At 64.6% G+C, this 54,538-nt stretch carries 57 protein-coding genes, 1 tRNA gene and 2 pseudogenes (1 of these 60 running past the window's edge); 26 read left to right on the forward strand and 34 right to left on the reverse strand.

Features of this window, described 5'->3' with window-relative positions; translation table 11 throughout:
* Positions 1–175: 175 nt before the first annotated feature.
* Both AC0L3K_RS21355 and ftsE read right to left on the reverse strand, forming a co-directional pair.
* A complete protein-coding gene (locus AC0L3K_RS21355) occupies positions 176–1,144 on the reverse strand; it encodes a cell division protein FtsX (RefSeq protein WP_354199938.1) in 969 nt (322 codons plus the stop codon).
* The gene (ftsE, locus tag AC0L3K_RS21360; RefSeq protein ID WP_007597309.1) at positions 1,137–1,796 is read right to left on the reverse strand and encodes a cell division ATP-binding protein FtsE; all 660 of its coding nucleotides are present in this window, start codon (positions 1,794–1,796) and stop codon (positions 1,137–1,139) included. The genes AC0L3K_RS21355 and ftsE overlap by 8 nt, the downstream gene beginning before the upstream one ends.
* A 191-nt stretch (positions 1,797–1,987) precedes the next feature.
* Here ftsE and AC0L3K_RS21365 point away from each other — a divergent pair, with 191 nt between their 5' ends.
* Together AC0L3K_RS21365 and AC0L3K_RS21370 are read left to right on the forward strand one after the other, a co-directional pair.
* Positions 1,988–2,869, forward strand: coding sequence for an MJ0042-type zinc finger domain-containing protein (locus AC0L3K_RS21365; protein WP_007597311.1), 882 nt, complete (start codon positions 1,988–1,990; stop codon positions 2,867–2,869).
* Positions 2,870–2,896: 27 nt separating this feature from the next.
* Complete coding sequence (locus AC0L3K_RS21370; protein ID WP_007597312.1) at positions 2,897–3,271, forward strand: response regulator; 375 nt, start codon at positions 2,897–2,899, stop codon at positions 3,269–3,271.
* Positions 3,272–3,374: 103 nt separating this feature from the next.
* Here the strand turns inward: AC0L3K_RS21370 and AC0L3K_RS21375 are convergent, their stop codons facing one another.
* Complete coding sequence (locus AC0L3K_RS21375; RefSeq protein WP_007597314.1) at positions 3,375–4,535, reverse strand: DUF4175 family protein; 1,161 nt, start codon at positions 4,533–4,535, stop codon at positions 3,375–3,377.
* On the reverse strand, positions 4,523–6,469 hold the full coding sequence (locus tag AC0L3K_RS21380) for a TIGR02302 family protein (RefSeq protein ID WP_219680475.1): 1,947 nt from the start codon (positions 6,467–6,469) through the stop codon (positions 4,523–4,525). Before AC0L3K_RS21380 ends, AC0L3K_RS21375 begins: the two co-directional genes overlap by 13 nt.
* A gap of 177 nt (positions 6,470–6,646) precedes the next feature.
* Between AC0L3K_RS21380 and AC0L3K_RS21385 the strand changes: the two genes are divergently transcribed.
* Together AC0L3K_RS21385 and AC0L3K_RS21390 are read left to right on the forward strand one after the other, a co-directional pair.
* Positions 6,647–7,030, forward strand: a complete 384-nt coding sequence (locus AC0L3K_RS21385; protein ID WP_007597318.1) for a carboxymuconolactone decarboxylase family protein — start codon at positions 6,647–6,649, stop codon at positions 7,028–7,030.
* Positions 7,031–7,252: 222 nt separating this feature from the next.
* Positions 7,253–8,149, forward strand: a complete 897-nt coding sequence (locus AC0L3K_RS21390) for an NAD(P)-dependent oxidoreductase (RefSeq protein WP_354126835.1) — start codon at positions 7,253–7,255, stop codon at positions 8,147–8,149.
* 401 nt (positions 8,150–8,550) lie between these two features.
* Here the strand turns inward: AC0L3K_RS21390 and AC0L3K_RS21395 are convergent, their stop codons facing one another.
* Positions 8,551–8,877, reverse strand: a complete 327-nt coding sequence (locus AC0L3K_RS21395; RefSeq protein WP_219680482.1) for a DUF1330 domain-containing protein — start codon at positions 8,875–8,877, stop codon at positions 8,551–8,553.
* A 134-nt stretch (positions 8,878–9,011) separates the two neighbouring features.
* Positions 9,012–9,710, reverse strand: coding sequence for a winged helix-turn-helix transcriptional regulator (locus AC0L3K_RS21400; RefSeq protein WP_007597325.1), 699 nt, complete (start codon positions 9,708–9,710; stop codon positions 9,012–9,014).
* Positions 9,711–9,892: 182 nt separating this feature from the next.
* On the opposite strand from AC0L3K_RS21400, the gene AC0L3K_RS21405 reads away from it, so the two are divergent.
* Positions 9,893–10,411 (forward strand): SRPBCC family protein, encoded by a 519-nt coding sequence (locus tag AC0L3K_RS21405; RefSeq protein WP_354126837.1) that lies wholly within the window; start codon positions 9,893–9,895, stop codon positions 10,409–10,411.
* 57 nt (positions 10,412–10,468) lie between these two features.
* On the opposite strand, the gene lysA is transcribed toward AC0L3K_RS21405, so the two are convergent.
* From lysA to argH, 3 genes are all read right to left on the reverse strand, one after another.
* Positions 10,469–11,734, reverse strand: a complete 1,266-nt coding sequence (lysA, locus tag AC0L3K_RS21410) for a diaminopimelate decarboxylase (RefSeq protein ID WP_354126838.1) — start codon at positions 11,732–11,734, stop codon at positions 10,469–10,471.
* Between the two features lie 23 nt (positions 11,735–11,757).
* A complete protein-coding gene (gene lptM / locus AC0L3K_RS21415) occupies positions 11,758–12,048 on the reverse strand; it encodes an LPS translocon maturation chaperone LptM (protein WP_007597331.1) in 291 nt (96 codons plus the stop codon).
* A 94-nt stretch (positions 12,049–12,142) separates the two neighbouring features.
* Positions 12,143–13,540 carry an argininosuccinate lyase gene (gene argH, locus AC0L3K_RS21420; protein WP_219680488.1) on the reverse strand — a complete coding sequence of 466 codons (1,398 nt, stop codon included), beginning with the start codon at positions 13,538–13,540 and terminating at the stop codon, positions 12,143–12,145.
* A 106-nt stretch (positions 13,541–13,646) separates the two neighbouring features.
* On the opposite strand from argH, the gene tlpA reads away from it, so the two are divergent.
* Complete coding sequence (gene tlpA / locus AC0L3K_RS21425) at positions 13,647–14,336, forward strand: thiol:disulfide interchange protein TlpA (RefSeq protein ID WP_354126839.1); 690 nt, start codon at positions 13,647–13,649, stop codon at positions 14,334–14,336.
* 10 nt (positions 14,337–14,346) lie between these two features.
* On the opposite strand, the gene AC0L3K_RS21430 is transcribed toward tlpA, so the two are convergent.
* From AC0L3K_RS21430 to AC0L3K_RS21455, 6 genes are all read right to left on the reverse strand, one after another.
* A complete protein-coding gene (locus AC0L3K_RS21430; RefSeq protein WP_007597338.1) occupies positions 14,347–14,541 on the reverse strand; it encodes a putative motility protein in 195 nt (64 codons plus the stop codon).
* Positions 14,542–14,686: 145 nt separating this feature from the next.
* Positions 14,687–15,568, reverse strand: coding sequence for a 3-hydroxybutyryl-CoA dehydrogenase (locus AC0L3K_RS21435; protein WP_007597339.1), 882 nt, complete (start codon positions 15,566–15,568; stop codon positions 14,687–14,689).
* Between the two features lie 192 nt (positions 15,569–15,760).
* Positions 15,761–16,705 (reverse strand): electron transfer flavoprotein subunit alpha/FixB family protein, encoded by a 945-nt coding sequence (locus AC0L3K_RS21440; protein WP_007597340.1) that lies wholly within the window; start codon positions 16,703–16,705, stop codon positions 15,761–15,763.
* Positions 16,705–17,454, reverse strand: coding sequence for an electron transfer flavoprotein subunit beta/FixA family protein (locus tag AC0L3K_RS21445; RefSeq protein ID WP_354169110.1), 750 nt, complete (start codon positions 17,452–17,454; stop codon positions 16,705–16,707). The genes AC0L3K_RS21440 and AC0L3K_RS21445 overlap by 1 nt, the downstream gene beginning before the upstream one ends.
* A gap of 124 nt (positions 17,455–17,578) precedes the next feature.
* The gene (locus tag AC0L3K_RS21450; RefSeq protein WP_354199939.1) at positions 17,579–18,151 is read right to left on the reverse strand and encodes a cob(I)yrinic acid a,c-diamide adenosyltransferase; all 573 of its coding nucleotides are present in this window, start codon (positions 18,149–18,151) and stop codon (positions 17,579–17,581) included.
* A 1-nt stretch (position 18,152) separates the two neighbouring features.
* On the reverse strand, positions 18,153–18,347 hold the full coding sequence (locus tag AC0L3K_RS21455) for a twin transmembrane helix small protein (protein WP_027514161.1): 195 nt from the start codon (positions 18,345–18,347) through the stop codon (positions 18,153–18,155).
* A gap of 282 nt (positions 18,348–18,629) precedes the next feature.
* On the opposite strand from AC0L3K_RS21455, the gene AC0L3K_RS21460 reads away from it, so the two are divergent.
* Entirely contained in the window at positions 18,630–19,523 is an 894-nt protein-coding gene (locus tag AC0L3K_RS21460) for a YihY/virulence factor BrkB family protein (RefSeq protein WP_007597357.1), read from the forward strand.
* Here the strand turns inward: AC0L3K_RS21460 and AC0L3K_RS21465 are convergent.
* Together AC0L3K_RS21465 and gluQRS are read right to left on the reverse strand one after the other, a co-directional pair.
* Positions 19,450–20,745 (reverse strand): ATP-binding protein, encoded by a 1,296-nt coding sequence (locus AC0L3K_RS21465; protein WP_007597358.1) that lies wholly within the window; start codon positions 20,743–20,745, stop codon positions 19,450–19,452. The two genes, AC0L3K_RS21460 and AC0L3K_RS21465, sit on opposite strands and share 74 nt — an antisense overlap.
* Before the next feature lie 104 nt (positions 20,746–20,849).
* Positions 20,850–21,722 carry a tRNA glutamyl-Q(34) synthetase GluQRS gene (gene gluQRS, locus AC0L3K_RS21470; RefSeq protein ID WP_354199940.1) on the reverse strand — a complete coding sequence of 291 codons (873 nt, stop codon included), beginning with the start codon at positions 21,720–21,722 and terminating at the stop codon, positions 20,850–20,852.
* 175 nt (positions 21,723–21,897) lie between these two features.
* On the opposite strand from gluQRS, the gene AC0L3K_RS21475 reads away from it, so the two are divergent.
* On the forward strand, positions 21,898–22,551 hold the full coding sequence (locus AC0L3K_RS21475; protein ID WP_354199941.1) for a DNA-3-methyladenine glycosylase family protein: 654 nt from the start codon (positions 21,898–21,900) through the stop codon (positions 22,549–22,551).
* Here AC0L3K_RS21475 and AC0L3K_RS21480 read toward each other — a convergent pair.
* Positions 22,548–23,435, reverse strand: a complete 888-nt coding sequence (locus AC0L3K_RS21480; RefSeq protein ID WP_007597361.1) for a LysR family transcriptional regulator — start codon at positions 23,433–23,435, stop codon at positions 22,548–22,550. The genes AC0L3K_RS21475 and AC0L3K_RS21480 overlap by 4 nt on opposite strands.
* Positions 23,436–23,611: 176 nt before the next feature.
* Between AC0L3K_RS21480 and AC0L3K_RS21485 the strand changes: the two are divergent.
* The 8 genes and pseudogenes from AC0L3K_RS21485 (at position 23,612) to AC0L3K_RS21520 (ending at position 32,364) form a co-directional block, all read left to right on the forward strand.
* Positions 23,612–24,584: pseudogene (locus AC0L3K_RS21485) on the forward strand (NAD(P)H-dependent flavin oxidoreductase).
* A 33-nt stretch (positions 24,585–24,617) separates the two neighbouring features.
* Positions 24,618–25,802, forward strand: coding sequence for an ABC transporter substrate-binding protein (locus AC0L3K_RS21490; protein ID WP_007597363.1), 1,185 nt, complete (start codon positions 24,618–24,620; stop codon positions 25,800–25,802).
* 22 nt (positions 25,803–25,824) lie between these two features.
* Positions 25,825–27,333, forward strand: coding sequence for an acyl-CoA synthetase (locus tag AC0L3K_RS21495; protein ID WP_354199943.1), 1,509 nt, complete (start codon positions 25,825–25,827; stop codon positions 27,331–27,333).
* Positions 27,334–27,510: 177 nt separating this feature from the next.
* The gene (locus tag AC0L3K_RS21500; RefSeq protein ID WP_007597366.1) at positions 27,511–27,831 is read left to right on the forward strand and encodes a PepSY domain-containing protein; all 321 of its coding nucleotides are present in this window, start codon (positions 27,511–27,513) and stop codon (positions 27,829–27,831) included.
* 12 nt (positions 27,832–27,843) lie between these two features.
* Complete coding sequence (locus AC0L3K_RS21505) at positions 27,844–28,473, forward strand: general stress protein (RefSeq protein ID WP_007597374.1); 630 nt, start codon at positions 27,844–27,846, stop codon at positions 28,471–28,473.
* 252 nt (positions 28,474–28,725) lie between these two features.
* Positions 28,726–30,489 carry an NAD(P)/FAD-dependent oxidoreductase gene (locus AC0L3K_RS21510; protein WP_473366861.1) on the forward strand — a complete coding sequence of 588 codons (1,764 nt, stop codon included), beginning with the start codon at positions 28,726–28,728 and terminating at the stop codon, positions 30,487–30,489.
* A 126-nt stretch (positions 30,490–30,615) separates the two neighbouring features.
* Entirely contained in the window at positions 30,616–31,593 is a 978-nt protein-coding gene (locus tag AC0L3K_RS21515) for a peptidyl-alpha-hydroxyglycine alpha-amidating lyase family protein (protein WP_219680518.1), read from the forward strand.
* 213 nt (positions 31,594–31,806) lie between these two features.
* Positions 31,807–32,364, forward strand: a complete 558-nt coding sequence (locus AC0L3K_RS21520; RefSeq protein WP_354199945.1) for an HNH endonuclease — start codon at positions 31,807–31,809, stop codon at positions 32,362–32,364.
* A gap of 74 nt (positions 32,365–32,438) precedes the next feature.
* Here AC0L3K_RS21520 and AC0L3K_RS21525 read toward each other — a convergent pair whose 3' ends face one another.
* A complete protein-coding gene (locus tag AC0L3K_RS21525) occupies positions 32,439–33,440 on the reverse strand; it encodes a glycoside hydrolase family 16 protein (RefSeq protein ID WP_473366862.1) in 1,002 nt (333 codons plus the stop codon).
* A gap of 290 nt (positions 33,441–33,730) precedes the next feature.
* On the opposite strand from AC0L3K_RS21525, the gene AC0L3K_RS21530 reads away from it, so the two are divergent.
* The 3 genes from AC0L3K_RS21530 (at position 33,731) to AC0L3K_RS21540 (ending at position 36,738) form a co-directional block, all read left to right on the forward strand.
* Positions 33,731–33,952 (forward strand): dodecin, encoded by a 222-nt coding sequence (locus tag AC0L3K_RS21530; RefSeq protein WP_018453224.1) that lies wholly within the window; start codon positions 33,731–33,733, stop codon positions 33,950–33,952.
* A gap of 167 nt (positions 33,953–34,119) precedes the next feature.
* On the forward strand, positions 34,120–36,024 hold the full coding sequence (locus AC0L3K_RS21535; protein ID WP_007597384.1) for a sensor domain-containing diguanylate cyclase: 1,905 nt from the start codon (positions 34,120–34,122) through the stop codon (positions 36,022–36,024).
* A 66-nt stretch (positions 36,025–36,090) separates the two neighbouring features.
* Positions 36,091–36,738, forward strand: a complete 648-nt coding sequence (locus AC0L3K_RS21540; RefSeq protein WP_354126847.1) for an HAD family hydrolase — start codon at positions 36,091–36,093, stop codon at positions 36,736–36,738.
* A 31-nt stretch (positions 36,739–36,769) separates the two neighbouring features.
* Here the strand turns inward: AC0L3K_RS21540 and AC0L3K_RS21545 are convergent, their stop codons facing one another.
* The 6 genes from AC0L3K_RS21545 to AC0L3K_RS21570 form a co-directional block, all read right to left on the reverse strand.
* A complete protein-coding gene (locus tag AC0L3K_RS21545; RefSeq protein ID WP_007597389.1) occupies positions 36,770–37,738 on the reverse strand; it encodes an ABC transporter ATP-binding protein in 969 nt (322 codons plus the stop codon).
* Positions 37,735–38,730: an ABC transporter ATP-binding protein gene (locus AC0L3K_RS21550; protein WP_007597391.1), complete on the reverse strand. Its 996-nt coding sequence runs from the start codon at positions 38,728–38,730 to the stop codon at positions 37,735–37,737. The genes AC0L3K_RS21545 and AC0L3K_RS21550 overlap by 4 nt, the downstream gene beginning before the upstream one ends.
* Positions 38,730–39,647 carry an ABC transporter permease gene (locus AC0L3K_RS21555; protein ID WP_007597392.1) on the reverse strand — a complete coding sequence of 306 codons (918 nt, stop codon included), beginning with the start codon at positions 39,645–39,647 and terminating at the stop codon, positions 38,730–38,732. Before AC0L3K_RS21555 ends, AC0L3K_RS21550 begins: the two co-directional genes overlap by 1 nt.
* The gene (locus AC0L3K_RS21560) at positions 39,613–40,572 is read right to left on the reverse strand and encodes an ABC transporter permease (protein WP_007597394.1); all 960 of its coding nucleotides are present in this window, start codon (positions 40,570–40,572) and stop codon (positions 39,613–39,615) included. Before AC0L3K_RS21560 ends, AC0L3K_RS21555 begins: the two co-directional genes overlap by 35 nt.
* 28 nt (positions 40,573–40,600) lie before the next feature.
* Entirely contained in the window at positions 40,601–42,391 is a 1,791-nt protein-coding gene (locus AC0L3K_RS21565) for a peptide ABC transporter substrate-binding protein (protein WP_219680528.1), read from the reverse strand.
* 261 nt (positions 42,392–42,652) lie between these two features.
* Positions 42,653–44,071 carry a M20 family metallopeptidase gene (locus tag AC0L3K_RS21570; RefSeq protein WP_035993690.1) on the reverse strand — a complete coding sequence of 473 codons (1,419 nt, stop codon included), beginning with the start codon at positions 44,069–44,071 and terminating at the stop codon, positions 42,653–42,655.
* A 285-nt stretch (positions 44,072–44,356) separates the two neighbouring features.
* Between AC0L3K_RS21570 and AC0L3K_RS21575 the strand changes: the two genes are divergently transcribed.
* The 3 genes from AC0L3K_RS21575 (at position 44,357) to AC0L3K_RS21585 (ending at position 46,716) form a co-directional block, all read left to right on the forward strand.
* Positions 44,357–45,328, forward strand: coding sequence for a S1C family serine protease (locus AC0L3K_RS21575; RefSeq protein WP_007597405.1), 972 nt, complete (start codon positions 44,357–44,359; stop codon positions 45,326–45,328).
* Positions 45,329–45,356: 28 nt separating this feature from the next.
* Entirely contained in the window at positions 45,357–46,427 is a 1,071-nt protein-coding gene (locus AC0L3K_RS21580) for a phospholipase (protein WP_473366863.1), read from the forward strand.
* Between the two features lie 82 nt (positions 46,428–46,509).
* Positions 46,510–46,716: a hypothetical protein gene (locus tag AC0L3K_RS21585; RefSeq protein WP_007597407.1), complete on the forward strand. Its 207-nt coding sequence runs from the start codon at positions 46,510–46,512 to the stop codon at positions 46,714–46,716.
* A gap of 79 nt (positions 46,717–46,795) precedes the next feature.
* On the opposite strand, the gene AC0L3K_RS21590 is transcribed toward AC0L3K_RS21585, so the two are convergent.
* From AC0L3K_RS21590 to AC0L3K_RS21610, 5 genes are all read right to left on the reverse strand, one after another.
* Positions 46,796–47,455 (reverse strand): DsbA family protein, encoded by a 660-nt coding sequence (locus AC0L3K_RS21590; protein ID WP_219680537.1) that lies wholly within the window; start codon positions 47,453–47,455, stop codon positions 46,796–46,798.
* A gap of 87 nt (positions 47,456–47,542) precedes the next feature.
* On the reverse strand, positions 47,543–48,265 hold the full coding sequence (locus AC0L3K_RS21595) for an LrgB family protein (protein ID WP_007597415.1): 723 nt from the start codon (positions 48,263–48,265) through the stop codon (positions 47,543–47,545).
* Positions 48,262–48,645: a CidA/LrgA family protein gene (locus tag AC0L3K_RS21600; RefSeq protein WP_219680620.1), complete on the reverse strand. Its 384-nt coding sequence runs from the start codon at positions 48,643–48,645 to the stop codon at positions 48,262–48,264. The genes AC0L3K_RS21595 and AC0L3K_RS21600 overlap by 4 nt, the downstream gene beginning before the upstream one ends.
* Positions 48,646–48,689: 44 nt before the next feature.
* On the reverse strand, positions 48,690–49,166 hold the full coding sequence (locus AC0L3K_RS21605) for a PaaI family thioesterase (protein ID WP_007597420.1): 477 nt from the start codon (positions 49,164–49,166) through the stop codon (positions 48,690–48,692).
* Positions 49,167–49,169: 3 nt separating this feature from the next.
* Positions 49,170–49,598 carry an acyl-CoA thioesterase gene (locus AC0L3K_RS21610; protein WP_473366864.1) on the reverse strand — a complete coding sequence of 143 codons (429 nt, stop codon included), beginning with the start codon at positions 49,596–49,598 and terminating at the stop codon, positions 49,170–49,172.
* Between the two features lie 110 nt (positions 49,599–49,708).
* On the opposite strand from AC0L3K_RS21610, the gene AC0L3K_RS21615 reads away from it, so the two are divergent.
* Positions 49,709–50,257 (forward strand): TetR/AcrR family transcriptional regulator, encoded by a 549-nt coding sequence (locus AC0L3K_RS21615; RefSeq protein WP_007597422.1) that lies wholly within the window; start codon positions 49,709–49,711, stop codon positions 50,255–50,257.
* 46 nt (positions 50,258–50,303) lie between these two features.
* On the opposite strand, the gene AC0L3K_RS21620 is transcribed toward AC0L3K_RS21615, so the two are convergent.
* Positions 50,304–50,795, reverse strand: a complete 492-nt coding sequence (locus AC0L3K_RS21620; RefSeq protein ID WP_473366865.1) for a hypothetical protein — start codon at positions 50,793–50,795, stop codon at positions 50,304–50,306.
* A gap of 201 nt (positions 50,796–50,996) precedes the next feature.
* On the opposite strand from AC0L3K_RS21620, the gene AC0L3K_RS21625 reads away from it, so the two are divergent.
* Positions 50,997–51,281, forward strand: a complete 285-nt coding sequence (locus AC0L3K_RS21625; RefSeq protein ID WP_007597424.1) for a PsiF family protein — start codon at positions 50,997–50,999, stop codon at positions 51,279–51,281.
* Positions 51,282–51,379: 98 nt separating this feature from the next.
* Positions 51,380–52,465, forward strand: a complete 1,086-nt coding sequence (locus tag AC0L3K_RS21630) for an AbrB family transcriptional regulator (protein ID WP_007597426.1) — start codon at positions 51,380–51,382, stop codon at positions 52,463–52,465.
* A gap of 3 nt (positions 52,466–52,468) precedes the next feature.
* Here the strand turns inward: AC0L3K_RS21630 and AC0L3K_RS21635 are convergent, their stop codons facing one another.
* Positions 52,469–53,008 (reverse strand): disulfide bond formation protein B, encoded by a 540-nt coding sequence (locus AC0L3K_RS21635; protein ID WP_473366866.1) that lies wholly within the window; start codon positions 53,006–53,008, stop codon positions 52,469–52,471.
* A 154-nt stretch (positions 53,009–53,162) separates the two neighbouring features.
* Between AC0L3K_RS21635 and AC0L3K_RS21640 the strand changes: the two genes are divergently transcribed.
* Positions 53,163–53,247, forward strand: a tRNA-Leu gene (locus tag AC0L3K_RS21640).
* Positions 53,248–53,462: 215 nt separating this feature from the next.
* Here the strand turns inward: AC0L3K_RS21640 and AC0L3K_RS21645 are convergent.
* Positions 53,463–53,813, reverse strand: a pseudogene (locus AC0L3K_RS21645) (aldehyde dehydrogenase family protein); the annotation flags it as partial.
* Positions 53,814–53,828: 15 nt separating this feature from the next.
* Positions 53,829–54,538, reverse strand: the 3' portion of a protein-coding gene (locus tag AC0L3K_RS21650) for an alpha/beta fold hydrolase (RefSeq protein ID WP_473366867.1). Its footprint extends 73 nt past the window's final position; 710 of the gene's 783 nt are visible here — the last part of the coding sequence; the start codon falls outside the window, past its right edge — the gene reads right to left on this strand; it ends in the stop codon at positions 53,829–53,831.

Below are 54,538 nucleotides of genomic sequence, written 5' to 3' on the forward strand. Positions count from 1 at the left end.
CCCCCCCCCCCCCCCCCCCGGGGGGGGGGGGGGGGGGGCGCCCCGGGCCGCCCCCCCCCACGGGTGAGGGGTATGTCTCCGCAAACTCGCCTCGACGTTCGTGCACGTGGATAGAACCCCTCATCCGGCGCTTCGCGCCACCTTCTCCCACAAGGGGAGAAGGAAAAAAACCATTTCAATCGACATCATTCAGCGTCGCGAACAGCGTCTGGCGCGAGGCGACCGCGGTGATGGCGCCGATCAGCACGGCCTGCACCGCGAGCACGATGTAGCCGGACGGCCGCAGCGAGAAGGTGCCGAGCAGCGCGGCGAACTGGTCGCCGACGGGGGTGCCGGAAAACCAGCCTGCAATCGACTCGGAGAAGCCGAACACCAGCATGGCGGCGCCACCGCCGATCACGCCGCCCTCCAGCCCCAGCCTGAGGAAATGACGCAGGAAGCGGTTGGCGATGTAGCGGTCGCCGGCGCCGACGAAATGCAGCACCTCGACGATCGGACGGTTCGCCGCCATGGCGCCGCGGGTCGCGAACGACACCGAGATGATGGTGGCGACGATGACGAGCGCGAGGATGCCGAGGCCGGCGAGCACTGTGGCGTTGGTCATCGAGCGCATGCGCTCGATCCAGGCGCGGTGATCGTCGACGCTGGCGCTTGGCGCCACCTGGGTCACGCGGGCGCGCAAGGCGCCGAGATCAAGCGCCGTGCCGGGCTGCACGCGCGCGATGATCATGCGCGGCACCGGCAGATCGTCCATCGACAGCCCGGTGCCGAGCCAGGGTTCGAGCAGCTTGCCGCTCTCGTCCTTCGTGAACGGCTTGACCTCGACGATGCCGGCTTGCGCGCGCATCGCCTCGGCCACCGCCGCGGTGTCGCGTTCGAGATCGCGGCCCGTCTGCGGGCGGACCTGAATGGTGATCTCGCTCGCGACATCCGACTGCCATTCGGCGGCGGAGGCGCTCACCAGCAGCACCGTGCCGGTCGTCATCGAGGCCAGGAAGGTCATGATGGCGACGACTGCGACCAGCGCGCGGCCGTGGATCGAGGCGCGCGGCACGATCGGCGACATGTTGCGCGCCCTGGCCGGAAGCGGCGGACCCTCCTGTCCGAGATCGACCAGCACGCCGCGCTCGTCGGGCCTACTCATAGACGTGCAGCCGTCCCTGGTGCAGCACGAAGCGTCGCGCCTCGTACTGGTCCATCAGGGCGATATCGTGGGTGGCGATGATGACGGCGGTACCTGACTTGTTGAGCTCGATGAACAGCCGCAGCAGGCGGCGGCCGAGCGTCGGATCGACGCTGCCGGTCGGCTCGTCGGCCAGCAGCAGCTGCGGTCGCGAGATCACCGCGCGCGCGATCGCCGCGCGCTGCTTCTCGCCGCCGGACAGGATCGGCGGCAGCGCGTCCATGCGTTCGCCGAGCCCGACCCATTTCAGGAGGTCGATGACCTCCTTGCGGTAGCTCGATTCGCTGCGGCCCATGACGCGGAACGGCAGCGCGACGTTCTCATAGGTCGTCATGTGGTCGAGCAGGCGGAAATCCTGGAGCACGATACCGATGCGCTTGCGCAAGTTTGCGATTTCGTCCTTGCCGAGCTGCGAGATGTCGTGACCGAACAGATTGACGAGGCCCCGCGTCGGTCGATGCGAGAGGAACAACAGGCGCAGCAATGAGGTCTTGCCGGCGCCGGACGGGCCAGTGAGAAACTGGAAAGAATGCGCCGGGATCTGGAAGTTGAGGTCGCGCAGGACCTCGGACCCCAGGCCGTAACGCAATCCGACATTTTCGAACCGAACCAAGCTCAGCTCCGTTCGAGAGAGGCCGCGGGCCGCACGGCTGTGCTCCGCTCCGCGCGATCAACGGGTTTTGCGGCCGTTATGGTTTCCGGTTCGTTAACGGTCGTCCTGTAGCATAATTGGTAGCATCTTTCCCTCTCGGTTCTCCGCGACCGTGTCACCGTCAAGACTTGTCCATGCATCAAGGCTCGTCCATGCATATCGTCTGCCCTCATTGTACGACATCCTACGCCATCAAGCCCGCGAGCCTTGGGGCGAACGGCCGGACCGTGCGCTGTTCCCGTTGCAAGGAAACCTGGGTCGCCCATGCCGAGGATGCCATCGAGGAGGCATCTGTCCCGGCCATGGCCGCAGCCAGCCGGGCCGACGACCAGTCCGATCTCGCCGAGCAGTGGAACTCATTTGCCCAGGACGACGGCGCAGCTGACGCGCCTGTCGTTGACAGCCCCTCGATCGCCAGCGACTGGCCGGACCAGGAGACCAGCGACACCGAAGACGAATGGTCGGCGGCTGCCCGGTCCGTCGAGGAGGAAGTCGTCGGCGAACAGCACCAGTCCTGGTTCCAAGGCCTGTTCGGCCGTCGCCGCGGCGCCCGAGTGCGCCGTCAAGTCGCCACCGCGGCCCCGCGAAAATCCCATTTCGGCCTGCCAACCGCCTGCGCCGCCATGGGCGCGCTAGTGCTGGCGCTGGTGATCTGGCGCGGCGATATGGTGCGACTGCTGCCGCAGACGGCCGCCTTCTACAGGATGGTCGGCCTCGAAGTTAACCTGCGCGCACTGGCCTTCAAGGACGTCAAGCTCTCCAGCGAGACCGTGGACGGTAAGCAGGTGCTGGTGATCGAGGGCGTGATCGTGGGCCAGGGCAAGAAGCCGCTCGACATTCCCCGGTTGCGCTTCGCGGTGCGCGACGCGCAAGGCGCGGAAATCTACGCCTGGAACACCGTTCTGGAACAGACCGTGCTACAGCCCGGCGAGCGCGCCTTCTTCCGCTCGCGCCTGGCCTCGCCGCCCCCGGAGGGCCGCAATATCGACGTTCGCTTCTTCAACCGGCGCGACATCGCCGGCGGCAGCGTATAATCGATTTCGCAGGTCAAGGTTCGTCTCATGTCCAAAATCCTGATCGCCGACGACGAGGATTCGATGCGCCAGCTGGTGGCACGCGCCATCGCCATGGACGGGCACGAGATCGTCACCGCACAAGACGGCGCCGAGGCGCTGGAGATCCTGACCCGCGCGGGCGGCCAGTTCGACCTGCTGCTCACCGACATCCAGATGCCGGTGATGGATGGCATCGCGCTGGCGCTTTCCGTCGCACGCGATTTCCCCGATTTGACCATTCTGCTGATGACCGGCTTTGCCGACCAGCGCGAGCGCGCCTCGAATCTCAATGCGCTGGTGCATGACGTCGTGACCAAGCCGTTCTCGGTCGCCGACATCCGCACGGCGGTGGCGGATGCGCTGGCGGCGAAGAAGGGGTAGCAGGCGGGGTCGTAGCTTGTAGCCCGCATGAGCGCAGCGACGTGCGGGACCGGCGGCCCCGGATATCGCTTCGCTCATCCGGGCTACGAAAGCTGCGACAACCTCAAAAATCCTTCAGCAGCCGCTCGATGTAGTCGAGTTCGATCTGCGGGCGCGAGCTATCCCCCAAGCGGCGGCGGAGCTCCTCGAGGATGCGCCGGACGCGCTGGGCGTCGATCTCGCCGGGGATCTTGACCGTGTAGTCGTCGCTCAGATCGCGGCCGTGAAGGGGGCGGCCGAGCGGATCGGTCTGATTGCCGCCGCTCTGCTGGCGGCCGGGCCGGTTGCCGGGACCATCGCCCTGCCCGTCGCCATCGCCCTGCTGCATCGCCTCGGCCATCTTCTGCGCGCCCTTGCGCAAGGCCTCGAGCGCTTTCCCCTGCGCGTCCACGGCACCATCCGAATTGCCTTCGCCGAGCTGCGAGCCGGCATCGCCCATGGCCCCGTCGGCGGCGTCCAGACTGCCGTCGTCATCGCCCTGGTCGCCGTCCTGATCGCCATCCTGGCCCGGCTGTCCCTGCTCGCCCTGCTGACCCTTTTGCCCCTTCTGGCCCTGGCTCTTCTGGCCCTTTTGCCCCTTCTGCGTGAGGCCGCGCTTGGCGAGTTCGTCCTGCAGCTTCTTCAGGCGATCCCGCAGCGACTGCTGATCCTGCTGGAGGTCCGACATCGACTGGTCGCCCTGCTGCTTGCCGCGCGAGCGCTCACGCCGGGAATCCTGGCCCTGCTTGAAAGTCTTGTCGCGCAATTGCTGCTGCTTGCGGATCATGTCGCTGAGCTCGTTGAGCGCCTGCTCCATGTCGCTGTCGCCGGATTGCCCGGGCTGCGCCATCTGGAGATTTTCCATGATCTGCGCGAGCTGCTCGAGCATGCGCTGAGCCGCTTCTTTGTTGCCTTCGCGCGCCGCCTTCTCGATTTGCTTCAGCAATTCGTCGAGGTCGCGCTGCGTGATGACGGAACGATCGCGATTGGAGGATTGGCTCTTTTCCGTCGCGCGCTTGTAGTCCTCGAGCTTCTGAATCGCATCGGATTGATTGTTGAGGCTCTTGCCGGATTCCTTCTGCCTGAGGCTGTCGCCGGAATCCTGCATCGCCTTTTCAGCGCCATCGAGCAGGGCATCGACATCCTGATCCTGCTGGGCAGCCACGGGCGAGACGCCTCCCAACAGGAAGGCGAGGCAGGCGATCGAGATCGCCTTCAAGACTGGCACGCGTGCTAGCTTCCGCATTTACGGTCTCGCGTCGACTGGTTGGCACCGTCGTTGCCCGGCTTCGCCCGGTTGTTCGCCGACTTGCGATAGGCCTGAAGCTGCTCGCGCAACGCGTCCTGCTGCTTCGCCAGCTCTTCGAGCTGCTCGGGCGTGGCGTTCTGGGTCTTTTGTTTCAGCTCGACAGACTTGTCGAGGATGAGCTGAACCTCTGCCGGGAAAGGCTGCCGCGGTCCAAGCGGATTCTGCTCGGCGCGCCGGGCGAGATCGCGCACCTTGCCGGCCATCGCCTCGCGAAGCTTTTGCGTCAGCGCCTTGATCTCGTCCTCGCTGGCGCCGCGTTCCAGCGCCCGCTTGAGCGCGTCCTGGGCCGAGCGCAGCGCGGCGTTGACGCTGCCGGCGACACCGTCGTCCTCGATGGTGACCGCGAACGCCCACATGCTTCCCACCACATCGCGCAGCGCGTCGTCGGTGCGGGCGGCTTCCAGCTGCAGCGCCAGGCTGCGCAGGCCGAGATAGCAGCCCGCATCCGGCGTGAACAATTCGGGCGCGATCATCAGCGCGTCGAGCGCGGCGTAGACATCCGAATTCTTGTTGGCGTCGAGCGCGAGGATGCGGCGCTGTTCGACCAGCGCGCGCGCGAGCGAGTTGGTGAACAGTCGCTCGGGCAGGCGCATGTTGAAGGGCTCGCTCCGGGCCTCGTTGCCGGCCTCGTCCTTGGCGGTGAGGGTCAGCGTGACATCGGCGCCGGCATAGGGATCCTCGCTGAGATCCTTCACCGTCTGGCCGACGCCGTTGCGGGTGCGCGCATTCGGCAGCACGAGCGGGAATTGCGGAGGCTGGAATAGCGGCCGCGCGGCAGCCTTGGTGTCGGCCTCCTTGCTGCCATCCTTGACACCATCTTTGGCGTCGGCGGGACGCAGGCCGATTTGTGCGTCGGCGCCGGTGACGCCGTAATCGTCCTCGACCTTGTAGGTGAGCTGGAGTCCGCCACGGGCCTGGCGCTCGGGATCCTTGGCCAGCGCGATCGTCGGCGCACGATCCGGCGTTGCCGCAAACGCCCATTGCGGCTGGCCAGAGGGCGCACGGACATGCGCGGTGCCGTCGCCGCTGATGGTAAAATGCTTCTCGTTGGTGCCCTTGGGCGCAGCTTCGGTAGGCGCGACCTCCTTGAGGCCGCCGGAGACGGCAACATCCAGGCTGCCGCCGGAGGAGCGAACGATCAGGGTCGAACCAGCGGGAACGGCAAGCGGGCCGCTGGCCGGCAGCGCCGCGGCCTCCTTGTTCGCGGCCGACAGGATGACCGGAGGCTTGCCGGTGTAGAGCGGCGGCGTGACCCAGGCATCGACGCGAACATTCGCCGGGGCCAGCATGCCGTTCAAGTGGAAGGCGGCTCCGAGCCGCATCGCACGCTCGTCGCCGGCGGCGAAGAACGTCGCAACCAGCATCACCATGACCAGCGCGCGCAGCGCCCAGGGATCATGCAGAGCGAGCCGGGGCCTCGGCAGACCGGCGCGGATGCGCTTGATCGAAGCCAACGTGCGCTCACGCTGCGCCCGCCACAATGCCTGCGCAACCGGGTCCTGCGAACTCAGCGTGTCCGTCAGCGTGGTGGCCGGCCGATGACGGATGCCGGAGCCGCGATCGAGCCGGGCCAGCGCCTCCTCGCGGCTCGGCCAGCGAAAGCGACTCAACGGGAACAGGACGGCAATCGCGATGCCGGCGAAAACCACGAGCCCGATAGCGCGGGCAATGAAGGGCAGCGCCAGCCAGAGGCCGGCCCAGGACACCACAAGGAACAGGCCGACGACAGTGAGAAGCCGCGCCAAATTCGGCCAGGCACGCTCCCACGCGATGGCATAAGTGGCCCGCTGCAGGGCTTGCGCCAGCTTCAGCCGCGACAGAGCGTCGCCATCGCGGATCGGGTCTGACGGGTCGGGGGTGACGCCGTTCAATCAACTCTCCAGGTTGCCCGGTAGAGAAGCGTACCACAACGGCAGCACTGAGGCATCCGTTCCTGTACGGGAGACACCCCTTTTCCCGCATAACACGAGGACGTGACTGACCCGCCGCAACCCCGTAATTTCCGCGCCGCCAGCCAAGAAAAACGCAAGAGAAGCAAAGGAAACGCCATGGACAAGAAGATGCATGACAAGGGCCTGGAAGTCCGCAAAGCGGTGCTGGGCGAGGCCTATGTCAACAACGCCCTGAAGACCGTCGACGATTTCAACCGTCCGTTCCAGGAGATGCTCAACGAATATTGCTGGGGCACCGTGTGGGGCCGCGAGGAGCTGCCGCGCAAGACCCGCAGCATGCTCAACATCGCGATGATCGCGATCCTCAATCGTCAGCACGAATTCCGCGCGCATCTGAAGGGCGCCCTCACCAACGGCGTCAGCCGCGACGAGATCCGCGAGATCCTGATGCAGGTCGCAATCTATGGTGGCATGCCGGCCGCGGTCGACAGTTTTCGAATCGCGCGCGAGGTGTTCGCGGAGATCGACGGCAAGGCGTGAGCGGTGCCGGCGTGAGGGACGGGGACGCGACGTCCCTCTCCCACGTCGTCCTGGCGAAAGCCAGGACCCATAGCCCCCGGCAGGTGTGGTTACGGGGACTCGGAGTTGCCACTTCGCGCCACAACCTCTCCCTGGGGTAATGGGTCCTGGCTTTCGCCAGGACGACACCGAGGATGGATGCGCGCGATCAACAACAACGAACATTCAACACAAGGAAACACCATGGACATCGGATTCATCGGCCTCGGAAACATGGGTTTCCCGATGGCGCGGCGGCTGATCGAGGCCGGCAACCGGCTCGTCGTGTTCGACACGCGCCGGGAGGCCGTCGACAAGCTGGTGGCGCGCGGCGCCATCGCGGCGATGTCGCCGAAGGAGGTCGCCGACCAGGTCGAGACGGTCATGGCGAGCCTGCCTTCGCTGCAGGCGTCGCTCGCGGTTGCGACGGGACCGGACGGCGTGATCGAGGGAAGCCGCGTCAAACGCTTCATCGATCTCTCCACCGTCGGCTCGGCGATGGCAGTGAAGATTCACGGCCTGCTCGCCAAGCATGACATCGTGCAGATCGACTGCCCCGTCTCCGGCGGCGTCGGCGGCGCCGAGAAGGGCACGCTCGCGGTGATGGTCTCGGGGCCGAAGACCGAGTTCGAGCTGCTCAAGCCCGCGCTCGACATCATCGGAAAGGTGTTCTTCATCGGCGAGAAGCCCGGCGCGGCGCAGACCATGAAGCTCGCCAACAACTTCTTGTCGGCCACCGCGATCGTGGCGACCTCGGAAGCGGTGGTGATGGGCGTCAAGGCAGGGCTCGATCCTGCCGTGATGATCGACGTCATCAATGCCGGCTCCGGCATGAACACCGCAAGCCGCGACAAGTTTCCGCGCGCGGTGCTGCCGCGCAGCTTCGACTTCGGCTTCGCCACGGGACTGATGGTGAAGGACGTGCGGCTGGCGCTGGAGGAGATGAAGCAGCTCGGCCTGTCGATGGAGGTCGCAGATGCGGTCGGGCGGTTGTGGGAGACGGTCCTCAGCGCGGAAGGCGCCGAGTCCGATTTCACCGCGGCGATCAAGCCGATCGAGAAGAAGGCGGGCGTCGTGGTTGGCGGCAGGCCACCCAGCTAGCGCCAACACGAGAACGCAGCGCCGACGACCGGCGCTGCGCTGTCCTCCTTGGATCGATCTGCTACGTGCGGCGTCTGCCAAGGTCCGGAAGGTCGATCGGCTGCTCCAGTTGCAGGGAGGCCGAGCCCCCGCTGCATTTGATGTACTTCTCGTCGCACCTGCGCATGCACCGTCTCTCGCTCGAGCATTTCGCAGAGGTGTTGTTGCAGCTGACCCATGTGATGTCGCACCGCGTGACCCGGGCCGACGCGACGCCGGAAAGTCCGAGCAGGAAGGCCACGCTGCAAGCTACGAAAAGCATGCGAAGCAGGCCAGCGCCGGCGAGTGAACCGTTCATTCCAATCTCCTGTGTTGGCCGGGCACGTCTGCGCCTGCGGCCGAGTGTTTGACGAAGACGCAGTTCAAGCCTTGGCGAGATAGGGGATCGTGCCGGCCAAGTCCGTATCGTCGATCAACTGGAAGCGGCTCTCGCTGCCGCCCCTGCGCGCTGCCGCGAAGCGGCCGTAGGCGGGATCAGCGACGAAGGACTCCGCTGCCTTCGCGGTTGGAAACGACATGATCGCGATCAGCGATGTGTCGAGAGGGGCACCTTCAAGGGTTTTCACATTGCCGCTGCGGGAAAGATACTTGCCGCCATGCTTGTGCACCAACTCGTGGACGGACGCTGCGTAGTCCGGCACCCACTTTCCGTCAGTCACTTTGATGTCCGCGATCAGATACGCTGTCATGTCGTGTCTCCTGGCTCGAGTTCAGCTCCGCGTTGATACAGGCGGGCATCATTTGGGTGCCAGAACACGGCGCGGGCTCGCCAGTACGGGAACTGTAGCGGGGCGATACAAATACTGAATTGCGCCGCCCTGGATCAGCTCGCCAGCTTGCGTTCCTTGGCGAACGGGCTGAGGCCCAGCCAGCTTTGCATGGCCGCGGCAAGCTGCCGGTCGCCGGTGAGCAGCATCCGCCGGCTTGCGACGGCCGCGCGCACGGTATCGAGTCCCATCCAGATCGCCGTCATGGTGCGCAGATCAACCGACACGTAAAGGTCGACGTCGAAACCGGGATCAATCGAGCAGAGGTCGACGCCGTCGTCGGGATCGACGATCAGCCACCACAATCGCTGCGTCGAAGGCATTTCCGGATAGGCGAACTGCAGCACGCTGCGGCGGGTCGGCATCGGGGTCGTGTTCAGATTCCGCCGCATGTCCCACATCAACAGCTGGACATCGAGATGCTGAAGCGACAGATGCGACTCGATGCGGCGCTGGCCCCAGATGCCGAACGCCTCGACGATGGGGCCGAGTTCGCGTCCGGCGGCGGTCAGCTGATACTCGATCACGCCGCGCTCGGAAGTCGACGGCTGGCGGATCACGATGCCTGCAGCTTCGAGTTCCTTCAGGCGCTGGGAAAGCAGCGCAGGCGACATGCGGGGAACGCCGCGGCGCAACTCGTTGAACCGGGTCGAGCCGGCGACGAGTTCACGTAGCAGTACGACGGTCCAGCGCGTGCATAATATCTCGGCCGCCATCGCGACCGGACAGAACTGCCTGTAGCTGCCGATGGTCATGCGGGCCTCCGTGACAAGCGAAGGCGCAAGCTTAGGGCCGCGGCGCGCGGCTTCCTAGTTCAGTTTCTGTATCAGCAGCGATTCATTCTCTGAACTGGCCGCGGACCGTGGTGAGCGTCTATTCGACCGGCATTGGCAAGCCGGCCGCCGCAATCACGGCCCGCCGGACACAGGAGATTACCATGAAGAAATACGATTCAGCGGCTTCCAGATTGCTCGTTTCGGTTCGCAGCGCCGCGATTTGCACCCTCGGCCTGGGCGTCGGCGTCATGCCGGCATCCGCAGCCAATCTGACGAGGAGCATCGAGGTCAGCAGTGCTGCGGCCGAGGTGTGGTCCGTCATCGGGCCGTTCTGCGCGATCAAGGATTGGCTGCCGCCGGTGGGGCAGTGCATTGCGGACGGCAAGTCGCCGCCAACCCGGACGCTCGTCACCAGGGACGGCAAGGCTTCGTTCGTGGAGACGCAGACTGCGCGGAACGACAAGGACTTCAGCTATTCCTACGCGTTCCTGTCGAGTCCATTGCCGGTGAGCCAGTACAAGTCGACCATCAAGGTCACAGCAAAGGGTGAAGGCGCGTCGGTGGTGACATGGACCGGCATCTACACGCCCGACCCGGGGCGGGAGAAGGAAGCGGTCGATGCCCTCGGCGGCGTCTATGATTCCGGCCTCGCCGCGATCAGGGACCGGTTCAAGAAGTAGGGGTCAATGCAGCGATGGGCGCAGCGCTAGCTGCGCTCATCGTGGACAATCACAGCCTCACAGCCACGGCGCCGGCGTATCCATCGCGATCAATTGCTCGACCTCGATGCGCGGACGCACGACGGCGTACTGGTCGCCCTTCACCAGCACCTCGGGCACCAGCGGCCTCGTATTGTAGGTGCCGGCCTGCACCGCGCCATAGGCGCCGGCGGTCATGATGGCGATCAGGTCGCCGGGCTTTGGCGTCGGCAGCGTGCGGTCGAGCGCGAGGTAGTCGCCGGTCTCGCAGACCGGGCCGACGACGTCGGCCATGATGGTCGCGGCCCCCTTCGCAGGCTGCGTCACCGGCAGAATGTCGTGATGGGCCTCGTACAGCGTCGGACGGATCAGATCGTTCATGGCGGCGTCGATGATGACGAAATTCTTGCCGTCACCGTGCTTCACATAGATCACCTTGGCGACCAGAATGCCGGCATTGCCGACGATCATGCGCCCCGGCTCGAACATCAGCGTGCAGCCGAGATTGTGGCTGACGCGCTTGACCATGGCGGCATAGGCGTCGGGCGCCGGCGGCGCCTCGCGGTCCATGTAATAGGGAATGCCGAGGCCGCCGCCGAAATCCACATGCGAGATGTTGTGGCCGTCGGCGCGCAGCGTCTGCACGAATTCGGAGAGGATGCGGAACGCGATCTCCATCTTGGAGAGGTCAGTGATCTGGCTGCCGATATGCACGTCGGTGCCTGTGACCTCGATGCCCGGCAGCTTCGCGGCGCGGGCATAGACCTCGCGGGCATGCGTAATCGGGATGCCGAACTTGTTCTCGGACTTGCCGGTCGAGATCTTTGCATGCGTGCCGGCATCGACGTCAGGATTGACACGGATCGAGATCCGCGCGGTCTTGCCCGTCTCGGTCGCAAGGCGCGACAGCAGCTCGAGCTCGGGCTCGGATTCGACGTTGAGGCAGAGGATGTCGGCGGCCAGCGCGGCGCGCAGCTCGGCTTCCGTCTTGCCGACGCCGGAGAACAGGATCTTATTGGCGGGAATGCCGGCGGCCAGCGCGCGCTTCAATTCGCCGCCGGAGACCACGTCCGCGCCGGCGCCGAGCCTGGCCAGCGTGCGCAGTACCGACTGGTTGGAATTCGCCTTCATGGCGTAGCAGACCAGCACCTTCTCGCCGGCGAAAGCGTCGGTGAAAACCCGATAGTGCCGCTCGAGCGTCGCGGTCGAATAGCAATAGAACGGCGTGCCGACGGTTGCGGCCAGCTCGGACAGATTCACCGCCTCGGCGTGCAGCACGCCGTTGCGATAGTCAAAATGGTTCATGGCGTTGGCTCAGTTGCCCCAGCCTATCGGCTGGGTCTTTCGTCCAGCAGCGGGTCGAGGATGAACGGTCTCTTTTTGCCCTTGGTCGCCGCCGGTGCGGCGTCCGCGCCATAGGTGGGATTGAACACGCTCGGCGTCCTCTCGGCTTCGGTCTCGGTGTCGGTCGGTGGCGCGATGTTCGCCGTGGACGCGCTGGAGGCGGTCGGCGGCAGATCCAGCGGGCCCTTGCGGCCACAGCCGGCAAGCGCGAGCGCCGTCAGGCTCAAGACAATGATGGCCCACCCCGAGCCGGCCGGGCGAAACTTTGACGTCACGACGAAATCCCCACTACGCGCGGCGCACCATACAGAGATTGGCGCGCTCTGGCGAGACCCGGATGATCATGAAACATAAGCGAAATTTTGCCCCTCAGCCCAATTTTCGCTCTTTTTCCAGCCGCCTCAGCCAGGCCTTGGCCTGCGATGCCACGTTCTTCGGTGCGGTGCCGCCGAAGCTGGTCCGGCTCTTCACCGACGATTCGACCGAGAGCACGCCGAGCACGTCTTTCGTGATCTTCGCTTCGATTGCCTGCATCTCCTTGAGCGGGAGCTCGTGCAGCGCCACGCCGCCCTCGGCGGCTTTCGCGACGATGCGGCCGGTGACGTGGTGGGCCTCGCGGAACGGCATCTTCAGCGTCCGCACCAGCCAGTCGGCAAGATCGGTCGCGGTGGCGTAGCCCTCGCCTGCAGCAAGCTTCATCTTCGCTTCATCAGGCACGAGATCCCGGACCATGCCGGTCATGGCGCGGATGGCGAGCGACAGCGCGGCGAAGCCTTCCATGGCGCCCTGCTTGTCCTCCTGCATGTCCTTTTGATAGGCGAGCGGCAGGCCTTTCATCACGATCAGCAACCCATTGAGCGCGCCGATCACGCGGCCGGTCTTGGCGCGCACCAGCTCGGCGGCGTCAGGATTGCGCTTCTGCGGCATGATCGAGGATCCCGTGGTGAACTTGTCGCTGAGGCGGATCATGCCGACCAGCGGCGAGGTCCAGATCACGATCTCCTCGGCGAAGCGCGACATGTGCACGGCGCAGATCGAGGCCGCCGACAGCGTCTCCAGCACGAAGTCGCGATCGGAAACCGCATCGAGCGAGTTGGCCATCGGACGATCAAAACCGAGCGCCTTCGCCGTGGCGTGACGATCGATCGGGAACGAGGTACCGGCGAGCGCCGCAGCTCCGAGCGGGGATTCGTTCAGCCGCTTGCGCGCGTCCTGGAAACGGCCGCGATCGCGCGCGGCCATCTCGACATAGGCGAGCAGATGGTGGCCGAAGGTCACCGGCTGCGCGGTCTGCAGGTGCGTGAAGCCGGGCATGACCGTTCCGGCATGCTCCAGCGCGCGCTCGACCAGCGCCTGCTGGAACGCGGCGAGTGAGGCGTCGGTCTCATCGAGGACATCGCGGACATAGAGACGGAAATCGGTCGCGACCTGGTCGTTGCGCGAGCGCGCGGTGTGGAGGCGGCCGGCGGCGGGGCCGATCAGCTCGGACAGCCGGCTCTCGACATTCATGTGAATGTCCTCGAGCGCGCGCTTGAATTCGAAGCCGCCCTTGCCGATCTCTGACAAAATCGTGTCTAGACCCTTGCCGATATTTTTCGCATCAGAGGCTGTGATGATGCCCTGCGCGGCCAGCATCGCGGCGTGGGCCTTGGACGCGGCAATGTCCTGGGCAAAGAGGTGACGATCGACGTCGATGGAGACGTTGATCTCTTCCATGATCTCGTCGGGGCGTTCCGAGAACCGGCCGCCCCACATCTTGTTGCTCATGATCCCCTGCTCACGCCTTGCCTGTCGCCGCCGCACGTTTGCTGACGGCTGCCAGCCGTATTAAGAGGCCTCTGATAGCCATATCTGCGACCGGATGACAAACGATATGCTCGACCCCAACGACAGGCTCGACCAACGGACAGCACGGTCGGCCACGCGCCGTATCCCCGCCGTCATCGCCACCGTGGTGGTCGGAGGCCTGGCTGGCTTTGCCGCGCTGTACGGGCTGGGCCTGGGCCGGGCCCCATCCGGCGATCCCGCCTGCCGGACGGCGGTGAACACCGCACAGAAGATCGCCCCGCTCGCCCATGGCGAGGTAGCGGCGCTGACCATGGCGACCGCACCGCTGAAGCTGCCGGACCTGGCCTTCGAGGACGCCGACGGCAAGCCGAAGAAGCTGTCAGATTTCCGCGGCAAGACGCTGCTGGTGAACCTCTGGGCCACCTGGTGCGTGCCATGTCGAAAAGAGATGCCGGCGCTGGACGAGCTCCAGGGCAAGCTGTCAGGCCCGAATTTCGAGGTGGTGGCGATCAATATCGATACCCGCGACCCCGAGAAGCCTAAGACGTTTCTGAAAGAGGCCAATCTTATCAGGCTCGGCTATTTCAACGATCAGAAAGCCAAGGTTTTTCAGGATCTTAAGGCGATAGGCCGGGCCTTGGGCATGCCCACCTCGGTGCTGGTCGATCCTCAAGGCTGCGAGATCGCGACGATCGCGGGGCCGGCGGAATGGGCGAGCGAGGATGCGCTCAAGCTGATCCGGGCTGCGACGGGCAAAGCCGCCGCGTCGTTCTAAGCGATGATGTTTAGGCGGTGACGTTGATGTTGCCGCCGACGCCGGCGCCGACATTGGCGAGCGAGGGCTGTCCGGCGCCGAGCAGCGTCAGGACGGTGGATTTCTCCGCATCCGCGTTCTGCTTCATCAGCGTCGCCGAGATATTCGACTGCAGCGCGCCTTGCTGAGAGGCCAGCATGCTGCTGACCATCGCCATCATGTCCATTACGCAAACCCTCGTACCGCGCGTAACCTAGAGGCGAGCGGTTAACGGGACATGAATTGTCACGAAGCGCTGTAGGGGGCTTTGTCCGTGTTCCGGACGCGGGCGGCACGAAGTGACGCACCGCAGAGCCGGGGCACGAGACCGCTTATCTCGTCGGAACCGGCTTGGCGCCGCGATAGTCATAGAAACCGCGTTGGGTCTTGCGACCGAGCCAGCCCGCCTCGACGTATTTCACCAGCAACGGGCACGGGCGGTACTTGGAGTCGGCGAGGCCCTCATGCAGCACCTGCATGATCGACAGGCAGGTATCGAGACCGATGAAATCGGCGAGCTCCAGCGGGCCCATCGGATGGTGCGCCCCGAGCTTCATCGCCGCGTCGATCGCCTCCACGTTGCCCACGCCTTCGTACAGCGTGTAAATCGCCTCGTTGATCATCGGCAGCAGGATGCGGTTGACGATGAAGGCCGGGAAATCCTCGGAGACCGCGACCTGTTTGCCGAGCTTGCCGACGAATTCCTTTGACGCCTCGAAGGTCTGGTCGTCCGTGGCGATACCGCGGATCAGCTCCACCAGTTCCATCAACGGCACCGGATTCATGAAGTGAATGCCGATGAAGCGTTCGGGCCGGTCGGTGGCGGCGGCGAGCCGGGTGATCGAGATCGAGGAGGTATCGGAGGCAACGATCGCCTCCGGCTTCAACACGGCGCAGAGATCGTGGAAAATCTTGCGCTTGACCTCTTCCTTCTCGACCGCGGTCTCGATCACGAGATCGCAGTCTGCGAGATCGTCCAGCTTTTCGCCGGCCACGATACGCGCCATCGCCTTGGCTTTGTCGTCCTCGCTAACGGCTTTCTTGGAGACCTGGCGCGTCAGGTTACCGTTGATCGTGGCCATGCCTGACTTGAGGCGGTCGGTCGAAATGTCGTTGAGCACCACGTCGAAGCCGGCCAGCGCAGCGACATGCGCGATGCCATTGCCCATCTGCCCCGCGCCGATCACGCCGACCTTCTTGATTACTGCCGCCATAATGTCATCCACCGGAACGGCGCGCTATCAACCGCGCCTGCCTATCCCCCGAGCCGGGAGATCCGATTTAATCAGAACCCGGCCTCGAAACCTAGATTGGATCGCTTCGAAGGCGTGTCCCACGCCAAAGAAAACGCCTCAAAAAGCAACACCGGCCGGAGTTTATAGCTCCGGCCGGTGTTTTAGCGCGTTTTACTTGCCGAGCTTGCCGAGTTCGGCGGTCAGCTCCGGAACCGCCTGGTAGAGGTCGGCGACCAGGCCGTAATCGGCAACCTGGAAGATCGGCGCGTCCTCGTCCTTGTTGATCGCGACGATCACCTTGGAGTCCTTCATGCCGGCCAGATGCTGGATCGCGCCGGAAATGCCGACCGCGACATAGAGCTCGGGGGCCACGACCTTGCCGGTCTGGCCGACCTGCCAGTCGTTCGGCGCATAGCCCGCATCCACCGCGGCACGCGAAGCGCCGACACCGGCGCCGAGCTTGTCGGCGAGCGGCTCGATGTACTTTGCGAAGTTCTCGCGGCTCTGCATGGCGCGGCCACCGGAGACGATGATCTTGGCCGAGGTCAGCTCGGGACGGTCGCTCTTTGCGACTTCCTCGCCGACAAAGGACGACAGGCCCGGATCGGCCGCCGCCGCGACGCTCTCGACCGACGCGCTGCCGCCTTCGCCCGCTGCAGCGAAGGTGGAGGTGCGCACCGTGATGACCTTCTTGGCGTCCTTGGACTTCACCGTCTGGATGGCGTTGCCGGCGTAGATCGGACGCTCATAGGTGTCGGGGGCGACCACCTTGGTGATTTCCGAGACCTGCATGACGTCAAGCAGGGCCGCGACGCGCGGCATCACGTTCTTGAAGCGCGAGGTCGCGGGCGCGACGATGGCGTCGTAGCCGGGAGCCAGCGAGACGATCAGCGCGGCCAGTGGCTCGGCCAGATCGTGCGCGTAAAGCGCGCCGTCGGCGAGCAGCACCTTCTTCACACCGGCAAGCTTTGCGGCCGCGTCCGCCGCGGCCTTCGCATTCTCGCCGGCCACCAGAACCTCGACATCCGCGCCGAGCGCGGCCGCTGCGGTCAGGGCCTTGTTGGTCGCATCCTTGAGCGACGCATTGTCGTGTTCGGCAATCAGAAGCGTCGTCATCAGAGCACCCCGGCTTCGTTCTTGAGTTTCGACACCAGCTCGGCGACGTCCTTGACCTTGACGCCCGCCTTGCGGCCCGCCGGCTCGGTCGTGTTGAGAACCTCGAGGCGCGCGGTGAGATCGACGCCGTAATCGGCGGCGGTCTTGTCCGCAATCGGCTTCTTTTTGGCCTTCATGATGTTCGGCAACGAGGCGTAGCGCGGCTCGTTGAGACGGAGATCGGTGGTCACGATGGCCGGTCCCTTCAGCTTCACGGTCTGCAAGCCGCCGTCGACTTCGCGGGTGACCTTGAAGTCGCTGCCTTCAACCTCGAGCTTCGAGGCGAAGGTCGCCTGCGACCAGCCGAGCAGCGCGGCCAGCATCTGGCCGGTCTGATTGCTGTCGTCGTCGATCGCCTGCTTGCCGAGAATGATCAGGCCCGGCTGCTCTTCGTCCGCAATCTTCTTCAGGATCTTGGCGACAGCGAGCGGCTCGACCGCGCCCTCGGCCTTCACCAGGATGCCGCGATCGGCGCCCATGGCGAGACCGGTGCGGATCGTCTCCGACGCCTGCGCCGGTCCGATGGAGATCACCACGACTTCGGTCGCCTTGCCGGCTTCCTTCAGGCGCAGCGCTTCTTCGACCGCAATTTCGTCGAACGGGTTCATCGACATTTTGACGTTGGCGAGTTCAACACCCGATCCATCGCTCTTGACGCGGACCTTGACGTTGTAATCGACCACCCGCTTTACCGGCACCAAGACCTTCATCGATCCTCTTTCACTCAATCTGGGAGGGGGTTATCAACTGGCGCGGAACCTAAAGGCCTGATCCGGCCCGGTCAACGCGCGAAGGGGTCTAATTTTGGCGCCCAGAAATGCGCGGCCCAATGGGTCAGCGGTTCTGGCCCGGAACCCAGAGCACGTCACCGGCGCCGTCATCGTTGGCGGCGCGGCTCGCCACGAACAGGAAGTCCGACAGGCGGTTCATATATTGGATGCCAGCGGCACCAACGGGCTCGTCCGGCCGGGCCGCCAGTTCCACCATCACACGTTCCGCCCTGCGGCAAATCGTACGGGCGACATGGAGGTAGGCGGCGGCTGGCGTGCCGCCCGGCAGCACGAAGGAGGTCAGGGGAGCCAGCTTGTCGTTGAGCGCGTCGATGTCGCGCTCGAGCCGCTCGACCTGGCTCGCCACGACCCGCAACCGCTCCGCCTTGCCCTCACGTTCGGGCACCGCGAGGTCCGCGCCGAGGTCGAACAGGTCGTTCTGAATCCGCCCGAGCATTGCGTCGAGTTCGGGCGCATCCTTTGTGTACAGACGGACGACGCCGATCGCGGCATTGGTCTCATCGACCGTGCCATAGGCCTCGATGCGCAGATCATATTTCGGCCGGCGCTCACCCGAGCCGAGCGCTGTCGTGCCGTCGTCACCGGTTTTCGTATAGATGCGGTTGAGCACGACCATGTTAACGCCCCATCGCCCACACGGCGACCATCGCGATGACGATCGCCACGAACTGAAGCAGCACGCGCCAGCGCATCAGCTTCTGCGAGGTGTTGGGCGAGCCGCCGCGCATCATGTTGATGAGACCGAGCAGCAGCACCAACGCCACGGCGCCGACTGCGATCGGCAGGATGAAAGTACTCAGGAGAGATGCCATTGAAGGGTAAATAACACCCTCCGCGCCGGTCCGCCATGGCGTTCCCGATCTGGCTTTTAAGCCAATAATATCAGAAGCTAGCTGGATGATTTCCGATTTGCGCGCGTCGTCTGTCTTCTTCGCCTCTCCCCGCTTGTGGGGAGAGGCCGCAATGCGCGCGCAGCGCGGCTTACGGGTGAGGGAGAATCTCCACGAGCTCAACGGTCACCGTCCCCGCGGAGAGCCCCCCTCACCCCAACCCTCTCCCGGCAGGCGGGGAGAGGGAGCAGGACAGAGCCAGCCGTGAAAGCCGTCCGCACCATCTACGTCGTCGTGATGGACGCGTTCTACACGTTCCTCGCCGATGACGGCTGGGCGATCGCGAGCCATATCGCGCTGTCGACACTGATGGCGCTGTTCCCGTTCCTGATCGTGCTGACCTCGCTCGCCGGCTTCTTCGGCTCCAAGGAACTCGCCGATCAGGCTGCCAGCCTGATGCTCCAGGTCTGGCCCAAGCAGGTCGCGGATTCGATCTCGGGGGAAGTCCACGACGTGCTGACCACGACCCGCACCGGCCTATTCACCATCGGTGCGGTGCTGTCGGTCTACTTCGCCTCCAACGGCGTCGAGGCGCTACGGGTCGCGCTCAACCGCGCCTATGCGGTGGTGGAGATGCGGCCCTGGTACTGGCTACGGCTGGAATCGATCGCCTACACGCTGATTGCGGCCTTCACCGCGCTCGCCATGGCATTCCTGATCGTGCTCGGGCCGCTGCTCATCGAGGCCGCGCGTGCGCACATTCCGCTGTTCGTTGAATCCAACGAGAGGATCCTCACCTGGCTGCGCTACGGCATCACCGTCGCCGCGTTGGTGGTGGCGCTGATCATCCTGCATACCTGGCTGCCGGCGGGACGGCGCCGGTTCCTCCAGATCCTGCCCGGCATCGTCTTCACCATCGTGGCGTCGCTGATCTCGGGCATCGTGTTCGGCCAGTACCTCGCGCGCTTCGCCAACAATTACGTGACGATGTATGCGGGGCTCGCCTCGGTGATTATCGCGCTGGTGTTCCTGTACTTCATCGCCGCGATCTTCGTTTTCGGCGGCGAGCTCAACGCCGCGATCATCAAGTCGCGGCTTCCTCACGGCGTGTCGCTGCAAGCAGCGCAGTCGCTAGCGCCCGCGGAGACACAGGCTTGACCAGAAATGCGTCGGCGCCGGCCTCGCGTGAGGCGACTTCGTCTTCGCCGCGACCTGACACCCCGATGATGGGGATCTGAGCCAGCGGCGTCGCCATGGTGCGGATCCGCCTGATCGCCTCGACGCCATTAATGCCCGGCAGCACCATATCCATCAGCACCGCGTCGAAGGCGCCCTGCGCGAGCCGGTTCACCGCGTCCTCGCCGCGCCCAATGAACTCGGCATGATGACCGAGCTCGGTCAGGATGGTGTTGAGCACAACGCGCCCGAACGGATTGTCCTCGACGCTGAGCAAGCGCAGCGCCGGGACCGCATCCATCTCGGCTTCGCCCTTCGACTTGCGGGACTTGCCCGATCCCGTGGCACACACCGACACCGTCAACGTGAAGGTGGCGCCGCCGCCGGGCCGAGGGGCGACCGTGATGTCGCCGCCCATCGCGCGCGCCAGTTGCTTCACCGACGACAGACCCAGGCCGGCGCCGCCAAAGCGCGAGGCAATGGTGACATTGGCTTGGGTAAACGGCCGGAACAAGCGCTTGATCTCGGCCATGGTGAGGCCGATGCCGCTGTCGGACACGGCGAAGGCGACACCGACGCTGCCTTTGCCCTTTGCTTTGCCTTTGCTCTTGGTCTTGCTCTTGACGGAACGCCAAGGCGCGACCGTGAGCGCCACGCCGCCGTGCTCGGTGAATTTCACGGCATTGTCGATCAGGTTCTCGAGCGCGGCGCGCAGGCGGACGGGATCCCCGACCACCAGCCCCGGCAGCTTCTCCGAGATATCGACCTCGGCCTGGAGACCCTTGGCCGCGGCGCGACCGGCCAGCGAATCGCCGGCGTTGCGGGCGAGGGTCCGCAGGTCGAACAAATCCTGCCGCAGCGAGCTTCCACCTCCGACGCTTTTGCCGGTCCCCTTGCCGGTTCTGGCGGCATCGACGAACAGGGTGGCAAGGTTCGCCAGATGCTCGGCACCGGCCTTGATCGTGTCGGCCCAGCGTCTTTCCCGTTCGCCGAGATCCGAAGTCGCGAGCAAGTCGCTGATCGCGAGAATGCCGGTCAGGGGGGTGCGGACCTCATGGGCGAAGGCGGCAAGCGCGGCCTGGACGACGTCCGGCTCGGCCCGCTTGATGCTGCGCTTGCGCAACCGGGCGGTCGGCCCGGAGCGCTTCCGAGCCACTCGCTTGGACGTCCCCGTAGTGCGCGCTCCGCGCGTTTTCGCCGCCATAACTCCCCTTCGAAGTATCCCCCTTCGAACCCGGGCCGTGAGGTGAGCATGGCACGGCGGAACACCCGGAGTCACGGCGGCGTTTGGCTAACCCCCAGAGAAACTTAACCTAATCCCACCAGCTGGCGGATACCGGCCGGCATGGCGCCGGCAGCGCGCAATTCACGTAGGCCGGTCGAGCTGGTTGATTTCGACAGCTTCCGGCCGGCCTCGTCACGAAGTAGCCCATGGTGACGGTAGACGGGTTCGGGCAGGCGGAGCAGAACCTGAAGCAGACGGTGGACCGAAGTGGCGTGGAACAGGTCCTGGCCCCGCACGATCTCGCTGACGTCCTGGAGCGCATCGTCGACAACGACGGACAGATGGTAGCTGGTCGGCGTCTCCTTGCGGGCCAGAATGACGTCCCCCCAGGCTTCTGGCCGCGCCGGGACGACGCCACGCTCACCATCGGGCCCCACGCCCAGTTCGTTCCAGCTCAGGCCGGCGGCGCGGCGGCAGGCGGCCGCCATGTCGAGCCGAAGCGCATAAGGCGCGCCGGTGTCGATGAGGCGGTCACGCTCGTTGGCGAACAGCGATCTGGCGGCGCCGGGATAGAGCGGCGCGCCATCGGGATCGCGCGGCCACGGCCCATCCGCTTCACGCGCCGCAACCTGCCTTGCGATCTCGGCGCGGCTTTCGAAGGCGGGATAGACCAGGCCGAGCGCCGAGAGCCTGTCCAGTGCCGCGCGATACGCGTCGAAATGCTCCGACTGCCGCCGCACCGGCGTCTCCCAGGCAATGCCGAGCCAAGCGAGGTCTTCGTAGATCGCGGTCTCATATTCCGGCCGGCAACGCGTCGCGTCGATGTCCTCGATCCGCAGCAATAGCCGCCCACCGGTCTCGCGCGCGCGGTCGGAATTCAACAGAGCGGAATAAGCGTGGCCGAGATGCAGGTAGCCGTTCGGACTGGGAGCAAATCGGAAAACGGGTGGCGACATGCTTCGGAACTCATCATGGCCGGGCTTCACCGTTACGGTTGTCATTCCGGGGCGGTCCGCAGGACCGAACCCGGAATCTCGAGATTCCGGGTTCGATGCTTCGCATCGCCCCGGGAATGACGGAGTAAGATATTCGGTACGCGGTCAAGCCCGCGCATGACAAGTTGAGCAAGCGATGACCATCCACCTCGAGACCCAGTCCGACCTCGAAGAAGCCGTCCACGCGCTGGTCAAGCGCGATCCGCGCCTCAAGCCCGTGCTCGCAATCGCCGGCATGCCGGCGTTGCGGCGGCGCGAGCCGGGCTTTGCGGGGCTTGCCCACATCGTGTGCGGGCAACAGCTCTCGACTGCGAGCGCTGCGGCGATCTGGGGGCGGCTGTCGGCCGCGTTCGATCCGTTTGACCACGAGGCGGTCCGCCGCGCCCGCACCGACCGATTGGGGCGGCTCGGCCTGTCCGCCGCCAAGATCAAGACGCTGAAACATCTCGCGCGCGAGATCACCGCACAGCGGCTGAACCTCGACGTGCTCGCCGAAGAAGACGCCGATGCCGCGCATCACACGTTGATCGCACTGCCCGGCATCGGACCGTGGACGGCGGATGTCTATCTGCTGTTCTGCCTCGGCCATGGCGACGCCTGGCCGGCCGGCGATCTCGCCGTGCAGGAAGGCATCCGCATCGGGCTTGGCTTGCAGGCGCGGCCGACGGAGAAGCAGATGGCGCCGCTCGCCGAACCCTGGCGTCCCCTGCGTGGTGCGGCGGCGCATCTGTGGTGGAGCTATTATCGCGCGGTGAAAAAACGCGAAGGCGTGCTCGCCGGATCAGCTTAGCCCCGCAGCCTAACGCGATCGGTCCGGGCGCAATCGGCGACGAAGTCGACCACGGCCCGCACCGCCGGCAGCTCGACGAGGTCGGGATGGGCCAGCAGCCACAGGTCCGCCACGCTGGCGAGCTTCTGCGGCGCGACGCGCACGAGATCGGGATAACTTTCGGCGACAAAGCACGACAGGGCGGAGATTCCGAGTCCGGCCCGGACCGCCGCCAGCATGTCGCCCTGCGACGAGCAGCGCATCACCACCCTGGCCTGACGCGTGACGACGTCGCTCCAGCGCGCAAGCTGGATGTTGGAGGTCTGGTCGGCGAAACCGATGACGCTGTGCCCCTTCCACTCGCCGCGCCGTTCCGGCAAGGACCGCCCGCCGGCGTAGTCCCGCGAGGCGTAGAACCCGGTGCCGAGACGGCCGATCTTGCGGCCGACCAGATTTTCCTCGCCGCTGTCGAAGGGCCGCAGCACCACGTCCGCCTCGCGCCGGCGCACGCTCGCCGGAAACGGATGGGTGATGATCTCGAGCTGGACGTGATCATGCGCGCGCAGGAAAGCAGGCAGGCACGGCATCAGCCAATGCGACGCCAGCGTCGCCCCGATCGACAGCTTGACGGTCCCGCGCGCCTTATGCCCTCCGGCCGAGACTGCCGTCTCCGCCCGCAGCGCGGCCGCCGCCATCGCCTCGGCGTGCTCGCGCAATGTCCGTCCATCCGCGGTCAGCGCCAGGCCGTCGGCGGCGCGTGCCACCAGCCTGGTGCCGAGCTGGGCTTCCAGCGCCGCGATCTTGCGACTGACGGTGGGATGGCTGCTGTGCAGCCGGCGTGCCGCGCCGGTGAAGCTGCCGGTTTCGGCGACGGCGACGAAGGTCTTGCAAAGGTCCCAGTCCATAAGCGGCCTCTGTTCAAATCTGAATAGTCGTCCGTTCAACATTGAACGATCGGAGGCCGCACTCCAACCCCTATAATGGTGTCAAATGAAACATGGGCGGCAACTCGCCCGCGACGACCAACAGGGAAACGCCTCGTCATCCGCCTGCCGGCGGGCTGCGTTTCCGGGAGGACATCATGGCGCTGCCCGCTCTCTTGAAGGAGTCGCTCGAGCTGCCCGTGGTCGGCTCGCCGCTCTTCCTCGTCTCCGGTCCCGAGCTGGTGATCGCCCAGTGCAAGGCCGGTGTCGTCGGCTCGTTTCCGGCGCTCAATGCCCGTCCGGTGGAAAAGCTCGACGAGTGGCTGAACCGCATCGAGGACGAACTCGGCGAATACAAGTCGCGCAATCCCGGCAAGAAGGTCGCGCCCTACGCCGTCAACCAGATCTGCCACGCCTCGAACGACCGGCTGATGAAGGACATGGAGACCTGTGTGAAGCACAGGGCGCCCATCATCATCACCTCGCTACGGCCGCCCGCCGAACTCGTCGAGGCCGCGCATTCCTACGGCGGCCTCGTGTTCCACGACGTCATCAACGTCAAGCACGCGCGCAAGGCCGCCGAGCAAGGCGTCGACGGCCTGATTCTGGTCTGCGCAGGCGCTGGAGGACATGCAGGAACGCTCTCGCCTTTCGCGCTGGTACGTGAGGTCAAGCAATGGTTCGACGGCGCGATCCTGCTGTCGGGCGCAATCAGCGACGGATTCGCAATCGCTTCCGCGCTGACACTGGGCGCCGACCTCGCCTATATGGGCACGCGCTTCATCGCGACGAAGGAAGCCAACGCTGACGAAGCCTAAATCCGCCCTGACCCAGCACGCTGCGCACGACATCGTCTACACCAACCTCTTCACCGGCGTGCACGGCAACTATCTCGGCCCTTCGATCGCTGCGGCCGGGCTCGATCCGGACAATCTGCCGGCCGCCGACAAGACGAAGATGAACTTCGGCTCCGGCGGCAACATGAAGTCCAAGGCGTGGCGCGACATCTGGGGCTCCGGCCAGGGTATCGGCCAGATCGCCGACGCGCCGCCGGTCGCCGAGCTCGTCGACCGGATGAAACAGGAATTCGACCAGGCCCGACAGGATTTTCTGATGCGCGTCAGCGCCTGACGTCTCGGACCGACAATAAAACGGGAGGACACCATGAAGCTGGCAGCCGCACTGATCGGCATGTCGCTGCTGACGCTCGCTGGCGGCAGCGCCCACGCCGAAGGCAGCGACGAGATCCGCATCGGGCAGACCCTGCCCTACAGCGGTCCGGCCTCTGGCTTCGGCGCGATCGGACGGACGCAGGAAGCGTTCTTCGAGAAGGTCAATGCCGAAGGTGGCATCAACGGCCGCAAGGTCAAGTTCATCACGCTGGACGACGCATATTCGCCGCCGAAGACCGTCGAGCAGACCCGCAAGCTGGTGGAGCAAGAGGAGGTGCTGATGATGTTCGGCTCGCTCGGCACCGCCACCAATAGCGCCGTGCAGCGCTATCTCAACGCCAAGAAGGTGCCGCAGCTATTCGTGCTCTCCGGCGCCACCAAATGGGCCGATCCACAGAAGAACCCGTGGACGATGCCGGGCATGGCGGCCTACGAATCCGAGGGCGTGGTCTACGCCAAATATATTTTGCAGGCCAAGCCCGACGCCAAGATCGCGATCCTGTCGCAGAACGATGATTTCGGCCGCGATTATGTGGCGGGGTTCAAGCGAGCGCTCGGGCCCAAGGCCGCAAGCATGATCATCGCGGAGGCGAGCTACGAGACCAGCGCGCCGACGATCAGTTCGCAGCTCTCGACGCTGAAGGCGTCAGGCGCCAACGTGCTGTTCGGCGTCGTGCTCGGCAAGTTCACCTCGCAGATGGTCAAGGGCGTGGCCGAGATCGGCTGGAAGCCGGAGCTGTTCTTCGTGCCGACCTCGGCGTCGTCGATCTCGTTTCTGGAGCCGGCGGGCCTCGACAACGCCGTTGGTCTGATCTCGTCGAGCAACCAGAAGGACACGATGGATCCGCAATGGGCCGACGATCCCGGCGTGAAGGAATACTTCGCCTTCATGAAGCGCTACATGCCGACCGCGGACCTCTCCAACTCCAACTACGCCGCGGGCTATCACTATGCCACGCTGCTGATGACGGTGCTGAAGGCGTGCAAGGATGATATCAGCCGCGACAACATCATGCGCCAGGCGGCCTCGTTGAAGGACGTGACGTTGCCGCTGCTGCTGCCGGGAATGGCTGTTGCGACCGGCCCCGACGACTATCTGCCGTTCCAGCAGCTTCAGCTCCGGCGCTTCAATGGCAAGAGCTGGGTCAGCTTCGGCGACGTGCTGGATGATCGCTAGACGAGCGGAATGAGGAGACGCCATGATCATCAGCGGCGAACGCCAGATCAGCTACGACGACATTCGGGCCCGGATCAAGCGGGCGATGAGCGGCTTCCGCGCCCTGGGGCTTGCCGAGGCCGCGCCGGTCGCGATGATGCTACGCAACGATTTCGCCCTCTTCGAGGTGGTTGCGGCCTCCGCCGCGCTGGGCAGTCCGGTGGTGCCGATCAACTGGCATCTGAAAGCCGAGGAGGTCCGTTACATTCTGGCCGACAGCGGGGCGAAGATCCTGGTCTGCCATGCCGATTTGCTGCCGCAGATCCGTGAAGGCATACCTGCCGATGTCCTCCTCCTGGTCGTCGCGACCCCGCCCGAACTCGCAGCGACCTTCTCGATCCCTCGGGAGCTGACCGAGATCCCGGTGGGACTGACCGATTGGGACCGCTGGCGCGACGACCATCCGCAAGCGCAGGAGCCGCCGCGGCGCGCGGCAGCAATGATCTACACATCGGGGACAACGGGCATGCCGAAGGGCGTGCGGCGCATGCCGATGCAGCCCGAACAGGCGGCCGCCTCGGAACGTGTGGGCGGGATCGCCTACGGCATCAAGCCGCGGGAAGACCAAATCGTGCTGATCAACGGGCCGATGTATCACTCGGCGCCGCATTCCTACGGCATGCTGGCGTTCCGCAGCGGTTGCACCATCATCCTCCAGGCGCGGTTCGATGCCGAGGAGCTGCTGGCGCTGATCGAGCGCCACCGCGTCACGCACATTCACATGGTACCGACCATGTTCGTCCGGCTGCTGCGGTTGCCCGAAGCGGTCAGGCAACGTTACGACCTGTCGTCCCTGCGTTTCGTCGTGCACGGCGCCGCGCCCTGCCCGCCAGACGTCAAGCGCGCTATGATCGAATGGTGGGGACCGGTCATCAATGAATATTTCGGCTCGACGGAGACCGGGATCCCGGTGTGGCACTCGGCCGAGGAAGCCCTGAAGAAGCCCGGCACGGTCGGCCGCGCCATCGAAGGCGGCATCGTCAGGATCTTCCGCGATGACGGCAGCCAGTGCGGTGCCAACGAAGTCGGCGAAATCTACATGCGCCAGACGGCAGTGCCCGATTTCGACTATCACGGCAGGTCGCAGGCAAGGGCCGAGGCCGGCCGTGACGGCCTCGTCAGCGTCGGCGACGTCGGTTACCTCGACGCGGACGGCTATCTGTTCCTGTGCGACCGCAAGCGCGACATGGTGATCTCCGGCGGCGTCAACATCTATCCCGCGGAGATCGAGAACGTGCTGATCGGAATGCCCGGCGTGCGCGACTGTGCCGTGTTCGGCATCCCGGACGCGGAATTCGGCGAACGGCTGTGCGCCTTTGTCGAGCCTGAATCCGATGCCGAGCTCTCGGCCGACGCTGTCCGATCGTTCCTGCGCGAGCGGCTTGCCAATTTCAAGGTGCCAAAGGACGTCGAATTCCGCGACGCTCTGCCGCGCGAGGCAACGGGAAAGATTTTCAAGCGCAAACTGCGGGAGCCCTATTGGGCGGCGTGAAAGCAGGCGACGCGTCCGAGAGAGCGCGACCGTATAAACGGGAACGAGTGGCAATCGTTCCTGGGCCTCTTCAATATCGACCAGTTTGAAGACCCGCGCTTCCGTCGCAAATGGCAGAGCAACCAATTCGAATCTCGTCTGTTGTCGACCGGCACAATCACTGCCGGAGGATAAACTATGTCACGTCTAGTTTCGCTCGCTGCGGCTGTCCTGCTGCTCGGATCAATGCCCGTAAGCGCACAGTCGCAAAAGGCACAAAGCGGCCCGGGCAACAACGCCGTCAACAGCTCTGATCACAACAACTCCAACGCACCGGTTGCAGGCCGCAACAGCTTCACCGAGGGACAGGCGAAGTCGAAGATCGAGGGCGCGGGCTATTCCAATGTTTCCGGCCTGCAAAAGGACGACAATGGCGTCTGGCGCGGCAAGGCCGACAAGTCCGGGACCAAGGCGGACGTGAGCGTCGACTTCCAGGGCAACGTGAACCCCGCCAAGTAAGGAGGATCAAACATGACCACCACCATTTCTCGACTCTATGACACCTATCCGGATGCGGAACGTGCGGTCAGGCGTCTGGAGGCCGCGGGCGTGCCGCACTCCGACATCAGCATCGTCGCGAACAATTCCGATAATTGGTACGGCTCCTCCACCGCCAAGGTCGACCGCGATCGCGACGGCGTCGACGATCGCGCCGAAGGCGCCGGCACGGGTGCCGGCATCGGCGCTGGAATCGGCAGCGCGGCGGGCCTGCTTGCAGGACTCGGCTTGCTGGCCATTCCGGGGCTCGGACCGGTAGTTGCCGCCGGATGGCTGGCTTCGACCGCAGTTGGTGCCGCGGCCGGCGCCGCGACGGGCGGCATCGTTGGCGCGCTGACCGAAGCCGGCGTCTCCAAGGATGATGCGTCGCGCTACGCGGAGGGCGTCCGTCGTGGCGGAACGCTGGTATCGGCCCGGGTACCCGACCAGGACCGCACGCGTCTCGATGCCCTTCTGCACGAGAAGGCCGTGAACCTGCAGGAACGGAGCACCGCCTGGCAGAAGTCCGGCTGGAATGGCTTCGATGCCGCAAGCCCACCGCTGTCTCCTGACGATATCGGCCGTGAGCGCGAGCTGTACGGCACTGGGATGCGGGGTAGGTAGGGATGTTCGCTCGCCGCTACGCGAGCGGCTGTGAATCCTAAGAGCGCGAGGGAGGCTCCACCAAGGTGGAGCCTTTTTCGCGTGCCCCCTCCTTGAAACCACGAGGGTGCCGCAGGTCTCTCTCAACGGGTGCATTCCGCTGAAGCAGGGGCACATGTTCTCACTGCTCGGGTAATCGGCTATTGGCCGTCTGCGAAACAGTATAGCTTTCGACCCTAGAGGAAACGCCGCGAAGACGGCACGAGGTCGCGCATGCTGGACAGGACGAAGGATATTGCCGCATCCGCGCAAGCCTGGCTCGATGAATTTGAGCGCACGCTTGGCGCACCCGATGGCGCTGGGCTGGATCGTCTGTTCCTCGCCGACTGCTATTGGCGCGACGCGCTGGCATTCAGCTGGAACCTGCAAACGATCGCCGGCGGCGGCTCGATCGAGCGGGAGCTGACAACGCTCGCCGCAAAGGTCGCGCCGGGCAGCTTCAAGATCGCGCCGAACCGCCCGCCACCGCGCTGGGTGACGCGTGCCGGGACCAACAATATCGAAGCGATCTTCAATTTCGAAACCGCACTGGGGCGCGGCAGCGGCATCGTCAGGCTTGTGCCCGACGCCAACGACGGCGACCGCCCGAAAGCGTGGACGCTCCTCACCGCGCTCGACGAGCTTAGGGGCTTCGAGGAGCAGCTCGGCACCTCGCGGCCGCGCGGCCAGGCCTATTCACGCGACTTCCGTGGACCGAACTGGCTCGACCTGCGCAGCGCCTCGCGCGACTACACCGATCGCGATCCCACCGTGCTGGTGGTCGGCGGCGGCCAGGCCGGGCTCGCAATTGCGGCGCGGCTGAAGCAGTTGAAGATCGACACACTGATCGTCGATCGCGAGGCACGGATCGGGGACAATTGGCGCAAGCGCTATCACGCGCTGACCCTGCACAACCAGGTGCAGGTCAATCATTTGCCCTACATGCCGTTTCCGCCGAGCTGGCCGACCTATATCCCCAAGGACAAGCTCGCCAACTGGTTCGAAGCTTACGTCGACGCGATGGAGCTGAACTTCTGGACCGGCACCGAATTCGAGGGCGGCGCCTACGACGATGCGAAAGGCCACTGGACGGTCACACTGCGGCACACCGACGGCAGTGAGCGTATCATGCACCCCCGCCATGTGGTGATGGCAACCGGCGTCAGCGGCATCGCCAATGTGCCTGTTATTCCGACCCTCGATAACTTCAAGGGCACGCTGCTGCATTCGAGCCGCTACGAGGACGGCGAGAGCTGGACGGGCAAACGCGCCATCGTCATCGGCACCGGCAATAGCGGTCACGATATCGCGCAGGATCTTCACTCCAGTGGCGCCGACGTGACGCTGGTGCAGCGTTCACCTACGCTCGTCACCAATATCGAGCCGTCGGCCCAACTCGCTTATGCGACCTACAATGAGGGCACGCTCGAGGACAATGATCTGATCGCCACCTCGATGCCGACGCCGCTGGCGAAGAAGACCCATGTGATGCTGACGGAGCAGTCGAAGGAGCTCGACAAGGAGCTGCTCGACGGATTGCGGCGCGTCGGCTTCAAACTCGATTTCGGCGAGGCCGGCACCGGTTGGCAGTTCAAATATCTCACCCGTGGCGGCGGCTATTATTTCAATGTCGGCTGCTCCAACCTCATCGTCGAGGGTGCGATCAAGCTCAGGCAGTTTTCCGACATCGAGGGCTTCGTCACCGAGGGCGTCCGGATGAAGGACGGCGCAAGCCTTCCGGCCGAATTGATCGTGCTCTCGACCGGTTACAAGACGCAGGAATATCTGGTGCGGAAACTGTTCGGCGACCGCGTCGCCGAGCGAGTCGGCCCGATCTGGGGTTTTGGCGACGGCCTCGAGCTGCGCAACATGTATGCGCGCACCAGGCAACCCGGCCTCTGGTTCATCGCCGGCAGCCTCGCGCAATGCCGGATCAACTCGAAATATCTCGCGCTCCAAATCAAGGCGATCGAGGAAGGGATTCTGGGGCGGACATGAACACAGCCGTCATTCCGGGGCGCGCGCAGCGCGAACCCGGAATCCATTCCACCTCGAAAATGCCGTACGATGGATTCCGGGTTCACGCTTCGCGTGCCCCGGAATGACAACAAGAGAGGACATTCAATGCCAGCCATTCTCGGCACCGGCGAGCACCGCTACCGCGTCGTTGAGAACTTCGCAAAGCTGCCGGACGGATGGCAGCTCACCGACGTCGCCTCGGTCGCAGTCGACAGCAAGGACCGCGTCTACGTCTTCAATCGCGGGGCCCATCCGATGGTGGTGCTGGACCGCGACGGCAATTTCTTGCGCAGTTGGGGCGAAGGCCTGTTCTCGCGCGCCCATGGCCTGCATATCGATGCCGACGACAATCTCTATTGCACCGATGACGGCGACCACACCGTGCGCAAGTGCACCACCGACGGCAAGGTGCTGCTGACGATCGGCATCCCCGAAAAACCGTCGCCGTTCATGAGCGGCGATCCGTTCCACCGCTGTACCCACACTGCACTGTCGCCGAAGGGCGAAATCTACGTCTCCGACGGCTATGGCAATGCGCGCGTGCACAAGTTCACGCCCGATGGCACACTGATGACAAGCTGGGGCGAGCCCGGCACCGATCCCGGCCAGTTCAACATCGTGCACAACATCGCCACCGACGCAGACGGCTTTGTCTATGTCGCCGACCGCGAGAACCACCGCGTGCAGGTGTTCGACGGCAACGGCAGGTACGAGACGCAGTGGAACAATCTGCACCGCCCCTGTGCGCTGTGCTGTTGCGGTGGGGCTAAGAGCCCGACCTTCGTCATCGGGGAACTCGGCCCTGGCCTGGCCGTCAACCGCAAGGTGCCCAATCTCGGCCCGCGGTTGTCGATCGTGGACGCCAAGGGTAACCGCATCGCGCGGCTCGGCGGCGAGTCAGGCCCGGGCGTTGCCAGCGGAAAATTCCTGGCACCGCACGGCATCGCGCTGGATTCGAAGGGTGACATCTATGTCGGCGAGGTCGGCGTCACCGACTGGAAGACCAGCTTTCCGGACGAGGAGATGCCGGCCGTGCTGCGCGCGACGCGGTGCTTGCAGAAGCTGGAGCGGGTGCGGGAGTAGCTGCCTCGGCACATCCCCGTCGCGCTGTCAGGACGGCGCGGCCTCCATAGCCTCGGACCTGGAAATCACGGTGTTTTGCGCGGTTTGCCACCCCCCGGCCGCATTGCTTGTGCCGGAATAAGTCGCTCAACGGGCTTCACAATCCCGTCACGCTGCATGTAGTATGTCAGTACGTGCTGCTTCGCAGCGTACATTGGAGGCCAGGAGCGTTACTTGAACGCACATGTCTCGCAAGGCCATTGGCCGGTGTTGGTGCTGAATGCGGACTTCCGGCCGCTGAGTTACTACCCACTGTCTTTGTGGTCGTGGCAGGACGCGATCAAGGCGGTATTCCTCGACCGCGTCAACATCGTCGCGCATTACGATCAGGCGGTCCATAGTCCCACGCTGCAAATGCAGCTGCCGAGCGTCGTCTCGCTCAAATCGTTCGTCAAGCCGACCACGCACCCTGCCTTCACCCGATTTAACGTCTTCCTGCGCGATCGTTTCGCCTGCCAATATTGCGGCTCGCCCGAAGACCTCACCTTCGACCACATCGTCCCGCGCAGCAAAGGCGGCCAGACCACCTGGGAGAACGTGGTCGCGGCGTGCTCGCCCTGCAATCTGCGCAAAGGTAATCTGACGCCGGTGCAAGCCAAGATGTTTCCACGCCAGCACGCGTTCGCGCCGACGGTGCACCAGCTCCACCGCAACGGCCGGCTGTTCCCACCGAACTATCTGCACGACAGCTGGCTGGACTATCTCTACTGGGATACGGAGCTGGATCCGTAGCGTCGGCGTGCAGGCCCGCGGCAGTCCATCGTTGACTCGCGCCGCTCAACGCCGGGACAGATCAGCGAGCTTCGCTATCTGCGCGCCTGCTCCAAATCGATCTGGTAGACGGAAATCCGGTCGATCTCGAATGCGACGGTAGGCGGCGACTCCGCGTCGACAGGTCCGACCCCGAGAAAGAATTTCGATCCGATCGCGAGATTGACGATCATGTACATGGGATCGTCGAATCCGATCGGCACCTTGATGTCGGACACCGGCCTGCGGTCGATGAAATAGACCAGGCGATCCTCCTCCCACAGCACACCGTAAGTGTGGAACGCGCTCGAAGCGTCGCCGACCGCGAAGTCGAAGCCGCAGGACTGGATCTTCTGGGTCGAGGGAATCCGCCAATGCGTCGTCATCACGAGATCACCCGGCTTTTCGCCGCGGCCTTCCAGCACGTCGACCTCCGGCGGCCAGCCGCCGTCATCCGCCAGCATCCAGAACGCCGGCCACACCGCGTGTCCGACCGGCACCTTGGCGCGGATCTCGAAATAGCCGTGCTTCTGCGCGAACGTGCCCTGGGTCGTGAGGATCCCGGAGATGTACTCGTTGTTGAACAGCACCGGCTTTAACCCCGGCGGCGTACGGCTGGCGACGATCGACAGCACGCCGTCCTTGACCTTGAACGGATCGAGCCCGAGCGGCGCCAAGGCGCGCCCGGCGTAGCGCGGATCGACATAGATCTGTTGCTCGCCATTGGCGCTGGTCTTGCGCTTGAAGTCGGAGCCGTCGCCGCCCCAGTAGCGCGCCTCCGGCCAGGCCGCACCACCGCCGTAGTGCGACACCCAGCGTCCGTTCGCCAGCGGATGCTCGTCAAAATCCTCGTTGAAGGTCCGGCGCAGCGGCAAGAAGACCAGCGAGGCCGGATTGACGGTCTCCAGCCGGCGGCACTCGATGGTGGAGGGATCAGTCGTGACCTGCAGCGACATGCTCACCGGGGCAGCATCGAGATCGTCCTGCGCGATGCCCGGCGCAGGCACAACGCAGAGACCGATCGCAGCCAGAGCGCCCCTCGTCAAACGCTCCATCATCACCGCACTTCGAAGATGCCAGAGGAAAGGCCGAGGTTAGCTCGCTCATGTCGGGACGGGCAAGAGCAGGCCCGCGACCGCGCGCCAATTCGGGAGCGCCGCTTGCACACGCGATCCAGATTTTCGTGCACTTACAAAATGGGACGCCTAGGCAGCGAGCGGCAGGCTCCTGCCGGGGACGGAACTCGGAGCGCCGGCATCCGTTCAGAGTTGAGGCCGGACGTCGCGCGGGCGCCAGTTGTCCGCGACAGACATATCCGGTCCCGCCACAGCACGAGGGGAGAATAGTCATGGCCACAAGCGAGACGGATCACGTCTACAAGATCCTGGAACTGGTCGGATCGTCCGAGACCTCGATCGAGGATGCGATCAAGAACGCGGTCAGCCGTGCCGCCAAGACCGTTCGCGAGATGAAATGGTTCGAGGTGGTGCAAACGCGCGGCCATATCGAGAACGGTGCCGTGCGCCACTACCAGGTGACACTGCGCGTCGGCTTCACGCTGGATGAGTGAGGCAGAAAGCCCGGGCGAAGCCGACACCTGAGGCCAGCCTGGTTAGCTCGACAATAGCCCGTCAGTTGTCGAGGACTGTTCCGACCGGAAGCGCACAATCCGCGCGGATGTTGCAACAGCCCGTTAAGGCCAAAGTGAGAGGTTTGCGCCGAAATGGAGCAAGCCTGATGACCACGGGCCGAGAACTCGGAAAGACGCGCCTTCCGCTCTGGGCGGCGGGTTTCGTCATCCTGACCTGCTTCGCCATCCTCGGCTTGAGCGGCTGGCGCGAATGGGAAACCCGCAACGCCGAACTCAGGAACGCCGAGATCGATGTCGCCAATCTGGCGCATTCGCTGATCCAGCATGCGGACGACACGTTCGAACTCGTTGATACGATCCTCGTAGGCCTGGTCCATCGGCTCGAACTCGACGGGACGGGTCCGGACACGATCACCAAGCTTCAGGCCTATCTGCCGACACGGAAATCATCGGACCGCATCCGCGGCATCTTCGTTTATGACGCGACCGGGCAGTGGCTGGCTACGACCGAGCACCTCGATTTCTCCAAGCTCAACAACAGCGACCGCGAATATTTCCAGCGTCATCGTGACTCGCCCGAGATGGGCACGTTGATCGGATCGCCCGTGAAGAGTCGAGCCGGGGGCCAATGGGTCGTCACCGCGTCCCGCCGGATCAACGATGCGGACGGCGGCTTCGCCGGCGTTGCCCTGCTCACGATCGATGTCAGCTATTTCGTTACGTTCTACGAGCGGTTTGACATCGGTACGAACGGCTCGGCATCGCTGCTCAACGATAGCGGCATCATGCTGGCGCGCAGCCGCGACGAGAGCGGCGCCTTTGTCGGACGCGACCTGTCCAATGCGCCCTTATTCAAGGGATGGGAAAGCCGTCCCGCCGCAGCAGTCTACTACTTCAAGTCGCCGCTCGATGGCGTCCAGCGGCTGAGCTATTACCAACGCAGCAGCCGCTATCCCCTGATGGTGTTGGCGAGCAAGTCGCGGGACGACGTGCTGGCGCCCTGGCGGCAAGCCGCGGCTGCGCGCAGCACCTTCGTCCTAGGCCTCGTGCTGCTGATCGCGGTGATTGGCTTCTACCTGGTCCGTCAACTCGTGCAGCGGCAGCGCATGGCCCAGGCCCTCGTCGTCAACGAAGCAAACTTCCGCCTGTTGGCCGAGCAATCCAGCGACATGGTGACCCGGATCGGGCTCGACAACCGGCTGCTCTACGTTTCCCCCTCCTGCGTACGCATCACGGGCTGGTCCTCTGACGAACTGCTGGCCACCTCGGCCCTGGCCGGCATTCACGCCGACGACATCGAGCGGGTCGAGCAGGCCATCGCCGCGCTTAAAAATGGCGAGGCCGAGGAGGCGCGGTTCGTCTATCGCCAGCGTCATCGCGACAAGGGCGAGATCTGGGCGGAGGCGGCGTTGCACGTGACCCTGGCATCGGACAGCGGCGAGATCGACGGCGTCGTCGCGGTGGTGCGCGACATGACCGAGCAGAAGGACCTTCAGGACAAGCTCGCCTCGCTTGCGACGACTGACGGCCTCACCGGGCTCGCCAATCGACGCGCATTCGACGAGCGCCTCGCTGATGAATGGGCGCGGGCCCGGCGCGACGGCTCGCAGCTCTCGCTCCTGTTGATCGATGTCGATCATTTCAAGAAATTCAACGACCAATATGGCCATCTGGCGGGTGACGGATGCCTGCGCGCGCTGGCCCGGATCCTATCAGCGCACACCAAGCGCCCGGCCGATCTCGCGGCGCGCTATGGTGGCGAAGAATTCGCCGTGCTGTTGCCGAACACCGGTCCCGAGGGCTGCGCCGAGGTCGGCGATGGGATTCGCAAGGCCCTGCAAGATCTCGCCATGCTGCATGCGCAAAGTCCCCCCTCCCGCCTGGTGACTGCAAGCATTGGCGGCGCGACGAGCCTTCCATCCCAAACCACGACGGACTGCAGCACGCTGGTCGCCGCCGCCGACCGCGCGCTGTACGCCGCCAAGGACAACGGCCGTGACCGGCTGGTGATGTCGGGACAGGTCGTTCCCTGGCCCGCCAGGAGCGCGTGACGGATCGACCGTTGCCCCGGATTTGTCGCCCGCGCTCCAGCGCGGTATGGCTTGGATCACGGCCGGATGGTCGGCCAATCCGAGAGTGCTGCTGTGACTGGTAAAATCAAACTCGTCCTCTTCGACATGGACAATGTCCTCTGCGACTACGACAGGGCAAAGCGTGTCGCATGGCTGGCGAAGCTTGCGGGGACCACGAGCGAATCCGTCCACAAGGCGATCTGGGACAGCGGCTTCGAGCTGCTCGGCGATTCCGGCACTCTCGACGCCGCGGACTATTTGCGGGGCTTCGGCGACCGCATCGGCTATCCGCTGTCACTGGACGAGTGGATCGAGGCGCGACGCCGTTCGATGCAAGCCGATCGTGCGATGCTGGAGATTGCCGGCAGCTTGCGGCAAACCATCGACATTGCCGTCCTGACCAACAACACCACGCTGGTCGCCGACCATATCGCTGCGCTGCTGCCGGAATTGCCGCCGCTGTTCGGCTCCCGAATCTATGCCTCGGCCCGGTTCAAGACGGCGAAGCCGGACCCGCGCTGCTTCCGCCTTTGTCTGTCGGAGCTCGACGTCAAACCGGAGAGCGTCCTGTTCGTCGACGATCTCATGCCCAATGTCGCCGGCGCGCGAGAGGCGGGCCTGTTCGCGCATCACCACACCTCGGTTGAGGCTTTCAGGCAGGCCCTTTCGGGGCACGGCCTGCTTCACGCATGAATGCGTGCTCCGCATTTCTCGGCGTCAGACGTCAGGCGAGATGGCACGCCACGAAGTGCCCGCCCGCTCCTTCCTTCAGCTCCGGTGCGCTTTCTGCGCAACGCGGCTGGGCGATGGGACAGCGGGTGTGAAAGTGGCAGCCCGACGGCGGCTTCATCGGGCTCGGAACGTCGCCCTTGAGGCGGATGCGCTCGCGCTTGAGCTTGGGATCGGGCACCGGCACCGCTGATAACAGCGCCCTCGTGTAGGGATGCTGCGGATTGCGGTAGAGGTCGCTGGCCTTGGCGAGCTCGACGATACGGCCAAGATACATCACCGCGACGCGGTCGGAGATGTGCTCGACCACCGACAAATCGTGCGCGACGAAGAGATAGGTGAGGTTCAGCTCGGCCTGGAGATCTTCCAGCAAGTTGATGACCTGCGCCTGGATCGAGACGTCGAGCGCAGACACCGGTTCGTCGCAGACGATCAGTTTCGGCTCGACTGCGAGCGCACGCGCGATCACGATGCGTTGGCGCTGACCGCCGGAGAATTCATGCGGATAGCGGCGCATGTGCTCGGCCTTGAGCCCGACCTTCACCAGCAGGCTCGCGACGCGATCCTCACGCTCCTTGGCCGATGAGCCGAGCTTATGGATGACGAGGGCTTCGCCGAGGATGGCGCCGACCGTCATGCGCGGATTGAGAGAGGCGAACGGATCCTGGAACACAAGCTGCATGTTCCGCCGCATCGCGCGCAAATCGTTGCCGCCGAGCTGGCGGACATCCTGACCGTCGAAAACGACCTCGCCGTCGGTCGGCTCGATCAGGCGCAGCACGCAGCGTCCGGTCGTCGACTTGCCGCAGCCGGATTCGCCGACGAGGCCGAGCGTCTCGCCGCGGTTGACCGAGAACGAGACCCCATCGACGGCATAAACGCTGCCGACCTGACGCGACAGCAGGCCGCCGTGCACGGGGAAATATTTCTTCAGGCCGCTGACGCGGAGCAAGGGCTCGGTCATGCTGTGCCTCCCAACTGCGTATCTCCCAGATGGCAGGCCATGCGGTGGCCTGGCGCGATCTCGCGCAGCAGCGGCTCCCTCTCGGTGCAGACGCTCATGGCGTGGCGGCAGCGTGGAGCGAAGCGGCAGCCGACCGGCGGATTGATCAGGATCGGCACCGAGCCGCCGATCGCCTCCAGCCGCACCTTGTGCTCGCTGTCGAGATCGATGCGCGGGATCGAGCGGATCAGTCCCTGGGTATAGGGATGGCCGGGATTACCGAAGAGCTCGTCGACAGACGCCTCCTCCACGACCTTGCCGGCATACATCACGACGACGCGTTGCGCGGTCTCGGCGACGACGCCCATGGCATGGGTGATCAGCATCACCGCCATGCCGAAACGTTCCTTCATGTCCTGGAGCAGATCGAGGATCTGCGCCTGAATGGTGACGTCGAGGGCCGTGGTGGGCTCGTCGGCGATGATCAGCTTCGGCTTGCAGGCAAGCGCCATCGCGATCATCACGCGCTGGCGCATGCCGCCGGAGAACTGATGGGGATAGTTGTGCACGCGGCCTTCGGCATTGGGTATCTGCACCAGCTTGAGCATCTCGATGGTGCGCTCGAGCGCCTGTTTCCTGGTGACGTTCTCATGGCGGCGCAGGCTTTCGGCGATCTGCTCGCCGATGGTGAGCACCGGATTGAGCGAGGTCATCGGCTCCTGGAAGATGAAGCCGATCTCCTTGGCGCGGATCTCGTCGAGCTGACTGCTCGTCAGCGGCACGAGATCGCGGCCTTCGAAAATGATCTCGCCTGCCGCGATGCGACCCGGCGGCATCGCGATCAGCTTCAGGATCGACATCGCGGTGACGGTCTTGCCGCAGCCGGATTCGCCGACGACGCAGAGCGTCTCGCCGCGGTTAATGGAGATATCGACACCGTCGACGGCCTGGAGGATGCCGTCGTCGGTGGAGAAGTGGGTTTTCAGTCCCTTGATCTCGAGCAACGGCGCCATCAGATCACCCGCCGCGCATCGAGCGCGTCACGCAGGCCGTCGCCGATGAAGTTGATGGCGACCACCGCGATGAAGATCGCGCCGCCCGGAAACAGCGCCCAGTGCGGGCCGATGTCGAGAAAGTCTTTCGCGTCATAAAGCAGCCGGCCCCAGGTCGGCGTATCCGGAGGGAAGCCGAGGCCGAGGAAGGACAGTGTCGATTCCGCGATGATGGCTGCGGCCACGTCGATGGTTCCGGCGATGATCACCGGACCCAGCGCATTGGGCAGGATATGGCGCACCACCTGCCGCACCGGGCTTGCCCCGAGCGCGCGCGCGGCTTCGACGAATTCCTTCTCCCGGATCGACAGGAACTGGGCGCGGACGAGGCGCGCGACCGGCATCCAGCGCAAGCCACCGATCACGAGCACGATCAGGATGAAAATGCCGCCCTCGGGGCCGAAAGCGGCCTTCAGCCCATCGCGGAAGAGATAGATCAGCAGCAGCAGCAGGGGCAATTGCGGCAGCGACAAAAAGAGATCGGTGAGCCACATCAGCCCATGACCGAGCGCACCGCGCGACATGCCGGCGAGCGCGCCGATCAGCACCCCGACAAATACCGAGACCAGCATCGCCGCGAGGCCGACCGCAAGCGAGATGCGCCCGCCATAGATCATGCGGGCGAGGATGTCCTGCCCGAGATCGTCGGTGCCGAAGGGATGGGCCAGCGACGGCCCCTGCATGCCCGCCACGATGTCGATGTCGTCGATCTTGACCCGCCAGATAAAGGGGCCGACCACCACCGCCAGGATCAGAACGAGGAGCAGGAACGCGCTGACGACGGCAAGCTTGTGGCGGCTATAGCGCCGCCACGTCTCGCGCCAGGGCGAGTAGACGCGCCGCTCAGCGGAGGGAGATGCGAGGGTCAAGCCAGCCATAAAGAACGTCCGCGATGAGGTTGAACAGCACGACCAGGCACGCAAAGACGAAGGTGACGGCCATCACCACCGGCGTGTCGTTGGAAAGGATGGACGAGATCAGCAGCGAGCCGATGCCGGGAATGCGGAAAATCTGCTCGGTGACGATGGCGCCGCCGAACACCGCCGGGATTTGCAACGCAATCAGCGTGACGACCGGGATCATCGCGTTGCGCATCACGTGCTTGATGATCACCCGCCGCTGGCCGATGCCCTTGGCGCGCGCGGTGGTGACGTAGTCCAGCCGGATCACGTCCAGCATCGCCGAGCGCACGAAACGCGTCATCGAGGCAGCCTGGAACAGGCCGAGCACCGCCACCGGCATGATCGCCTGACGGATCATCTCCAGCACCCAGTGAATACCCGTGCCCTTGATGTCGGTCGTGTAGACGAAAGGCAGCCAGTCCAGCGTGACCGAGAAGATCAGGATGAACAGGATGCCGGTGAAGAAGGTCGGCAGCGAGAAGCCGACAAAGGCGAGCGTGTTGGCGACCTGGTCGAACAGCGAATAAGGTTTCGTTGCGGCATAGACCCCGACCGGGATCGCGATCAGGAGCGCCAGGATCTGCGCCGAGCCGATCACATAGAGCGTCGTTGGCAGTCGCTGGAGAATGAGCGTGTCGACGTTCATCCGGCTGACGAAGGAGAAACCCCAGTCGCCGTGCAGCATGGCGTTGAGCCAGTGCAGGTAACGAAGGTAGATCGGATCGTCGAGGCCGAACTTCGCCCGAAGCGCGAGAGCGACTTCGGGAGGCACGTTCGGATTGGTCGCCAGCTCCGAGAAGGGATCGCCCGGGGCTAGTGCGAGCACGACGAACAGCACGAGCGAAATTCCGAGCAGGCTCGGAATCGCGATCAGGAGGCGACGCAGGACATACTGGCTCATGAAGAAGGACCGCTCTAGGCGTGCGTGATCATTCTTCGCGGTACCAGTCGAACAAATTGTCGGTCTCGTTGGCCCAGCCCGAAACCACCGGGCGCAGATTGTTGGCGGCCGCCTCGACCTTCAGGCGGTGCTGCACCGGGATGAAAACGATGTCCTGGTACATGAGATCATTGGCCTTGATGTAGAGCGCCGCGCGCTTGACCGGATCCATCTCGCCGTCGGCGGCCTGGATGGTCGCGTCGTACTCCTTGTTGACCCAGCGCGGAAAGTTGGTGCCCTGCCACTTGTTCTCCTTGGTGGCAACGAGGTTCGAAAGGTAGCGACGCATGTGCTGCGACGGATCGGGCTGACTCAGCGGGATCTGGAACATCTCCATGTCGGCGTAGAACTTGGAATAGGTATCGGGATTGCCGACGTCGGAGGAGAAGAACACGGAGGCGACGACCGATTTCAGCTCGACGTCGATGCCCGCCTTCTGGCAGGCCTGCTTGACGATCGCCTGCGTCTTCTGGCGCGGCCCGTTGATCGAGGTCTGATAGACGAGCTTGAGCTTCTTGCCGTCCTTTTCGCGGATGCCGTCGGCGCCCGGCTTCCAGCCGGCATCGTCGAGGATCTTCGAGGCCTTCTCGACGCTGAACTCCCACGAGGTGTTCTTGGACACGAATTTTTCGGGCCCATTGAGGAAGTTGGCGGTGGTGCGACCGGCGCGGCCGTAGATCGCCTTCTTGACCGACTCGCGATCGATCAGCAGCGAGAGCGCCTTGCGCACCGCTGGATCAGAAAACAGCGGGTGCTTGGTCTTCATCGAGGAGCGTTCGCCATCGACCTCGGTGTTGGGGTCGGTGAAGTTCAGCGCGATGAATTCGGTGTCGCCGCCGACGGCGTAGACGGTCTTTCCCTTGCCGCCCTTCTCCAGGCGCAGCAGCACGTCGTCCTCAACCTGAATGTTCCAGCCGAAATCATACTCGCCTGTCTGGATCACCGCGCGCGCGGCAGAGACGGCATCGCCGCCGCCCTTCATCTCGATCGAATCGAAATAGGGCCGGTTCGCCATGTGATAATCGGGATTGATCACGCCGCGGACAAGATCGCCCGGCTTGAATTCGACGAACTTGTAGGGGCCGGTGCCGACCGGCGAGAGGTTGGTCGGCGCCTCCCGCGACTTGGACCCCATATAGTCTTTGAACAGATGTTTTGGGATGATGGTATTGGGAGCCCCGACAAAAGCGTCGGCCCAGAACGGCGTCGGCTTGTTGAACAGGATGCGGACCGTGAGGTCGTCCACCTTCTCGACCGTGATGTCGCGGAGCGTCGCGATGGTCAGTGCGGAGGTCGCCGGATCCTTGGCATATTCCCAGTTGAAGACGACGTCGTCGGCTGTGAACGGCGTGCCGTCATGCCATTTGACGCCGGGTTTGAGCTTCCAGGTCACCGACTTGCCGTCAGCGGCGAGGCCGCCGTTCTGGATCGAGGGAATTTCGGCGGCCAGAACCAGCTTCATGTTGCCGTCGGGATCCCAACAGGCGAGCGGCTCGTAGAACAGGCGCGCGCCGTCCTGGTCCTTGGTGCCGGTGGCAAAATGCGGATTGAGCAGGGTGGGCCCCTGCCACCACAGCAGCTTGAGCGCACCACCGCCGCCGCGCTTGCTCGGCTTGTAGGTCGAGGCGCCCTCGGCCATCGCGACGCCACCAAGCGCGAGGATCTGGTTGGCCAAAGGCGCGGTGAGACCCACGGCAGCCAGGCGCTGAATGAAGCCGCGGCGATCCATCCGCCCGTCCTTCACGTCACCGATCATCGAACGCAGTTCTTTATCCAGCATGGTTGTCCCCGTCTGGTTCCCGTATGGATGCAGGCGGTCGCGCGAGGCGACCACCGGGATTGGCTGGCGGTAGATGGCACACCGAATGGGGTGCGCGTCAACTGCGACCGTGTGTATGCAAACGGTCTTCTGACTGTCTGTTGGGCAAAACCATATTCCGCAGCCCATCCGTTCGGCAATCCAGCATCAAAACACGCTGAATTCCGCGCTGCACTGCAGAAAATTTGGTCGCCGCATCAGACGAAGTATCGAGGCGAAATTCTACGCCACGGACATGTCGAGCGGCGGCGCGACGTGGTCTGGCAGCGGGCAGACGTAAGGCGTCTTGGCCGTCCGCTTCTCGAGGTCAGCCTTGGCAGCCTTGATCAGCTCCGGGTCCGTCAGCGCCTTGATGCCGATGCCGGCCATCGCCTTAGCGGCCTGCACCATGGCCTTGTGCGCATGCGCGCTCTTGCCCTGCGCGACCACCTGCCAGGTGTGGAAGGGCGTGCCGATTGCAACCGTGGGTGCGTGGACCTGCACGGTCGGCACGACCCAGCTCACGTCGCCGACGTCGGTCGAGCCGACCAGCGGATTGCGCTTGGCATCGAGTGGCACCAGGAAGTCAGCCAGCGGCCGGTCGGTCGGCTCCATGCCGATCGCGTAATAGACCGACTCGATGTCCTTGTCGCTCAGCGTCGCGCGGATCTCCGTGGCAAAGCCCTTGTCCGCGTCGTCGAAATGCGGCGGTCCGAGTTCTTCCATGACCCGGTGCAGCGCCTGCTCCAGCGGCGTGTTCGGCAGGATGTTGGAGACCGCGGAGATGATCTTCATCTCGACCTTGGTCTCGGTCATGAGCGCCGCGCCCTCCGCGATCTTGCTCACGCGTCCAACCAGCTCGTTCATGCCGGGCAGATCACGGGCACGGATCGAATAGCGCACGCGTGCATGCGCCTGCACCACGTTCGGGGCGATGCCGCCGGTGTCGAGCAGCGCGTAGTGCACGCGCGCGTCGCTCGGCATGTGCTCGCGCATATAGTTCACGCCGACATTCATCAGCTCCACAGCGTCGAGCGCGGAGCGGCCGAGATGCGGCGAGGCTGCCGCATGCGAGGTGCGGCCGGTGAAGATGAAATCGGCGCGGGTGTTGGCGAGTGACGGCGTCACCGCGACTTCCCAGAAGCTGTGCGGATGCCAGGTGATGGCGATGTCGGCGTCTTCAAATGCACCGGAGCGTACCATGAACGCTTTTGCCGCGCCGCCTTCCTCGGCGGGGCAGCCGTAATAGCGCACGCGGCCCGGCACCTTGTTCTCGGCGAGCCAGTCCTTCACCGCGGTCGCGGCGAGGAGAGCTGCGGAACCGAGCAGATTGTGGCCGCAGCCATGACCGTGGCCGCCGGTCTCGACCGGACGATGCTCCGCGACGCCCGCCTCCTGGCTCAGGCCCGGCAGCGCGTCATATTCCCCCATGAAGGCAATGACCGGTCCGCCCTCGCCCCATTCGCCCATCACCGCGGTCGGAATGCCCGCGAGCTGCTCGGTGATGCGAAAACCCTGATGACGCAACTCGGCGAGATGTTCTGCGGCGGACCGCGCCTCGGTGTAGCAGACCTCGGGCATGCCCCAGACCTTGTCGCTGAGGTCGATGAAACGTGCTTTGATCGTGTCGATGCCACGCCAGATGTCGCTGCGGTTGTCCATGCTTCGGTCCGTGATCCCTGGGTCAAACGAAGCGGCAATGGTTAGCAGCTTCATTGTACGGCGCCTAGCACCTCGCCGGACAGCAGCCATGCGGTCAATGCCGGAGAGCCGCCCGACCGACCCGTGCATGAACCGGTCCTGTGCCTTTCAAAGATTTCATACGGCGTTCTCTGGAATAGTTGGGAACGAGGCTTTCAAGACGGCCTCCTCCGGCCTAAATTATCGGTGCTTCGCGTGTCGTTCCGCTAGCCACGGCGGAGCGATGCTCTCAGCCAGGAGAACTCCATGCCCGCTCTGACCGAATGGAGAGTGCCGCCGGCCAATCAGCCGCGGGCGAGCGATTATGATTTCGATCTCGACCGCGCGCTCGCCTCCGTCGTCGGCCTGCATGCCATCATCCCGCCGGACGCCTTCAGTGCCGAGACGCTGGGGACCGAGCGCGCCGGCAACGGCGTCGTGATCGACCACGGGCTGGTGCTCACCATCGGTTACCTCATCACCGAAGCAGAGTCGGTGTGGCTGCATGTCGGAGACGGGCGCGTGGTGGAGGGACATGTGCTCGGCTTCGATGCCGTCACCGGCTTTGGCCTGGTGCAGGCGCTCGGCCAGCTCGAGGTCGACCCCTTGCCGCTCGGCATCTCGGCCGAGACCCGGCTCGGCGACCGCGTCGTGGTCGGCGGCGCCGGCGGACGCACGCGTTCGGTCGCGAGCCAGATCGTGGCCAAGCAGGAATTCGCGGGCTACTGGGAATATCTGCTGGACGAGGCCATCTTCACCCATCCCGCGCATCCGAACTGGGGCGGCACGGCGCTCCTCAACGAGCGCGGCGAGTTGATCGGCATCGGCTCGCTCCAGCTCGAACGCGAGCGCGACGGCAAGGCCGAGCACGTCAACATGATCGTGCCGATCGACCTGTTGAAACCGATCCTGGACGATCTGCGCAAGTTCGGTCGCGTCAACAAGCCGGCACGGCCGTGGCTCGGACTCTTTTCGACCGAGATCGACAACCGCGTGGTGGTGATCGGGATCTCCGCCAACGGTCCGGCCGCCCTTGCCGAGCTCAAGACCGGCGACGTCATCCTCGCGGTCGACGGCGAGAAAGTCACGAGCCAGACCGGCTTCTACAAGAAGCTGTGGAGCCTCGGCGCTGCCGGCGTCGACGTGCCGCTGACGGTACATCATGAAGGCGTCACCTTCGACGTCACGGTAACCTCGACCGATCGCTTCAAGCTCTTGAAGGCGCCGAAGCTGCACTGACAAGCCGAACTGAAGCAAGGAAACGACGATGAGCGAGGCCGTCGTTGACGATATCGTGGCCGTGCTGCCGCCGCTGCTCAATGCGCTGGAGGCGCTCGCCTTCTTTCAGCGCAACCTGCACCCGCCGGCCTTCGGCTCGGTGATGAACGCGATCGGCGCTCCCGACGAGGCGTTGCAAACGGTGCGCGCGGCAATCGGAGAATGGCCGGAACAGTTCACCGGACTGCGCGAGCGGCTCGATCGGGCCTGCGACGAGACGCTCGCCGCCTTTGCCGGCCTGCGCGAGGTTGAGCGTCGCAATGGCGATCTCGTTGCGGTCTTCCGCGCGCTGCGCCACGTCCCGCGCGCGCAGGAGGAACTCTATCCGTTGGCAGTGCAGTTTCCGCCCGTGAGCAGCTTCTTCCTCAACGCCGCCAATCGCGAGAATGCCGACCTGTTGTCGCGACTCGAAGCCGGCGCGGACGCGCACACCGGCATCATCCACGATCACAACGAGCCCGGCAGCCGCGGCGGCTTTTCGGTCTACGTGCCTGAATATTACACGCCCGATCTCGCCATGCCGCTGGTGATGGCGTTGCATGGCGGCAGCGGCAATGGCCGCGGCTTTCTGTGGAGCTGGCTGCGCGATGCCCGCAGTCTTGGTGCGATCCTGGTGGCGCCGACCGCGACCGGCCCGACCTGGGCCCTGATGGGCGACGATTCCGACACGCCCAACTTCATGCGCATTCTCGATACGGTGCGCAGCCGCTGGACCGTCGACGCCTCGCGCATGCTGCTGACAGGCATGAGCGACGGCGGCACCTTCTGCTACGTCACCGGGCTCGACGGCGCCTCGCCCTTCACGCATCTCGCGCCGGTGTCGGCGACCTTCCATCCGCTGATGGCGGAGATGGCTGACGCCACACGCCTGCAGCGGCTGCCGATCTTCATCGCACACGGCAAGCTCGACTGGATGTTTCCGGTACAGACCGCGCGGCAAACGCAGGCGGCCCTCGCCGCCGCCGGCGCGAATGTCACCTATCGCGAGATCGACGACCTCAGCCACACCTATCCTCGCGAGATCAACGCGGAGCTGGTGCAGTGGCTGAATGAAGCGTGAACGGATCGTCCTTACCTGCGCCGTACTGCCGCGGAACTATCATTCCGGGCCGACGTTATCGCCCGTCATCGGAGGTTTCGCCATGCGGATGTTTCTTGGAATGATTTTGGGCGCGCTGCTGCTTGCCTGCAGCGTGTATGTCTATGACTCCATGCAGACGTCGTCGGTTGCTAATGGCGAGGTTGCGACGACCAATCGCACCATCGTAAACTGGGATGTCGCAAAGGCCGATTGGGAAGCGCTGCGCGATCGCGCGCACAAAGATTGGGTCCGCATCTCCTCGAAGTAACGACGTGGTATCATGAATGAAATGAGGCGCCGTCGCGGGTCCGCGGCGGCGCCTTCGTATGCGGTGAATATCGCTCGGCTCAGTTCATCTTGGCCTTGCGGGCGTCGGCGATGACCTGCTCGAACTCGTTCATGCTGAGCACGCCCGGCACGCGGTACTTGCCGACGATGAAGGACGGGGTGCCGCGGAAACCGAAGGCTTCGGCCTGCTCGTTGTTGCGCTTGAGCACGGCGTCGATGTCCTTGGCGTGGTCTCCGAGATCGCGCTTCAACCGATCCATGTCGACGCCGGCGGCCGCGAGCAACTCGTTGATGCGTGGATCGGTCAGGCGCGAGCTGACGCCCATCATGGCGTCATGGGCCTGGTGGTATTTGTCCTGGAATTTCGCCGCGAGCGCGGTCCGCGCCGCCGTGACCGAAACCGGACCGAGGATCGGCCAGTCCTTCATCACCAGCCGGACCTTGCCGTCGTCCTGGATGACCTGACGCAACTCGGGCTCGAGCTTGCGGCAATAGGGGCAGTTATAGTCGGACCATTCGATGATGCTGATATTCCCGTCAGGATTGCCGGCGACGGGAACATCTGGGTCGCGCAGCACCTTGGCTTCGGTCAGCACCTCGTCTTCGTCGGTCGCCGCGCGCGCCGCGGTGATCCCACCGGCGACAAGGGCGCCCGCCCCGATCAGCGTCAGCGCCGCGCGCCGCGTCGGCACAAGGCCCTTGTTCCTGAATCCAACCATATCTCGTTCCATTTCGGTCCCATCTCCGTCGATACGGTTCGAGACTGGGAATTGTTACAAATCATATAGAGTGTCGCGGCGCCGATGTCATCGCACCAGCAGCGTGACCGCCAAGGGTACCAGGAAGGAGGTCACCAAAGCGTTCAGGCTCATGGCGATCCCGGAGAAGACGCCGGCGATCTCGTCGACCTGGAACGCTCGCGCGGTCCCGATCCCGTGCGCGGCAAGGCCGGCGGCAAAGCCGCGGGCGCGGAAATCGCTGATACCGGTGCGGTTCATCAGCGGCGTTACGATGATCGCGCCCATGATGCCCGTGAGGATGACCGCAACCGCGGCCAGCGAGGGATCGGCGTGCAGGGATTCGGCGATGCCCATGGCAACGCCGGCCGTGACGGATTTCGGCGCGAGCGACAAAACCACGTCGCGCGGCAGACCGGCGAACTCGGCCAGCAACACCACGGACACCACGGCGGTGACCGATCCCGCGACCAGCGCCACCAGCATCGGCGCGATCGAGGCGAGGACGCGCTTGCGGTTCTCGTAGAGGGGAACGGCCAGCGCGACCGTCGCGGGCCCCAAGAGGAAATGTACGAACTGCGCGCCGGCGAAATAGGTCGTGTAGGAGGTGCCGGTTAGCAGCAGGAAGGCGCCGACGATCCACATCGCATGCAGCACGGGATTGGCGAGGGGATGACGCCGAGTCGCCAGCGACACGGCGTCCGTGCCGGCATAGACCAGCAGCGTCACGGTCAACCAAAGCAACGGCGACTGCGAGAGATAGACCCAGAGCGAGAACGGATTGTCCTTCATCGCGCGTCCTGTTGCCTCAACAGGCGGCTGACCAGGCGGAAGGTGAGTACGGTCGCGAGCAGCGTGACGACCACCGACAGCGCGAGCACGAGAATGATGGCGATGCCGTGGGACGCGAACAGATCGAGCTTCTGCACGACGCCGACCCCGGCCGGCACGAACAGCAGCGACAGATGCGCGAGCAGACCCTTGCCGGCCGTCTCGACGCCATCATCGCGCAGCGGCCCGCGCGCGAGAAGCGCAAAGCGGTCGCGCGCGAGCAGCAGAATGAGGAGCAGCAATAGGCCGAGTACCGGGCCCGGCATCGGCAAGCCGAGGCTGCGCACGATGGCTTCGCCGATCAACTGGCAGAGCAGAATGAGACCAAGACTTGCAAGCATGATTTTGGCATCAAGGGATGCGCCGGCCGTCTTGTCAATCACCGCTATGCAGCGGGCGTGCGCGGTTCGTGCGAAGCGGCAACGCGCGGCAGCATCGCCATCAGCGTCCCGGTCATCGTTGCGATCAACGTGACCTTGCCCTCGTGCTCGGCAAACGCCTTGGCCTCGCAAAAGGTCAGCGTGCGGCCGGGCTTGACCACCTCTGCCTTGAAGACGAAACGCTCGCCCCGTGCCGGCGCGAGCAGCGTGGTCTTGAACTCGACGGTGAGGATATCGGCCTCGCGCGGCATCAGGGTGAAGGCAGCGACACCACAGGCGTTGTCGAGCCCTGCGGTGATGATGCCGGCGTGGACAAAGCCGTTCTGCTGTGTGAGGGCCGGCGAATGCAGCATGGCGAGTTCAGCCTCGCCCGGCGCAAGGCGGACGATCACGATGCCGAGCGTGTGCATCGCCGGCTGGCCGTCGAACATGGCGATGGCAGCCGCGCGATAACCCGGGTTCTTCGGCTCGTATGCGGCCATGGCTCAGGCCTCCGCGGGCTCGGCGAGATGCCTCAAAGCGAGCTCGCGAATGGCATCCGTGAACGGCACAGATTTACGCAGGCTGCGGTCCATGTGCACGCCCGTGATCTCGCACAACGCGGCGATCTCGCCGGTCTCGGCATTGGTCATGTCGTGCCGGAAGCGGATCGATTTGTCGCGGATCTCGAGCAGGTGACTGCGGATCTCGACGATGTCGCCGGCGAGCAGCTGGCGCTTGTAGGTGATGTTCTGCTGCACGGCGGCCATGCCGCGGCCGGAGCCGCGCAGGTAGCTCGGCGTGAGCCCGAGGCGGGCGAACAGATTCCAGTTGGCTTCGTCGAACTTGCCGACATACCACATGATGTTCATGTGGCCGACGTGATCGCACTGCCACGGATAGACCGTGCCGCGATAGGTCGCCTCCTGCTCCATCGCAATTCTCCCTGGCTCTTTCCCACCTTTGGTTATTGATACGGTAGCGTATCAACCTCCTCCCGCGTTAGCAATACGGCACCGTATCAAGAATCGGCGAGGCTTCCCGCATGAGTGACGGCAAAGGCGATGTCTGGGTCGAGGCAGGGCTCACCGAGCTCGCCCGATCGGGGGTCGAGGGGGTGCGGGTCGAGGTGCTCGCCAAGAACCTCGGCGTCACCAAGGGCGGCTTCTACCGCCGCTTCGCCGACCGTGCCGCGCTGCTCGGTGCCATGCTGGAACGCTGGCGCGAGGGGCGCTCAACGGCGATCGCGCAGCAGACGAGCCTCGATGGCCAAGACCCCCGTGAACGGCTGAGGGCGGTGATCCAACTCTATTCCGAGCGGCTCAATCCGGACGGGATGGCAATCGAGCTTGCGATCCGGCAATGGGCCCGCTCGGACGAGGGCGCCGCGACAGCGGTGGCGAACGTGGACGCGGCGCGGCTGAAGCACGTCGCCGAACTCTATCGCGCGACCGGCCTCGATACCGAGGCAGCCGAAGCGCAGGCCTTCCTGTTCTACTGCTTCATCTTCGGCCAGAGCCTGCTGTTCGTCGAGCGCGGCCCGCGCAAGCGATCGCAGCTCGTGGCGAAATCGGCCGAGAAGCTACTGGATTAAGCAAGAGGCCGGAGCTTGGCCCCGGCCTCTGTGTCGTCTTGAAGCGTCAGGCGGCGCCCTTCAGCTTCTTGTTGCATTCGCTGTAATAGCCGCCGCCCTTCTCGATCCACTTCATGCCGCCATTGCCGTTGGTGGTCTTGTTGGCGTTGTACTGGTCGACGCAGGTGTGCAGGCGCCCCTTGCCGGGGGTCTCCTTGGCGTATTTCGGATCGACCGCGTTCGGATAGATCGCGGGGCCGGCCGGCAGGGTCGGCGCAGCAGCCGGGGCGGCCTCCTTCTTCGCCTGCTTCGGCTCGGCAGGAACGGCGGGCGCAGCAGGAGCGGCCGCGGTCGGCGCAGCCGCTGGCGTCGCGTCCGCGCCGCACTGGGCCTTGCGGAAGTCGTTCCACTTCGTGGTGCCGAGCGAGCCGTCCTTCTTGGCGGCCTGGTATTTCGCGCTGCACTCCTGCGAGGTCAGCGCCCGCGCCGGCGCACTTGCCACCAGCGCGGCAAAGCCCGACAGCGCAACTGCACACAGCAACTTTGATTGAATGGTCATCCTTGTCTCCTCCTTGATCTTCCCCCGAGGGAAGTGAACCGAGGATTGCTATCCTAGCGTGCTGCCCGCTCGCGACAAGGAAGCGATGGCTGCTGCCGCCAAAATATAGTGACCCTCCACGTTCGAATTATTCATGTCGCGTTCAGCAACGCCAGCCGACTTTCGCGCCCTTCGCAATTCCCGCAAGAAGAGTGCAGCACCATGACCTTCACATCTCGCCTCGCCGTCGTCGCTCTCGCCTCCCTTCTCGCCACCGGCACTGCCTTCGCGCAGACCGCCGCGCCGGCAGCAAAGACCGACACCAAGACCACAACCGCCGCCCCCATGGACAAGAAGGCACCGAAGGAGCACTCGGCCGAGTCGCTCGAATGCTCCAAGCAGGCCGACGCCAAGGGCCTGCACGGCAAGGAGCGCAAGAAATTCCGCTCCGAATGCATCAAGACCGCCAAGGCCGGCATGGCCGCGCCGGCTGCGGACAAGAAGTAAGTCCTTCCCCCCTGCTCGCGGCTTCGGCGAGAGGCGCGCGCATTGCGGCATGACGTGGCCGCAATTGTGCGCCTCTCGCTGATTTGCGATAAGGTGGTGTGAAGCAAATCACCGCCTCCCTGCCGTTCGAATGGCCGAGCCGTGCCAAGATCTTGAGCACGGTGGAAACGCTCGTCATTGGCACCGCCGGAGGCCTCGTGTTTCTGCTCGCGGGCCTTCCGGGGGGATTGATCTCGGGCTCCATGATCGCGGTCGGGGTCGCCGCGATCGCCGGTCGACAGCTGACGCTGCCGCCGATCCTGACCCAGACCGTGCTGGTGCTGCTCGGCATTTCGTTAGGATCAGTCGTCTCGCGCCACCTGCTTCAACAGGTCAGTGCCTATCCGCTCACCATCGGGCTGCTCGCGCTCGCGACCTTCTGCTCGACCTTCGGCTCCAGCTATTATCTCCAGCGCATCCACGGCTGGGACCGCACCTCGGCCTTCCTCGCCGGCAGCCCCGGCGCGCTGTCGCAGATCACGATCTTGGCGGTCGAGCGCGGCGCCGACCTGCCGGGCATCGCGGTGGTGCAGACCATGCGCGTCATCATCCTCACCGCGGCACTGCCCATGGTGCTGGCGTTCGCCGGCGTCGCACCCTCCGTCGCGCCGTCGCTGACGACGACGATTGCCTCGCCGCTCGACCTGGTCGAACTCGTCGCGGCCTCGCTGGCCGCGGCACTCCTCCTGCGGCTGATCAGGTTTCCGGCGAGCTGGATGTTCGGTGCGATGATCGGCTCAAGCGTGCTGCATGGCGCCGGCTGGGTCGAGGGCGGCCTGCCGGACTGGGTACGCGGCGTGGCGCTGGTCGGCATCGGCGCCCTGATCGGCAGCCGCTTCGCGCGGATGCGGATCAAGACGCTCGCCGGCCACATCAACGCGGCGCTGGGCTCGTTTGCCGTCGCCATCGCCGTCTCCGCGATCTTCGTCGGCATCGTGGCGCTCACCACGCAGGTGAAATTCTCTGATGTCGTGGTCGCCTACGCCCCCGGCGCGATGGACGCCATGCTGGCGCTGGCCCTGACGCTGCACATCGACCCGATCTTCGTCGGCGCACATCACCTCTCGCGTTTCGTCTTCGTGACGATCGCGACGCCGGGCATCGTGCACCTGTTCGGCCGGACGCAGGACGATGTGGATGATTGAGCCTCAGCGCTTCGCCGTCACAACGAAGCCCCATGCGGCGATCGCAGCCATCAGGAGCGAGATCAGCACGTTGTAGCCGGCAAGCGAGAGGCCGAGGAAGCGCCACTGCACCTCGTCGCAGCGGACCACCTTCACGGTGTCGAGCCGCGACAGCAGATCGGTGGCGCTGCCGAGATTGACGACGGGACCGGAGCAGTCGGTCGGTCCCTTCCAAAAGCCCCATTCGACGCCGGCGTGATAGGAGCCGAGCCCGGCATTGGCGAGGCTCGCCAGCGCAAGGATCGCAAGGCCCGCGAGCAGCAGCGGCCTCGGCGCACCGCCCCGCGCCGCGAGTGCGATGAGCAGGCCGAGGGGGATCGCGAGGTAATAGGCGTAACGCTGCTCCAGGCAGAGCGGACAGGGCACGATCCCGAGCACGAGCTGGAAGAACCAGGCGCCCGCGATCGTGGCGGCCGCAATCAGGGTCACAGCGAGCGAGGCAGTCAGAGCCGGGCTGGTGGCCGCCGATTTGAATGCAGGTATTGCGGCACTCTGGGTCGTCACGGCAGCCTCTTTTCGATGGGTCGCTTTCCAAGGCTGTAACGCCGGCTCATGCGGCTGTCGAGAACGGCCGGGATCACTTTGGCGCGGGTTGACCCCGCTTTGTCCATGGCTATAGTCCGCCGGCTTCGCGACGCCTGCTTAGGGCCGACCGAGGGCCCCTGTGGCGGAACTGGTAGACGCGCTCGACTCAAAATCGAGTTCCGCAAGGAGTGCTGGTTCGATTCCGGCCAGGGGCACCAAGTCTAGAATATAAATTATAACAATGACTTATTCGGCAGCCTCGATTCCGGATTCTCGGAAAAATTTTCGCCGCGAATTTTGATATTCCGAATGAAGAAAACTGACCGCTGAATGTTGCGACTAATTCCCTAGGTGGCTGCTCGCTCCTCACTCAAGCTAGGGCCGGAAACGGGAATTTTGCCGCCCTTGCGTGATCCGCGATGCCGGCAGTCGCTCAAGTGGCACAACTCTGGATTCCACCCATGCAGAGGTACTTGATTTCCAGATAGTCCTTGATGCCGTATCTCGAACCCTCACGGCCGTTGCCGCTCTCCTTGCCGCCGAACGGTGCAACCTCGGTCGAGATAAGGCCTTCGTTGATACCGACGATGCCGTACTCGAGCGCTTCGGCAACGCGCCAGACCCGTCCGATATCGCGGCCGTAGAAATAGGCCGCAAGTGCGAACTCGGTATCGTTCGCAAGCCTGATTGCTTCCTCTTCAGTCTTGAAGCGCAATACAGGCGCGACCGGGCCGAAAGTTTCCTCGCGGAAGACCAACATGTCCGACGTGGCATCCGCCAACACCTGAAGCGCTCAGCGTTAAGTGGGGTCGTTGCCGCTCAGAAACTGTGTCACGACCTCGATCTGGTCATCAGCGATCAGGGCCGGCGCATGCCCGCAGTCCGCGACGGTGTGAACGCGGACATTGCGATTGCGCCGCATCATGTCCTTGAGGACGCCTTCTGAAAGCAAATCCGATTGCTGCCCGCGTATCACAAGAATGGGGACGTCGATCGCGTCCCAGTATTTCCAGAGATCGACGCTGTAGTGCCAAGGATTTCGAAAGGCATGGGCGATATTCGGATCGCACAGCGGCCTGAAACAGCGTCCCTCCGCGCTCCAGACCACACTATGCGTTGTCAGATGCCGCCAGTGCGCATCCTCCAATCGCCCGAACGGAGCCAGAACCCGCCGGTAGTAGCCTTCGGCCTGTTCGATCGTCTCAAAGAATCTTGGCGCATCGTTGAGATTGGCGCCGAGGCGAAGCAATCCGGTCCAGGGCAGATAAGGCCCAATATCGTTGATGACGATGCGACGGATCGGACTGCCCGGAAGGGCAGCCAGCACCATCCCGATCAAGCCGCCCAGCGACGTTCCAACCCAATCGATCTCCGTTGCATCAAGAGCTGCCATCAACACCGACATGTCGCTGCAATATTGCGGCAAGGCATAGTCGCTGCTGTCGTGCAGCCGTTCGCTTTGTCCGCGGCCCGGCAAGTCCGGGCAGACGACCTGCCGCCCTGCCATTG

It is taken from the genome of Bradyrhizobium sp. MI1.10, assembly GCF_055811035.1.

Excerpts from the sequence above, each read along its gene's own strand:
- AC0L3K_RS21355 (WP_354199938.1), bottom strand. The coding sequence starts at position 1,144 with ATGAGTAGGCCCGACGAGCGCGGCGTGCTGGTCGATCTCGGACAGGAG.
- AC0L3K_RS21365 (WP_007597311.1), top strand. The coding sequence starts at position 1,988 with ATGCATATCGTCTGCCCTCATTGTACGACATCCTACGCCATCAAGCCC.
- AC0L3K_RS21370 (WP_007597312.1), top strand. The coding sequence starts at position 2,897 with ATGTCCAAAATCCTGATCGCCGACGACGAGGATTCGATGCGCCAGCTG.
- AC0L3K_RS21375 (WP_007597314.1), bottom strand. The coding sequence starts at position 4,535 with ATGCGGAAGCTAGCACGCGTGCCAGTCTTGAAGGCGATCTCGATCGCC.
- AC0L3K_RS21385 (WP_007597318.1), top strand. The coding sequence starts at position 6,647 with ATGGACAAGAAGATGCATGACAAGGGCCTGGAAGTCCGCAAAGCGGTG.
- AC0L3K_RS21390 (WP_354126835.1), top strand. The coding sequence starts at position 7,253 with ATGGACATCGGATTCATCGGCCTCGGAAACATGGGTTTCCCGATGGCG.
- AC0L3K_RS21395 (WP_219680482.1), bottom strand. The coding sequence starts at position 8,877 with ATGACAGCGTATCTGATCGCGGACATCAAAGTGACTGACGGAAAGTGG.
- AC0L3K_RS21400 (WP_007597325.1), bottom strand. The coding sequence starts at position 9,710 with ATGACCATCGGCAGCTACAGGCAGTTCTGTCCGGTCGCGATGGCGGCC.
- AC0L3K_RS21405 (WP_354126837.1), top strand. The coding sequence starts at position 9,893 with ATGAAGAAATACGATTCAGCGGCTTCCAGATTGCTCGTTTCGGTTCGC.
- lysA (WP_354126838.1), bottom strand. The coding sequence starts at position 11,734 with ATGAACCATTTTGACTATCGCAACGGCGTGCTGCACGCCGAGGCGGTG.
- argH (WP_219680488.1), bottom strand. The coding sequence starts at position 13,540 with ATGAGCAACAAGATGTGGGGCGGCCGGTTCTCGGAACGCCCCGACGAG.
- tlpA (WP_354126839.1), top strand. The coding sequence starts at position 13,647 with ATGCTCGACCCCAACGACAGGCTCGACCAACGGACAGCACGGTCGGCC.
- AC0L3K_RS21430 (WP_007597338.1), bottom strand. The coding sequence starts at position 14,541 with ATGGACATGATGGCGATGGTCAGCAGCATGCTGGCCTCTCAGCAAGGC.
- AC0L3K_RS21435 (WP_007597339.1), bottom strand. The coding sequence starts at position 15,568 with ATGGCGGCAGTAATCAAGAAGGTCGGCGTGATCGGCGCGGGGCAGATG.
- AC0L3K_RS21440 (WP_007597340.1), bottom strand. The coding sequence starts at position 16,705 with ATGACGACGCTTCTGATTGCCGAACACGACAATGCGTCGCTCAAGGAT.
- AC0L3K_RS21445 (WP_354169110.1), bottom strand. The coding sequence starts at position 17,454 with ATGAAGGTCTTGGTGCCGGTAAAGCGGGTGGTCGATTACAACGTCAAG.
- AC0L3K_RS21450 (WP_354199939.1), bottom strand. The coding sequence starts at position 18,151 with ATGGTCGTGCTCAACCGCATCTATACGAAAACCGGTGACGACGGCACG.
- AC0L3K_RS21455 (WP_027514161.1), bottom strand. The coding sequence starts at position 18,347 with ATGGCATCTCTCCTGAGTACTTTCATCCTGCCGATCGCAGTCGGCGCC.
- AC0L3K_RS21465 (WP_007597358.1), bottom strand. The coding sequence starts at position 20,745 with ATGGCGGCGAAAACGCGCGGAGCGCGCACTACGGGGACGTCCAAGCGA.
- gluQRS (WP_354199940.1), bottom strand. The coding sequence starts at position 21,722 with ATGTCGCCACCCGTTTTCCGATTTGCTCCCAGTCCGAACGGCTACCTG.
- AC0L3K_RS21475 (WP_354199941.1), top strand. The coding sequence starts at position 21,898 with ATGACCATCCACCTCGAGACCCAGTCCGACCTCGAAGAAGCCGTCCAC.
- AC0L3K_RS21480 (WP_007597361.1), bottom strand. The coding sequence starts at position 23,435 with ATGGACTGGGACCTTTGCAAGACCTTCGTCGCCGTCGCCGAAACCGGC.
- AC0L3K_RS21490 (WP_007597363.1), top strand. The coding sequence starts at position 24,618 with ATGAAGCTGGCAGCCGCACTGATCGGCATGTCGCTGCTGACGCTCGCT.
- AC0L3K_RS21495 (WP_354199943.1), top strand. The coding sequence starts at position 25,825 with ATGATCATCAGCGGCGAACGCCAGATCAGCTACGACGACATTCGGGCC.
- AC0L3K_RS21500 (WP_007597366.1), top strand. The coding sequence starts at position 27,511 with ATGTCACGTCTAGTTTCGCTCGCTGCGGCTGTCCTGCTGCTCGGATCA.
- AC0L3K_RS21505 (WP_007597374.1), top strand. The coding sequence starts at position 27,844 with ATGACCACCACCATTTCTCGACTCTATGACACCTATCCGGATGCGGAA.
- AC0L3K_RS21510 (WP_473366861.1), top strand. The coding sequence starts at position 28,726 with ATGCTGGACAGGACGAAGGATATTGCCGCATCCGCGCAAGCCTGGCTC.
- AC0L3K_RS21515 (WP_219680518.1), top strand. The coding sequence starts at position 30,616 with ATGCCAGCCATTCTCGGCACCGGCGAGCACCGCTACCGCGTCGTTGAG.
- AC0L3K_RS21525 (WP_473366862.1), bottom strand. The coding sequence starts at position 33,440 with ATGATGGAGCGTTTGACGAGGGGCGCTCTGGCTGCGATCGGTCTCTGC.
- AC0L3K_RS21530 (WP_018453224.1), top strand. The coding sequence starts at position 33,731 with ATGGCCACAAGCGAGACGGATCACGTCTACAAGATCCTGGAACTGGTC.
- AC0L3K_RS21535 (WP_007597384.1), top strand. The coding sequence starts at position 34,120 with ATGACCACGGGCCGAGAACTCGGAAAGACGCGCCTTCCGCTCTGGGCG.
- AC0L3K_RS21540 (WP_354126847.1), top strand. The coding sequence starts at position 36,091 with ATGGTCGGCCAATCCGAGAGTGCTGCTGTGACTGGTAAAATCAAACTC.
- AC0L3K_RS21545 (WP_007597389.1), bottom strand. The coding sequence starts at position 37,738 with ATGACCGAGCCCTTGCTCCGCGTCAGCGGCCTGAAGAAATATTTCCCC.
- AC0L3K_RS21550 (WP_007597391.1), bottom strand. The coding sequence starts at position 38,730 with ATGGCGCCGTTGCTCGAGATCAAGGGACTGAAAACCCACTTCTCCACC.
- AC0L3K_RS21555 (WP_007597392.1), bottom strand. The coding sequence starts at position 39,647 with ATGGCTGGCTTGACCCTCGCATCTCCCTCCGCTGAGCGGCGCGTCTAC.
- AC0L3K_RS21560 (WP_007597394.1), bottom strand. The coding sequence starts at position 40,572 with ATGAGCCAGTATGTCCTGCGTCGCCTCCTGATCGCGATTCCGAGCCTG.
- AC0L3K_RS21565 (WP_219680528.1), bottom strand. The coding sequence starts at position 42,391 with ATGCTGGATAAAGAACTGCGTTCGATGATCGGTGACGTGAAGGACGGG.
- AC0L3K_RS21570 (WP_035993690.1), bottom strand. The coding sequence starts at position 44,071 with ATGGACAACCGCAGCGACATCTGGCGTGGCATCGACACGATCAAAGCA.
- AC0L3K_RS21575 (WP_007597405.1), top strand. The coding sequence starts at position 44,357 with ATGCCCGCTCTGACCGAATGGAGAGTGCCGCCGGCCAATCAGCCGCGG.
- AC0L3K_RS21580 (WP_473366863.1), top strand. The coding sequence starts at position 45,357 with ATGAGCGAGGCCGTCGTTGACGATATCGTGGCCGTGCTGCCGCCGCTG.
- AC0L3K_RS21585 (WP_007597407.1), top strand. The coding sequence starts at position 46,510 with ATGCGGATGTTTCTTGGAATGATTTTGGGCGCGCTGCTGCTTGCCTGC.
- AC0L3K_RS21590 (WP_219680537.1), bottom strand. The coding sequence starts at position 47,455 with ATGGTTGGATTCAGGAACAAGGGCCTTGTGCCGACGCGGCGCGCGGCG.
- AC0L3K_RS21595 (WP_007597415.1), bottom strand. The coding sequence starts at position 48,265 with ATGAAGGACAATCCGTTCTCGCTCTGGGTCTATCTCTCGCAGTCGCCG.
- AC0L3K_RS21600 (WP_219680620.1), bottom strand. The coding sequence starts at position 48,645 with ATGCTTGCAAGTCTTGGTCTCATTCTGCTCTGCCAGTTGATCGGCGAA.
- AC0L3K_RS21605 (WP_007597420.1), bottom strand. The coding sequence starts at position 49,166 with ATGGCCGCATACGAGCCGAAGAACCCGGGTTATCGCGCGGCTGCCATC.
- AC0L3K_RS21610 (WP_473366864.1), bottom strand. The coding sequence starts at position 49,598 with ATGGAGCAGGAGGCGACCTATCGCGGCACGGTCTATCCGTGGCAGTGC.
- AC0L3K_RS21615 (WP_007597422.1), top strand. The coding sequence starts at position 49,709 with ATGAGTGACGGCAAAGGCGATGTCTGGGTCGAGGCAGGGCTCACCGAG.
- AC0L3K_RS21620 (WP_473366865.1), bottom strand. The coding sequence starts at position 50,795 with ATGACCATTCAATCAAAGTTGCTGTGTGCAGTTGCGCTGTCGGGCTTT.
- AC0L3K_RS21625 (WP_007597424.1), top strand. The coding sequence starts at position 50,997 with ATGACCTTCACATCTCGCCTCGCCGTCGTCGCTCTCGCCTCCCTTCTC.